The sequence below is a fragment of the Rhizobium sp. TRM95796 genome, assembly GCF_025779995.1.
Lineage (GTDB): Bacteria > Pseudomonadota > Alphaproteobacteria > Rhizobiales > Rhizobiaceae > Rhizobium_E.
Window position 1 is genome coordinate 1 of the sequence record NZ_JAOXHE010000017.1, and the last position, 57,401, is coordinate 57,401.

General features: G+C 59.3%; 53 protein-coding genes and 2 pseudogenes (1 of these 55 running past the window's edge). 37 read left to right on the forward strand and 18 right to left on the reverse strand.

Translation table 11 applies throughout. The features are described from left to right. Positions 1–304: DDE-type integrase/transposase/recombinase (locus tag OCK01_RS24800; RefSeq protein ID WP_263826277.1), on the forward strand; the 304-nt coding region annotated here is incomplete at its 5' end. 158 nt (positions 305–462) lie between these two features. Here OCK01_RS24800 and OCK01_RS24805 read toward each other — a convergent pair. Further along, positions 463–564 (reverse strand): annotated as a pseudogene (locus OCK01_RS24805) (SDR family oxidoreductase); the annotation flags it as partial. A gap of 62 nt (positions 565–626) precedes the next feature. Further along, positions 627–3,593, reverse strand: coding sequence for a Tn3 family transposase (locus OCK01_RS24810; RefSeq protein WP_263826278.1), 2,967 nt, complete (start codon positions 3,591–3,593; stop codon positions 627–629). 165 nt (positions 3,594–3,758) lie between these two features. Here OCK01_RS24810 and OCK01_RS24815 point away from each other — a divergent pair, with 165 nt between their 5' ends. Then, a complete protein-coding gene (locus OCK01_RS24815; protein WP_263826340.1) occupies positions 3,759–4,340 on the forward strand; it encodes a recombinase family protein in 582 nt (193 codons plus the stop codon). Positions 4,341–4,505: 165 nt separating this feature from the next. Here the strand turns inward: OCK01_RS24815 and OCK01_RS24820 are convergent. Then, positions 4,506–5,093, reverse strand: a pseudogene (locus OCK01_RS24820) (helix-turn-helix domain-containing protein); the annotation flags it as partial. A gap of 157 nt (positions 5,094–5,250) precedes the next feature. Continuing rightward, complete coding sequence (gene tehA / locus OCK01_RS24825) at positions 5,251–6,246, reverse strand: dicarboxylate transporter/tellurite-resistance protein TehA (protein WP_263826279.1); 996 nt, start codon at positions 6,244–6,246, stop codon at positions 5,251–5,253. A gap of 164 nt (positions 6,247–6,410) precedes the next feature. On the opposite strand from tehA, the gene OCK01_RS24830 reads away from it, so the two are divergent. Together OCK01_RS24830 and OCK01_RS24835 are read left to right on the forward strand one after the other, a co-directional pair. Next, on the forward strand, positions 6,411–7,277 hold the full coding sequence (locus OCK01_RS24830) for an aldo/keto reductase (protein WP_263826280.1): 867 nt from the start codon (positions 6,411–6,413) through the stop codon (positions 7,275–7,277). Positions 7,278–7,542: 265 nt separating this feature from the next. Next, complete coding sequence (locus OCK01_RS24835; protein WP_263826281.1) at positions 7,543–8,736, forward strand: MFS transporter; 1,194 nt, start codon at positions 7,543–7,545, stop codon at positions 8,734–8,736. 169 nt (positions 8,737–8,905) lie between these two features. On the opposite strand, the gene OCK01_RS24840 is transcribed toward OCK01_RS24835, so the two are convergent. The 3 genes from OCK01_RS24840 to OCK01_RS26490 are packed head-to-tail and all read right to left on the reverse strand — an operon-like array spanning position 8,906 to position 12,127. Next, positions 8,906–11,050 (reverse strand): xanthine dehydrogenase family protein molybdopterin-binding subunit, encoded by a 2,145-nt coding sequence (locus tag OCK01_RS24840; RefSeq protein ID WP_263826282.1) that lies wholly within the window; start codon positions 11,048–11,050, stop codon positions 8,906–8,908. An 11-nt stretch (positions 11,051–11,061) separates the two neighbouring features. Next, positions 11,062–11,514, reverse strand: a complete 453-nt coding sequence (locus OCK01_RS24845; RefSeq protein WP_263826283.1) for a (2Fe-2S)-binding protein — start codon at positions 11,512–11,514, stop codon at positions 11,062–11,064. 28 nt (positions 11,515–11,542) lie between these two features. Continuing rightward, positions 11,543–12,127 (reverse strand): cytochrome c family protein, encoded by a 585-nt coding sequence (locus OCK01_RS26490; RefSeq protein WP_318530260.1) that lies wholly within the window; start codon positions 12,125–12,127, stop codon positions 11,543–11,545. Positions 12,128–12,223: 96 nt separating this feature from the next. On the opposite strand from OCK01_RS26490, the gene OCK01_RS24855 reads away from it, so the two are divergent. Beyond that, positions 12,224–12,595 carry a DUF983 domain-containing protein gene (locus tag OCK01_RS24855; protein ID WP_263826284.1) on the forward strand — a complete coding sequence of 124 codons (372 nt, stop codon included), beginning with the start codon at positions 12,224–12,226 and terminating at the stop codon, positions 12,593–12,595. A 70-nt stretch (positions 12,596–12,665) separates the two neighbouring features. On the opposite strand, the gene OCK01_RS24860 is transcribed toward OCK01_RS24855, so the two are convergent. Beyond that, positions 12,666–13,382, reverse strand: coding sequence for a cysteine hydrolase (locus OCK01_RS24860; protein ID WP_263826285.1), 717 nt, complete (start codon positions 13,380–13,382; stop codon positions 12,666–12,668). Between the two features lie 408 nt (positions 13,383–13,790). On the opposite strand from OCK01_RS24860, the gene OCK01_RS24865 reads away from it, so the two are divergent. The 3 genes from OCK01_RS24865 (at position 13,791) to OCK01_RS24875 (ending at position 18,113) form a co-directional block, all read left to right on the forward strand. Further along, positions 13,791–16,655, forward strand: coding sequence for an ATP-binding protein (locus OCK01_RS24865; RefSeq protein ID WP_263826286.1), 2,865 nt, complete (start codon positions 13,791–13,793; stop codon positions 16,653–16,655). A gap of 67 nt (positions 16,656–16,722) precedes the next feature. After that, positions 16,723–17,220 (forward strand): helix-turn-helix transcriptional regulator, encoded by a 498-nt coding sequence (locus OCK01_RS24870; RefSeq protein ID WP_263826287.1) that lies wholly within the window; start codon positions 16,723–16,725, stop codon positions 17,218–17,220. 131 nt (positions 17,221–17,351) lie between these two features. Further along, positions 17,352–18,113: an SDR family NAD(P)-dependent oxidoreductase gene (locus tag OCK01_RS24875; RefSeq protein WP_263826288.1), complete on the forward strand. Its 762-nt coding sequence runs from the start codon at positions 17,352–17,354 to the stop codon at positions 18,111–18,113. Positions 18,114–18,154: 41 nt separating this feature from the next. On the opposite strand, the gene OCK01_RS24880 is transcribed toward OCK01_RS24875, so the two are convergent. Together OCK01_RS24880 and OCK01_RS24885 are read right to left on the reverse strand one after the other, a co-directional pair. Then, a complete protein-coding gene (locus tag OCK01_RS24880; RefSeq protein ID WP_263826289.1) occupies positions 18,155–20,056 on the reverse strand; it encodes a cation:proton antiporter in 1,902 nt (633 codons plus the stop codon). A gap of 3 nt (positions 20,057–20,059) precedes the next feature. Further along, positions 20,060–20,662, reverse strand: a complete 603-nt coding sequence (locus tag OCK01_RS24885; RefSeq protein ID WP_263826290.1) for an NAD(P)H-dependent oxidoreductase — start codon at positions 20,660–20,662, stop codon at positions 20,060–20,062. A 318-nt stretch (positions 20,663–20,980) separates the two neighbouring features. On the opposite strand from OCK01_RS24885, the gene OCK01_RS24890 reads away from it, so the two are divergent. Together OCK01_RS24890 and OCK01_RS24895 are read left to right on the forward strand one after the other, a co-directional pair. After that, entirely contained in the window at positions 20,981–21,700 is a 720-nt protein-coding gene (locus OCK01_RS24890; protein WP_263826291.1) for a hypothetical protein, read from the forward strand. Positions 21,701–21,915: 215 nt separating this feature from the next. Beyond that, entirely contained in the window at positions 21,916–22,080 is a 165-nt protein-coding gene (locus tag OCK01_RS24895) for a hypothetical protein (protein ID WP_263826292.1), read from the forward strand. Positions 22,081–22,321: 241 nt separating this feature from the next. On the opposite strand, the gene OCK01_RS24900 is transcribed toward OCK01_RS24895, so the two are convergent. Beyond that, a complete protein-coding gene (locus tag OCK01_RS24900; protein ID WP_263826293.1) occupies positions 22,322–23,113 on the reverse strand; it encodes an SDR family NAD(P)-dependent oxidoreductase in 792 nt (263 codons plus the stop codon). 128 nt (positions 23,114–23,241) lie between these two features. Between OCK01_RS24900 and OCK01_RS24905 the strand changes: the two genes are divergently transcribed. The 4 genes from OCK01_RS24905 to OCK01_RS24920 all read left to right on the forward strand — a co-directional run bounded on the left by OCK01_RS24905 (position 23,242) and on the right by OCK01_RS24920 (position 26,622). After that, complete coding sequence (locus tag OCK01_RS24905) at positions 23,242–24,204, forward strand: GlxA family transcriptional regulator (protein WP_263826294.1); 963 nt, start codon at positions 23,242–23,244, stop codon at positions 24,202–24,204. A gap of 106 nt (positions 24,205–24,310) precedes the next feature. Then, on the forward strand, positions 24,311–25,129 hold the full coding sequence (locus OCK01_RS24910) for an alpha/beta fold hydrolase (protein WP_263826295.1): 819 nt from the start codon (positions 24,311–24,313) through the stop codon (positions 25,127–25,129). A 74-nt stretch (positions 25,130–25,203) separates the two neighbouring features. Next, a complete protein-coding gene (locus OCK01_RS24915; protein ID WP_263826296.1) occupies positions 25,204–25,743 on the forward strand; it encodes a carboxymuconolactone decarboxylase family protein in 540 nt (179 codons plus the stop codon). 120 nt (positions 25,744–25,863) lie between these two features. Then, positions 25,864–26,622, forward strand: a complete 759-nt coding sequence (locus OCK01_RS24920; protein ID WP_263826297.1) for an SDR family oxidoreductase — start codon at positions 25,864–25,866, stop codon at positions 26,620–26,622. Between the two features lie 295 nt (positions 26,623–26,917). On the opposite strand, the gene OCK01_RS24925 is transcribed toward OCK01_RS24920, so the two are convergent. Then, positions 26,918–28,417: an MFS transporter gene (locus tag OCK01_RS24925; RefSeq protein WP_263826298.1), complete on the reverse strand. Its 1,500-nt coding sequence runs from the start codon at positions 28,415–28,417 to the stop codon at positions 26,918–26,920. A gap of 165 nt (positions 28,418–28,582) precedes the next feature. After that, positions 28,583–29,797: an MFS transporter gene (locus OCK01_RS24930; RefSeq protein ID WP_263826299.1), complete on the reverse strand. Its 1,215-nt coding sequence runs from the start codon at positions 29,795–29,797 to the stop codon at positions 28,583–28,585. Between the two features lie 152 nt (positions 29,798–29,949). Here OCK01_RS24930 and OCK01_RS24935 point away from each other — a divergent pair, with 152 nt between their 5' ends. After that, entirely contained in the window at positions 29,950–30,579 is a 630-nt protein-coding gene (locus tag OCK01_RS24935) for a TetR/AcrR family transcriptional regulator (RefSeq protein WP_263826300.1), read from the forward strand. Between the two features lie 71 nt (positions 30,580–30,650). On the opposite strand, the gene OCK01_RS24940 is transcribed toward OCK01_RS24935, so the two are convergent. Both OCK01_RS24940 and OCK01_RS24945 read right to left on the reverse strand, forming a co-directional pair. Further along, positions 30,651–31,388, reverse strand: coding sequence for an SDR family NAD(P)-dependent oxidoreductase (locus tag OCK01_RS24940; RefSeq protein WP_263826301.1), 738 nt, complete (start codon positions 31,386–31,388; stop codon positions 30,651–30,653). 247 nt (positions 31,389–31,635) lie between these two features. Then, complete coding sequence (locus tag OCK01_RS24945; RefSeq protein WP_263826302.1) at positions 31,636–32,043, reverse strand: nuclear transport factor 2 family protein; 408 nt, start codon at positions 32,041–32,043, stop codon at positions 31,636–31,638. A gap of 223 nt (positions 32,044–32,266) precedes the next feature. On the opposite strand from OCK01_RS24945, the gene OCK01_RS24950 reads away from it, so the two are divergent. The 6 genes from OCK01_RS24950 to OCK01_RS24975 all read left to right on the forward strand — a co-directional run bounded on the left by OCK01_RS24950 (position 32,267) and on the right by OCK01_RS24975 (position 38,983). Beyond that, positions 32,267–32,857 carry a TetR/AcrR family transcriptional regulator gene (locus OCK01_RS24950; protein WP_263826303.1) on the forward strand — a complete coding sequence of 197 codons (591 nt, stop codon included), beginning with the start codon at positions 32,267–32,269 and terminating at the stop codon, positions 32,855–32,857. Positions 32,858–33,150: 293 nt separating this feature from the next. Next, positions 33,151–33,477: a hypothetical protein gene (locus tag OCK01_RS24955; protein ID WP_263826304.1), complete on the forward strand. Its 327-nt coding sequence runs from the start codon at positions 33,151–33,153 to the stop codon at positions 33,475–33,477. A 91-nt stretch (positions 33,478–33,568) separates the two neighbouring features. Further along, on the forward strand, positions 33,569–35,206 hold the full coding sequence (locus OCK01_RS24960; protein ID WP_263826305.1) for a GMC family oxidoreductase: 1,638 nt from the start codon (positions 33,569–33,571) through the stop codon (positions 35,204–35,206). 223 nt (positions 35,207–35,429) lie between these two features. After that, a complete protein-coding gene (locus OCK01_RS24965) occupies positions 35,430–36,629 on the forward strand; it encodes a cytochrome P450 (protein WP_263826306.1) in 1,200 nt (399 codons plus the stop codon). Positions 36,630–36,729: 100 nt separating this feature from the next. After that, the gene (locus OCK01_RS24970; RefSeq protein WP_263826307.1) at positions 36,730–37,839 is read left to right on the forward strand and encodes an FAD-dependent monooxygenase; all 1,110 of its coding nucleotides are present in this window, start codon (positions 36,730–36,732) and stop codon (positions 37,837–37,839) included. After that, complete coding sequence (locus tag OCK01_RS24975; RefSeq protein WP_263826308.1) at positions 37,802–38,983, forward strand: helix-turn-helix domain-containing protein; 1,182 nt, start codon at positions 37,802–37,804, stop codon at positions 38,981–38,983. The genes OCK01_RS24970 and OCK01_RS24975 overlap by 38 nt, the downstream gene beginning before the upstream one ends. A gap of 56 nt (positions 38,984–39,039) precedes the next feature. On the opposite strand, the gene OCK01_RS24980 is transcribed toward OCK01_RS24975, so the two are convergent. Continuing rightward, the gene (locus OCK01_RS24980) at positions 39,040–39,843 is read right to left on the reverse strand and encodes an alpha/beta fold hydrolase (RefSeq protein ID WP_263826309.1); all 804 of its coding nucleotides are present in this window, start codon (positions 39,841–39,843) and stop codon (positions 39,040–39,042) included. Positions 39,844–39,985: 142 nt separating this feature from the next. On the opposite strand from OCK01_RS24980, the gene OCK01_RS24985 reads away from it, so the two are divergent. Beyond that, positions 39,986–40,453 carry a MarR family winged helix-turn-helix transcriptional regulator gene (locus OCK01_RS24985; RefSeq protein WP_263826310.1) on the forward strand — a complete coding sequence of 156 codons (468 nt, stop codon included), beginning with the start codon at positions 39,986–39,988 and terminating at the stop codon, positions 40,451–40,453. A gap of 498 nt (positions 40,454–40,951) precedes the next feature. On the opposite strand, the gene OCK01_RS24990 is transcribed toward OCK01_RS24985, so the two are convergent. Then, positions 40,952–41,863: a LysR family transcriptional regulator gene (locus tag OCK01_RS24990; RefSeq protein WP_263826311.1), complete on the reverse strand. Its 912-nt coding sequence runs from the start codon at positions 41,861–41,863 to the stop codon at positions 40,952–40,954. A gap of 96 nt (positions 41,864–41,959) precedes the next feature. Between OCK01_RS24990 and OCK01_RS24995 the strand changes: the two genes are divergently transcribed. The 5 genes from OCK01_RS24995 to OCK01_RS25015 all read left to right on the forward strand — a co-directional run bounded on the left by OCK01_RS24995 (position 41,960) and on the right by OCK01_RS25015 (position 45,968). Then, positions 41,960–42,289: a nuclear transport factor 2 family protein gene (locus OCK01_RS24995; protein ID WP_263826312.1), complete on the forward strand. Its 330-nt coding sequence runs from the start codon at positions 41,960–41,962 to the stop codon at positions 42,287–42,289. Further along, positions 42,286–43,074 carry an SDR family oxidoreductase gene (locus OCK01_RS25000; RefSeq protein WP_263826313.1) on the forward strand — a complete coding sequence of 263 codons (789 nt, stop codon included), beginning with the start codon at positions 42,286–42,288 and terminating at the stop codon, positions 43,072–43,074. The genes OCK01_RS24995 and OCK01_RS25000 overlap by 4 nt, the downstream gene beginning before the upstream one ends. A 132-nt stretch (positions 43,075–43,206) precedes the next feature. Then, positions 43,207–43,788, forward strand: coding sequence for a DNA-3-methyladenine glycosylase I (locus OCK01_RS25005; RefSeq protein ID WP_263826314.1), 582 nt, complete (start codon positions 43,207–43,209; stop codon positions 43,786–43,788). A gap of 205 nt (positions 43,789–43,993) precedes the next feature. Then, positions 43,994–44,965: a quinone oxidoreductase family protein gene (locus OCK01_RS25010; RefSeq protein WP_263826315.1), complete on the forward strand. Its 972-nt coding sequence runs from the start codon at positions 43,994–43,996 to the stop codon at positions 44,963–44,965. 112 nt (positions 44,966–45,077) lie between these two features. Beyond that, complete coding sequence (locus OCK01_RS25015) at positions 45,078–45,968, forward strand: alpha/beta hydrolase (protein ID WP_263826316.1); 891 nt, start codon at positions 45,078–45,080, stop codon at positions 45,966–45,968. A 260-nt stretch (positions 45,969–46,228) separates the two neighbouring features. Here the strand turns inward: OCK01_RS25015 and OCK01_RS25020 are convergent, their stop codons facing one another. Then, positions 46,229–47,158 carry a LysR family transcriptional regulator gene (locus OCK01_RS25020; protein WP_263826317.1) on the reverse strand — a complete coding sequence of 310 codons (930 nt, stop codon included), beginning with the start codon at positions 47,156–47,158 and terminating at the stop codon, positions 46,229–46,231. Positions 47,159–47,265: 107 nt separating this feature from the next. Here OCK01_RS25020 and OCK01_RS25025 point away from each other — a divergent pair, with 107 nt between their 5' ends. From OCK01_RS25025 to OCK01_RS25070, 10 genes are all read left to right on the forward strand, one after another. Beyond that, positions 47,266–48,018, forward strand: a complete 753-nt coding sequence (locus OCK01_RS25025; protein WP_318530261.1) for a 3-oxoacyl-ACP reductase family protein — start codon at positions 47,266–47,268, stop codon at positions 48,016–48,018. Positions 48,019–48,046: 28 nt separating this feature from the next. Beyond that, positions 48,047–48,649, forward strand: coding sequence for an NADPH-dependent F420 reductase (locus tag OCK01_RS25030; protein ID WP_412179070.1), 603 nt, complete (start codon positions 48,047–48,049; stop codon positions 48,647–48,649). A 44-nt stretch (positions 48,650–48,693) separates the two neighbouring features. Beyond that, positions 48,694–49,083 carry a limonene-1,2-epoxide hydrolase family protein gene (locus OCK01_RS25035; protein WP_263826318.1) on the forward strand — a complete coding sequence of 130 codons (390 nt, stop codon included), beginning with the start codon at positions 48,694–48,696 and terminating at the stop codon, positions 49,081–49,083. A 409-nt stretch (positions 49,084–49,492) separates the two neighbouring features. Next, entirely contained in the window at positions 49,493–51,382 is a 1,890-nt protein-coding gene (locus tag OCK01_RS25040; RefSeq protein ID WP_263826319.1) for a bifunctional sugar phosphate isomerase/epimerase/4-hydroxyphenylpyruvate dioxygenase family protein, read from the forward strand. A gap of 62 nt (positions 51,383–51,444) precedes the next feature. Continuing rightward, positions 51,445–52,092 (forward strand): TetR family transcriptional regulator, encoded by a 648-nt coding sequence (locus OCK01_RS25045; RefSeq protein ID WP_182829499.1) that lies wholly within the window; start codon positions 51,445–51,447, stop codon positions 52,090–52,092. A gap of 191 nt (positions 52,093–52,283) precedes the next feature. Then, entirely contained in the window at positions 52,284–53,144 is an 861-nt protein-coding gene (locus tag OCK01_RS25050) for a shikimate dehydrogenase (protein ID WP_263826343.1), read from the forward strand. A 133-nt stretch (positions 53,145–53,277) separates the two neighbouring features. After that, entirely contained in the window at positions 53,278–54,333 is a 1,056-nt protein-coding gene (locus OCK01_RS25055; protein WP_263826320.1) for a sugar ABC transporter substrate-binding protein, read from the forward strand. Positions 54,334–54,387: 54 nt separating this feature from the next. Further along, positions 54,388–55,872, forward strand: coding sequence for a sugar ABC transporter ATP-binding protein (locus OCK01_RS25060; RefSeq protein ID WP_263826321.1), 1,485 nt, complete (start codon positions 54,388–54,390; stop codon positions 55,870–55,872). A 71-nt stretch (positions 55,873–55,943) separates the two neighbouring features. Next, positions 55,944–56,861, forward strand: coding sequence for an ABC transporter permease (locus OCK01_RS25065; RefSeq protein ID WP_263826322.1), 918 nt, complete (start codon positions 55,944–55,946; stop codon positions 56,859–56,861). A 44-nt stretch (positions 56,862–56,905) separates the two neighbouring features. Further along, positions 56,906–57,401, forward strand: the 5' portion of a protein-coding gene (locus OCK01_RS25070; RefSeq protein WP_263826323.1) for an ABC transporter permease. The gene runs 431 nt beyond the window's last position; only the first 496 of its 927 coding nucleotides appear in the window; it begins with the start codon at positions 56,906–56,908; its stop codon lies off the right edge, out of view.

The window sequence follows — 57,401 nt, forward strand, 5'->3', positions numbered from 1 at the left end:
GGTGACCGACAAGCTGCGTTCCTATTCCGCCGCAAAATCCCAGTTGATGCCGGGCGTCGAACATCGCTCGCACAAAGGGCTCAATAATTGGGCCGAGAATTCTCATCTTGCCGTGCGACGACGAGAGCGGCGCATGATGCGCTTCAAGTCCACGCGACATTGTCAGCGTTTCGTTTCAAGTCACGGGCAGATCGCCAATCTCTTTCTTCTTCACCGGAAATACCTGACCGCCGCCGATCATCGCCAGCTTCGTGCTCACGCCTTCTCCACCTGGCGGGAAATCGCTTTGTCGATTGAAGCCTGAAACACGCGACACACGTCTTCACCGCGCGCTAAAAACGGTTAAGGCGACGCCACCCTGACAAGCGTTGTGTGCTGGCGCGAGTAGTCAATCAGCACCGTAGGCCGACAGTTTTTCGGGACGTCGAACGGGATTGAAACTGTCGAGCCCATTTGCAAGCTTCACGCGTTCATGCCTCCATCGACGGTGACGACGGATCCGGTGATGAAGCCTGCCTGGGGACCGGCAAGGAAGCTTACGACGGCGGCCACCTCAGCAGTAGTTCCGTAACGGCGTCACTACACGAAAGTGGTGAATCTGTCCGACATTTGAGAACATATGGTGATCACGCAGCGAGGATGGAGGTTTCCCGCCGCAGCGGCCTGAGATCGGGGCTGTCCGTCGGGGTCCAGATGTAATCTCCGGTCAGACTGATATGCTGCCAACCGAGCGGGGTGATATGTTTGATCACATCAGGAGGCGTGGCGATGCCTTCACGATTGAGCTGGACGAAAGTCGGTTCGAGATAGAGCGTATTCCAGTAGACGATGGCATTGATGAGTAGGTTCAGTCCGGACGCCCGGTAGAACTGGCTCTCGAAGGTCCTGTCCCGCAGTTCTCCGAGGCGATTGAAGAACAGCGCGCGGGCCAGGGTGTTCTGCGCTTCGCTCTTGTTGAGGCCGGCGGTAGCGTTCCGGCGCATTTCTGGGTTCTGCCACCATTGCGGCAGGAAGATGGATCTGTTGATGCGTCCGATATCGCGAAGTGCGAGCGCCAGTCCGTTTTGACGCGGAAAGGCGGACAGCTTCGCCAGCAAGGTCGAAGGCCGGACCTGGCCGGAACGGATCGTCGTGACGAGGCGGAGGATATCGTTCCAATTTGCCTTGATCCGCTCGATGTTGATGGGCTCGCCAACGAGCGATGCAAGATTTTCGGGCGGCGTATCGCCCGGGAAGAGATAAAGCTTGCGATCCTTGAGGCCGCGCAGCCGAGGTACAAGCTGGAAACCAACAAGGTGGCAAAGCGCAAAACTTATGTCGCTAACCCCGCCGGTATCGACATAGTGCGTTTCGATGGCGAGATCGCTGCCGTGATAGAGCAGTCCGTCGAGAACATAGATGGCCTCGCTCGCATTGGCGTTCATGGCGATGATGTGGAAAGCGCCGTACTGGTCAGACGTAAAGCGGTAAAATTTGGCGCCGGGGTTGGGGCCGTACCGCGCGTTGAGATCGCCAATCGCCTCGGCATGGCCTCCCGCCGGAAAATATTGTCCGTCTGAGGATGATGTTGTTCCATCGCCCCACAGCTTCGCGAGAGGCAATTGCTTCTGGGCGTTGACGAGGATGGCGTGAGCGGCGTTGTAGCCTTCCTCGCGAATGTGCCAGTCATGCGCCCAGGCGAGTTGACGCATCGTCAACCCGGGTGAAACATCGGCCATTCTCGTCAGGCCAAGATTGATACCGTCCGCCAGGATTGCGGTGAGCAAAGCGAGCTTGTCGTCGGCCCACCGACCGGTGCGTAGATGTGTGAAAGCGTTGGAAAATCCCGTGCGAGCATCCACCTCGAGCAAAAGATCGGTGATGCGGATTGCGGGCAAACGGCTTTCCACTTGTCGCTTCAGCGACTTGGTGATGTCTGGAAACATCGCCTTGTGCGGCGTGACGCTGAATCCAGCCTCGGTCAGTTCGACATCATCGAGTTCGCCGACGGCTGCAAGACGGGAGACGTCAGCCAATCCCTCATTCAGAATCTTGCGCTGCTGGCTGAGATAGGTTTCCACGTCGGTATCGACGGCGACCGGAAGTGGACCTTCCTCGCGCATCAGCTCAAATGTCGGCGTGGGAATGAGAAAGCTTTCGAATGACTGGAAGCGCTTCGCCCCCTCCACCCAGACATCACCCGCATCAAGCCGGCGCTTCAACTCGCTAAACAGGCAGAGTTCGTAAGCCCGGCGATCAATCTTGCCATCCTGAAGGAGGAGCGGCATCCAGCCTTTCGGTGCGAAGGATGTGGGAGCGTTGTCCGGTATTGCCCGTTTCCCTGTGCGGTAGAGATCGGCAATCACGGAGAGCGCGCGCAAGAGATTCGCCGCCACGGCGTGCCCGCGGAACACGAGGGTCGACAGGAATTGCGGCGCCAGTTTCCGGATCGTCGGATAGCGCTGGAGCATTTCGATTTTACCGTCGATGACATCCGGCGCGATCAGCGTATCGACCGCCTGGACACTGGTCGCGAAGACCGGCCATTGAACGGCCTGTTCGAGCGCCTTGGCAACATCCTGGCCTTTCTCCTTGGCGTCAATGATCGCGTGGCAAACTCTCGAAACGTCCCTCAGCTGTTTCTGAACCTCCCGCACGGGACGAGTGATGCGGGCGGTTGCCTGATTGTCGGCCCGTCGCGTCAGGACGCCCATGAGTTTCTTAAACATGTCGATGGCGCCGTCGGTCAGATGGCGGGAAAGGTGCAGTACCGTCGCGGCCAACACGGCATGCCGGCGTTCGGGGTTGAGATCGCGTAGATGCTGCGCGCTCATTCGCATCCCCTCTGCGGCCAATTCATCAAAGACCTTGGCCGGAATGCGCTCCATCAACGTCGCCGGTAGGTTCAGGGACCGAAGAAAGCGAATGCGCTCGGCTATCCTGTCGAGGTTGACGGCGGCTGGCGACAATGCCGGTGTCCTGGCCCAAGCGAGGACGGTGACGCTTGTCCCGTCACGCGCGTCGAGAAGTTTGTCCAAATCGAGCTTGTGAGCCTCAGACAAGCCGCTCGCCAGCGCCCGATGGGCTATGCGAATCCCGCGCCGGATTGCCAAATGAAGGATGGCTTCCAGCGCCGCGCGCGCCGGAAGAAGAATTCGCCGGCGCCGCAATTCCTCCACCACCATATCCGCTAGAGCATCGGCCTGGCGCAGCGTTTGAGCGGCTGGCGTCAGCCAGCCGGTAAGCGCTTTCACGTCCGCGGGCACAAAAGGACGCATCTTCATCCTGTCGAAAAGTAGGGCGAGATGCTCACGCCGGGTCTGCGGGCGCTCGAAATAAGGATCGATCTCGCGGTGATCGGCTCCAATCTGCCCTGCCAGAAACCGCAAAACGCCAAACGGCAAGACCTCGCCATCCGCAAGCGGCCGGCCGGGATATCGCAGCAAAGCTATGACACAGGCAAGGCCCAACCTGTTCGAGGCCTTGTTCTGCCGCATAATCAGGTCGAGATCCGGCCGGTCCAGCGTGTAATGTTTGGCGATCTCTCTTTCGTCCTGCGGGATGGTTGTCGCCTGTTGCCACCATATCTCGCTCAGCAATGCTCTTCTGGCCATTGTCTCGGCTTCCAGTTTCGTTGCGGAAACCGCAGCGAACTGGAAAACACTTGTCCGACAAACGACCGTTTCACGGCATCCACAGTTTTTGTCCGCAAACCTTGTGCTTGAACGGCAAATCGGACATTGTCCGAGTTCAACGAGAAAACGGACAAACCACGTCTCATGACCTCTATCGGCTATGCAAGGGTCTCCACCGGCGACCAGGACACCGCCCTGCAACTCGACGCTTTGCGCAACGCGGGCTGTGAAAGACTGTTCGAGGATAAGGCATCCGGCGTGAAGACTGACCGGCCCGGACTGGCTGAGGCGATCCGCTACGTTCGCGACGGCGACACGCTCACAGTCTGGAAGCTCGACCGCCTCGGTAGGTCGATGAAGCACCTCATTGAGATCATCACCGAACTGGAGGCCAAAGGCGTCGGCTTCCGATCCATCACCGAAAACATCGACACGACGACATCGGGCGGTCGACTGGTATTCCACCTGTTCGGCGCGCTGGCACAGTTCGAGCGCGATCTGATCAGGGAACGAACACGTGCCGGTCTACAAGCCGCAGAAGAACGCGGCCGACGCGGTGGCCGACAAGTCGTCTCAACCCCGGAGAAACTAGCCAAAGCCCGCCAGCATCTGGCGGCCGGTTTGAACGTCCGGGAGGCCGCGGCCCGCGTCAAAATAGGCAAAACTGCCCTTTACGAAGCTCTCAGGGCCGAAAAAGCAACGACATCTGCGGTTAAACCAACTTGAGTTCTGGATACGTTCTCAAAAGTCGGACAGATTCACCACTTCCGTGTCGTGACGCCTACCTGCAATGCGGATGATGCAGGCAACGAGGTGAACCTTCTCCGAAGCGTGGAGGGGGCGGAGAACCCCATGCTTGTCGCTGTAGAACGCCAAGGGCCTACCCCATCAAAGCAGATAGGCTTTCGTCGCATGCAGATAGTCGAATGTGTTCTCCAATCCGGCAAACCGAAGCTGAAGCAGCCTGCCGGTCGCGTCATCGATATAAACAAACAGAGCGCATTTGGGCCCTCGGTTGCCAAGCCGGCAGTGATCCGCCCCGTCGATCTGAACCAGCTCACCATAACCTTCGCGCCGCAGTCGGGGTTGGTGAAAGGTCCGGCGCTGCTTGCGCGACGGCCAAAGACCGGCATGGACCATCCAGCTGCGCACCGCCTCCCGCGACACATGCAAGCCATCGCGCTCGGCCAGCTTCTCGGTCACCAGTGTCGGTCCGAAATCCGCATAACGTTCGCGAACCCGCGTCACCGCGTAATCCCGAACACCGTCGCTGATCCGATTGTTCGACGGCTGGTCAATCGCCTTGTGCCGGATTGACGCCGCGCCCCGAGTCCGCATCCGTTGCAGAAGCCGGCGCACCTGGCGCTCACTTAAATCAAGGACATGTGCCGCTGACACCATCGTCATCCGACCCTCCATGGCCTTCGACAGAACTTCGATTCGCTGCAGAGCGCGCTCGCTCATTGCTATCAATCCCATCTGCTTGTCTCCATGCGATCAAACGCGGGGAGTGTGACACTCTAACTTTGCAAAAACAGGACATTCTAACTTTGCGGCTACAGAGCTGATCCTGATAAGGCGATTTATAGAACATTCTTATGTTCTTGCTTTCTGCGGCTGTTGCAAGGCGGCTGGCCTAACGTGAAAACAACTTGCCTCGGATCAGCGCAACAAAGCTGAGGTACGCAAGAACCCCTATCGCCGCATTCGCCAGAATGAAGGCTGGCGTCGCCAACTGGGTGACGATGCCCGTCTCGCCCCGTTCAGCCATACGCAGCGCAGCGGTCGCCAGCGCGGTCAGCCCGAAGGAATAGGCCCAGTAGGAGGCGCTGAAAGCCTGTTTCAGCACCCAAGGCAGCGTCCTAAACAGCAGCAACAACTGCAGCAGCGCATAGCCGAACATGGCGTGGACGAGCAGATCGGGGGCGCCGGACGTGATGCTGAGATAGGCGACGGAGCCGACTGCGGGCGGCGCCAATTGGATGCCGATTGTCGGACGCAACGGCTCTGCAAGCCCCGGCGCCGTCAGCAGTCGGTTCAGAAGCACGGACTCGATGGCCAGCCAAGAGAAGAAGCCGGCGCCAAACGCGAGCCGCGCAACATCCGGATAGCCGAGAGGGACGCCGATGATCGCCACCACATAAGAGCCCGCGACGGTCGGCAAATAAAGAACTGCCGTCGTGGCCGTCGGCTCGCGTCCACCGGTCCAGAGGCCGCCCGTGCGCCACACGGCGAACACCACCGTCCACAATGCCCCGAGCCAGAAGAGAATCTGCGCCGCAGCCGGAAAATAGGGAAGACACAGCCCGCCAATCAGCATGGCGGAGATGCCGATGAGGCCGACAAAACAACATTGAATGGGGTGCTCGATCTCCAGCAGCGCTTTCTCGCGCTGAAAGATCCACTTGCAGCCATAGGCAATCAACAGCAAGGCCCATATGGCGGTAGCGAGTATCGAGATGCAGCGGCTGGCGATCGGCGCAATATGCCATAACCCCTCCGCCACCCGCCAGGCATTCGCCAATCCCGCGAGTCCGAGGACAATTCCGAAGGCGGCCGCTGGAACGATCACGCGAGGGAACGCCGTAGGCTTCTGAGTTGTTTCGGCGTCGAGGGCAGGAATGAGGTTCATGGCGGCTCTCCAGCATTTTGAAGCGGATTAGCCCGATCCCGCGCTCTGAGATTGAACGATCGCGCCGCTTCTGCGCATTCCCCGCTTTTGAACAGCATTCGACAATCCGGCGATCACGACCACATCTATCAATGGCGCCAAGCCACAGTCCAAGGGAGCACAGCATGTCGAAGATAGACGCGAGCCGGTCGGGGAGCTTCCGCATCGGAGGCGACATGGAGGTCAACCGCTTGGGATATGGCGCCATGCGGATCACCGGGCGCGGCATATGGGGAGAGCCGGATGATCGCGATGGCGCTCTTGCGACGCTTCGGCGGCTGCCGGAACTCGGCGTGAACTTCATCGACACCGCCAATTCCTATGGCCCGGACACATCCGAACTGTTGATCCGCAAAGCCCTTCATCCCTATTCGGGCCTGGTGATCGCCACCAAGGCGGGCCTGGTGCGCACAGGTCCCGACGCCTGGCATCCGCTCGGACGACCGGAATATCTGATCCAGGAGGCCTATCGCAGCGCCTGGAAGCTGGGCGTCGAGCGGATCGATCTCTGGCAATTGCACCGTATCGATCCTCGCGTGCCGCGCGACGAGCAGTTCGACGCAATCCGTCAGCTTCAGGCGGCGGGCGTTATTCGTCATGCGGGGCTGAGCGAAGTCGGGATCGAGGAGATTGAAGCCGCGCAGAAGTTATTTCCGGTGGCGACAGTCCAGAACCGTTTCAATCTCGCCGATCGCGGCAGCGAGGATGTGCTCGATTACTGCACGGAAAACGGCATCGGCTTCATCCCGTGGTTTCCGCTGGCGGCCGGAAGGCTCACGCAACCCGGATCGATCCTCTCCCAGATGGCCGCCCGGAAGGGCGTGTCAGCCAGCCAGATCGCGCTCGCCTGGACGCTGAAGCGCAGCCCGGTCATTCTGCCGATCCCCGGCACATCAAAGGTCACGCATCTGGAAGAGAATGTCACGACGGCTGGTATGGCCTTGACCGATGAGGAGTTCAAGCAGCTGGACGCGGCGGGCCGCCAAGCCTGACGGGCATCCCTTTCCGGCGGCTTCTTTTGCGCCCGGATCGTCCTATCGATGAACCATACTCGATCCTAGACTGGCTTTTCCATTCATGAGCCAAGGTCGTGCGGAGCCATGGACGACAGGACGGGCAAGTCCCGCGAGCCTGTTGTCTTGGTAGTAGGCCTCCCCGGCTCCTGCGTCATTCAGAGCCACGCCAATTCTTCCGGATGTAGCTCTGCAGTCGAAAGTTCATCGCATGTTTCCCAACGACGCCCAATCAGCAGCAACCATGAAATCTTCAGAAGCCAAATCAGCCGGCTCCTCGCTTCTGCCGCCCTGTTTTCTGGCGCTCGGCACATTCGCGATCGGCACCGAAGGATTCATGATTGCGCCGCTTCTGCCCACCATTACGCAGGATCTCCGCATGAGCCTTTCGGCGACGGCGATGCTTGTGGTGGTTTTCACCTTGGTGATGTCGCTCAGTTCGCCGATCACCACCGTCATGACCGCCAGCCTCAAGCGTCGCAGCACTCTGCTGGTCGCGATGACGCTGTTTACGACCGGCAATCTTGTTGCGGCCTATTCCTCCTCCTTCGCCACCCTCATGGCCGCCCGCATCCTCATGGCGATCGCTTCGGGGCTCTATGTTCCCGGCGCAAATTCGCTTGCCGGCGTTATCGTCTCTCCGGAAAAGCGCGGTCGGGCGCTGGCGATCGTCAGCGGCGGCATGACCATCGCCATCGCGCTCGGCCTGCCGCTCGGCGCCCTGGTGGGCCACGCCTTTGGTTGGCGCTCAACCTTTCTGGCGGTGGCGGTGATGGGTCTTGTGGCGATCGTCGGGATCCTGTCCGGCGTGCGTCGGGGCGCGGGCTCGGAAATTGCCGTGGCGTCGCTGTCTCAGCGTGTGGGCGTCATTCGACAGCGACCTGTGCTGCGCCTTCTGGGCGTGACGCTTTTCTGGTCGATCGGCGCCTACACCGCCTATCCCTATGTCGCGCCTTATCTGACGGAGGTCGTCGACTTTAGATCCGGGGGCATCGGCGCCACGGTGTCCATGTGGGGCATGGCGGCGGCGGTTGGCGTCACCGTCGGCGGCCGGTTGAACGATAGTTTCGGATCCAACCGCGTTGTGTTGTGGTCGCTTGTCTTGCTGGGCGGCTCCTTTGCGGTCTTGTCGCTTTCCACCGCGCTATCGCCTGGTTTGGCGCTTGCGCCTGTTCTTGCGGCGATCGCCGTCTGGGGCTTCAGCGTCTGGTCCTTCTTTCCGGCGCAGATGGCCCGGCTGATCGCGGCAGGCCCCGTGTCTCAGGCGTCGGTCGCGCTGGCGCTCAACACTTCCACCATGTATCTCGGCTTCTCCATCGGCTCGGCCATGGGCGCCGGCGTCATAGGGACCGGAACCGTCTGGGGCATTGGCGCCATTGCGGCCGTTTCAGAGGTCATAGCCATCTGGCTCAACCGAAACCATGTCCGGCAGATGTAGCGGCGACCTCGTCAGCGATACAGACAGTAAAACGGAGCCGGTGAGCGCACCTCATCGGCTCTGTTTCCGTCTCAGAGGCTCGCATTACCAACGATGCGTCACCGCAAAGATGAAAGGCCGCCACATCTCGTGACGGCCTTTCATGAAGCGGATTGTGAAGACCGACGGATCAGGCTTCCGCCAACGGCAGGCTCCGGATGCGGTTGCCGGTCGCAGCAAAGATGGCGTTTGCCAGAGCGCCGGCGGCTGCGGCCGTCGCCGCTTCGCCGACGCCGCCAGGCGCTTCATTGTTGTGGATCTGGTAGACCTCGATCTTCGGAACCTCGTTGATGCGCATGACGCGATAGGTGTCGAAATTGGTCTGGTCCACCGCGCCGTCGGTCAGCGTGATCTTATTGAACATCGCCGCGCCCAGCCCGAAGATGACGCCGCCCTGCATCTGGGCGAGCACCGTATCGGGGTTGATCGTGACGCCGCAATCCACTGCGATCACAGAGCGAACAAGGCGGACCTCAGGATCGTCCGCCTTCACCTCGACTTCAAGGATATGGGCCAGATAAGTGCCGAAGGCGAACTGCAGGCTGATGCCGCGACCACGGCCGGCCGGCAGTTTCTCGCCCCAGCCAGCCTTTTCGGCGGCGAGGTTGAGCACGGCCAGCGCGCGCGGATTGCGCGTCAGCATGCGCCGCCGAAACTCAAGCGGATCCTGCTTGGATTGATGGGCCATCTCATCGACGAAGCTTTCGATGACGAAGACATTGTGGGTCGGTCCGACGCCCCGCCACCAGCTGGTGTTCATGCCATCCGGTTCCTGACGGACATAATCGGTCAGGACGGCATCTTCGTCATAGGGCGTTTCCGCAGCGCAATCGACGGCGTCGGGGTCGATGCCGTTCTTGAAGGCGGGCGCCGCCCAGCGCGCATAGATCGACGAGCCGGTGACGCGATGAGTGCGGCCCACGAGCTTGCCTTTCTCATCAAGGCCCGCCGCCACCCGGTCATAATAGTAAGGGCGATAATAGTCGTGGGTCATGTCCTCTTCGCGAGTCCAGACCATTTTGACGGGATATCGGATGTTCTTCAGCAGCTTTGCGGCAATCTCGATGCTGTCGACATCCAGCCTGCGGCCGAAGGCGCCGCCCATCAGTTGATTGTGGACGACCACCTTGTCAGCCGGAAGACCGGTAACGCTCGCCACCGCATTTTGCGCCCGCACCGGCACCTGCGTGCCGACCCATAGCTCCGCGCCATCGTCGCGGATATGCAGCGTGCAATTGAGCGGCTCCAGCGGAGAATGGGACAGGAAGGGCGACTGATAGACGGCCGAAAGCTTGATCGGCGCCTGATCGATGGCGGCCTGCGCATTCTTGTCATTGCGGATGACGACGCCCTGGGACTTGGACGCCTCGTTCATCTTGTCGACGATCGCATCGAGGGTGACTTTGCCATTGGCGCCGGCGTCCCAGTTGATGGCGAGCGCCTCGAGCCCCTGCTTGGCCGACCACATATGCTCGGCGACAACGGCGACGGCGTCGTCGCCGGACTTCACGATTTCGATGACGCCTGCGACTGCCTTGCACGCGGCTTCATCCATGGAGGCGATCTTGCCGCCCTTGACGGGGGAGACGGCAAGGGTGGCTATCTTCATGCCGGGCTGGCGAATATCGATGCCATAGGTGGCGGAGCCGTTGACCTTGTGGGCTGTGTCCACGCGTTTTGCGTTGGTGCCAATTAGTCGAAACTGCGACGGCTCCTTGAGCTTGACATCCTTCGGAACCGGCTGGGCCGCGGCGTCCGGCGCAACATCCGCATAGGTCAGCTGCTTGCCCGTCGCGGGGTCGTGGATGACGCCGCGCTCTACCGTCAGCGTTGCAGCATCGGCGTTCCAGCGCGCTGCGGCCGCCGACACCAGCATGATGCGCGCCGAGGCTGCCGCTTGACGCAGCCGCATCCAGTCGGAGCGGGTCGAGGTGGAGCCGCCCGTCGCTTGGTCGTAGAGGTTGGGGTCCATGTATTTTGACATGTCCGGCGGCGCTGCTTCCACTTTCACCTGGGCGAGATCGAGCTCGAGCTCCTCGGCCATCATCATGGCGCTGGAAGTGTAGATGCCCTGGCCGACTTCCGTATGCGGCATGATCAGCGTCACTCCCTGTTCGTCGATCTTGACGAAAGCATTGGGAATGAACGGGCCTGTGGCCGCAAGCGCTGCGCGCGTGCGGCCTGCATCGGGCAATTCAAGCGAAAGAAGAAGGCCGCCGGTCGCCAGCGCGGTTCCCTTGAGGAAGCTGCGGCGAGAATAGAGGTTCTTGATCATCTCCGTCTCCTTTACGCCGACGCTGCTGCGTGGATGGCTTCGCGGATGCGGACATAGGTGCCGCAGCGACAGATATTGCCGGACATGGCGTCATCGATATCGGCGTCCGTCGGTTTCGGATTGGCGGACAGGAGCGCGATGGCCGACATGATCTGGCCGGACTGGCAATAGCCGCATTGCACCACTTCCTTTTCGAGCCAGGCGGCCTGGACCTTGGCGCCGATCGCATTGGCGGGGGCTCCCTCGATCGTGGTGATGGGCTGGTTCTCGATCATGTCCATGGTGGTCTGGCAGGCGCGAACGGCCTCGTCGCCCAGATGGACGGTGCAAGCGCCGCATTGAGCGATCCCGCAGCCATATTTTGTTCCGGTCATCCCCAGGATGTCGCGGAGCACCCAGAGCAGGGGCATGTCGTCGGGAGCGTCCACCTGATGCGAAGCGCCATTGATGACAAGAGTTTTCATCCTGATTGTCCCTTTCACCAGGTCGGGGTTACTTTGCAGACAATGTTTTGAGATACACGATGATATCGGCGCGATCCGCGTCCTTCTTGACGGACAGGCTCATGCGCGTGCCTTTCACCAGCGCTGCCGGCGCTTTAAGGAATGTGTCGAGCGTGGCTTCGTCCCAGGTGAGGCCCGAGGCCTTGAGCGCTGCCGAATATTTGTAATCGGGGTTTGAAGCGGCTGGCCGCCCCACAATGTTGAGAAGGCCGGGTCCAACCTTGTTCTGGCCCGTGATCGCATGACAGGCGCTGCACCGGGAAAACAGCTTCTTGCCGTTTGCCGCATCGCCGTCGGCCAGAGCGGATGTTGCGGACGCAACCAGGAAAAACGCCGCGGCGGCGGTGGAGAGGGTCGTTCGCATGAAAACCTCTTGGGTTGGAGCGACGCCATTGGCGCAATGGCCTTGGCGCAGCGTGCAAATGGTCAGTGGATGATGGACGCGCCCACTCGGATCGGCGCCTCCGGCCGTCAGGCCCTGGCTCAACCGTCGAGAAACGGTTTGCGACAACTCTTGCGCCGCGCATCCGAACTGGATTGTACGTTCCGAGCCTTTTGGCTTGATGAGCGTCAATTTCCGCTGGGATCCATTGTTCGGCAAGATGATACAAGGCCGCCTACTTAGGCGGGTCTATCTCTTCGATCGTGAGGAACCATCAGGAGAGAAAGCATGCCGGACGATTCTTATCCGCCGATCGAGCCATGGCGGACTGGCCTCAGAGGTCGATGCCCGCGCTGCGGGCAGGGAGATCTTTTTTCCGGCTTCCTGTCGCTGGGAGCGCGCTGCGACGTTTGCGGCCTCGACTATTCTTTCGCCGATCCTGCCGATGGGCCGGCCTTTTTCGTCATCTGTTTCGCCTGCATCCCGAGCGTATTTCTCGGGGTATGGCTGGAGGTGGCCTACCAGGCGTCGCTTTGGGTGCAGGTGTTCGTGACGGGGCCCTTCATGCTTCTAACCTGTATCCCGCCCTTGAGGCCGCTGAAGGGCTGGCTGGTGGCAAGCCAGTATTTCTACAAGGCTGAGCAAGGAAAGCTCGGCTGACATTTGTTGATCCTGGCGCGAAAAGACCCGGCGGAGGCATGTCCGCCGGGTCTCAAGGTCCTTCTGAGGTCTACTTTGCGCGCGCCAGGCGATCGACCGCATCCGTGGTGGTCCAGAGGTCGTTTGCAAACCAGCGGAAATTGACCAATGCGGCGAGATAGGCGTCGCCTTCCGGCAGCTTGCTGCCCGCGGTCGCATCCCGCACCACCGCCACCTCAAAGCCTTTCTCGACCAGATCGCGCAGATGGGATTCGACGCAGAAATTCGCCGCCATGCCGGCGAGGATCACCTTGTCGATCTTCTTCTTGCGCAATTGGAAGACAACATCGTTGGTCTGCGGTCCGGCGATCTTGTGCGGCGAGCAGACGATGGTTTTCCCGTCCTCGATGAAGGGCTTGTATTCCGGCATCCAGTCGGCGCCCGATCCATCGAAGCCTTCGAGCGACAGCGGGTCGCGGCGGTCGAACATGCGCAATTTGTGCATGAGCGTTTCGCCGGTGGCGGCAAAATCCCAGCGGTGGTCGAAGGGATAGTAGTAATGGGGCGAAATCACCACCTCAATGCCGGCGGATTTCGACGCCTGCAGCAGTCGACCAATGTTTTCGACGGTGTTGTGTTCGGTGATGCTCTCGCCAAAGGCGCCCCAGGCGGCTCCTTTGGGGCTCAGGAAATCGATCTGGGGGTCCGTGATCAACAGGGCGGTGCGGCCGGGCTCTATGTCCATTCCGACCTTCGGAAGAGCGGGATTTTCCGGATCAGCATAGACGGCCAGGGAATTGCTGCTCATGGTCAAGTCTCCTTTGTTTGGTTGATGCGCCAAGGCTAGGAGCCTGCCAGGAGACTTGATTGTACCATCCTGCAGTTTGATAATGCCCGGTTGCTGGCCGGGCGGATCGCGCGATTTTCAGCATGATTGTCAAATCTGCCGAATGCCAAGTTGGCGTTTTATCCGGAAGCGGGGCATACGCTCCTCTTTCCGTTTACTGAGGATTTCCAGCAGAAACAGACCATCTTTTCTCTAGGACAGAGCATCCGAGGCGCTGACGCGCATCACAGAGAAATTGCCCGATCTTGCTGCAACGCCCACGGCGCTGGTTGCAGACTCCGTTGCGACCGAATATTCCTCTTTGCGAGAGGAACCGAACCGGCTTTCTGGTCCATCTGTTCCACGGCGCCTGATGACGGGGAACGATTGGTGGCAAGCGGGGATGTCCTTGAATTCGGCGGCTTTCGCCTGTCGCCCAGCGAGCGGCTGCTGAGTCACGATGGACTCGCCATTCGCTTGGGCAGCAGGGCGCTCGATATTCTGCATTGCCTCATCGAAAGAGCTGGCAGCATCGTCAGCAATGACGAGCTCATCCGGGAAGTGTGGGGCGCCATCCATGTCGAGGAAGTCAGCCTCCGGGTTCACATCTCGGAACTGCGAAAGGCGCTCGGGCAGTTTGCCGATGCAGACCGCTACATCGTCAATGTCCCGGGCCGTGGTTATAGCTTTACCGGCCAGGTCAGGCAGGAGCGGGTCCAGGCGCAGTCCACTCCCCCGCTTGAGCCGACGATCGCACAGTTCGACCCGCTTCCGCTACGTCCTTTAAAGCTGGTAGGGCGCGAACAGGACGTCAGGCGCATCCAGAACGAGTTGCTGGCGAATCGTTTCGTGTCGATCGTGGGCACGGGAGGAATTGGCAAGACGACCGTCGCGCTCGCGGTTGCTCAAAACCTGCTCAGCGAGTTTGGCGGTTCCGTTCTGTTCGTTGATCTCGCTCCCTTGCGCGATCAGAAAATGGTGATGAGCGCCTTCGCCACGGCCTTGGGATTGCCCGTGCGGGGCGAGAATGATTCAGCCAGCATTCTGGCCGTGCTGGAGACGGCGAAGATCCTGCTCATTATCGACAACTGCGAACATGTCATTGGCGCAGTCGCCGAGTTGACGGAGAAGATCTTCGAGAAGGCTCCGCAGGTCTATCTGCTGACCACCACGCGCGAACCGCTTCGAGTCCGGGGCGAACGGGTCATGCGGCTGCAGGGACTTGGCGTTCCGCCGGAAGACGAGGCCGCAACGGCCCAAAGCGTCGCCGCCTATCCTGCCGTGTCGCTGTTCGTAGAGCGCGCTCGGGCCCAGGCGGAAGACTTTCAATTAACTGACGACAATGCGGCCGTCGTCGCCCAAATCTGCCGCGGCCTGGATGGGCTGGCGTTGGCGATAGAGCTTGCGGCCGGTCGGGTCGCGGCCATCGGCGTCCAGGGGATCGCCGGCTATCTCCATCAGCGTTTCAGCATCCTCAACCGCGGGCGACGGACCGCTCATCCGCGCCATCAGGCGCTTCGCCTGACGCTCGACTGGAGCTACGACCTGCTTGAAGATGCTGAAAGGATCGTTCTCAGGCGGCTCAGCGTCTTTGCAGGCTCGTTCTCGCTGGATGCGGCGGAAGAGATCGCCAGCGATGGCGACATGCCAGCCCATGACGTGGGCGAACTGCTGTCAAACCTCGTCGACAAGTCCCTCGTCTCAGCTGATGTCGCTCATGACGACGTCCGCTTTCGGCTTCTCGACACCACGCGCGAATATGCGGCGGAGCGGCTCAGGCAATCTGAGGAAACCGCGATCTTCAGCCGCCGGCACGCGGCGTATTACGGTCGATTGCTGAACAACGAGGTCCGGGAGAGGCCTGATGAGACGGCCGCGCATCTGCGTCCGGATCTGGACAATGTTCGAATAGCGCTAGATTGGAGTTTTTCCGCCGCGGGCGACATCGACATTGCCACACCGCTTGCGATCGCGGCGGGCGACCTCTTGACGGACCTGTCGCTTCTCGCCGAATGCGCCAAATGGGCCTCCGTCGCGCTGGAGCGTCTGCCGGAAGCTCAAAAGGGCGCACATGCCGAGATGGCGCTTCTGACGCATTTCGCTATGCCGCTTCTGTTCATGCGCGGCAATTCGGAGGAGGTCGGGCGAGCCATTGATCGCGCTTTGACGCTTGCGCAGCAACTGGACGACAGGGTCTTCTGGCCAAGCACCGTGTCCGCCCTGTTCGCCTTCCACCTTCGGGCCGGTCACGTCGAAGGCATGCTCGAGACGATCCGCCGGGCCGAAGCGATGTCTCAGGGCCAGCAGGATCAAGGCATGCTGGAGAGCATGAAGTCCATCGTGGCCTTCTTCTCCAGCGAGATTACAAAGAACCGGCGCCATGCGGAGCGCGCGCTGGCCATGCTTCCGCTCAAGCGGTCGAACCGTCTTGTTCGCATCGGCGTCGACCTGCGCATCTGGACCTACACCTCTTATGTCCTGTCTCTTTGGATCCACGGGTATCGGACAACGGCGAGGGCCATGGCGTTTCGAATGGTCGAGGAGGCCGAGGCGCTGGGCAGCGCCGTGCCCCTGGCCACCGCATTGGTCTGGAGCAGCGTGCTCGCGCTTTGGGCCGGAGATGTTGAGGTTGCCGAGCAGCGAACGCAGCGGCTTCTTCGATGCGCAATGCGCAACGCGCTTCTGCCTTTCCGGTTCGTCGCCGAGGGACATAGCGGCACGATCGCCGTACTCCGGGGCAATGTTGAGCAGGGCATCGACATCCTGGAGCGCAGCGTCGCCAAACTGGTGCAAACCAATAGCCGGGTTCAGGAGATCCTGCTGTTGGGACAACTGACCAAGGCTTATGCGGCGGCAGGGCGATACACCGAGGCGCGGGAGCGGGTGGAAGCGGCGCTATCGCGGGCTTCCAACACGGCGACCAAAGTCAACCGCGCCGATCTTATGCGGCTCCGGGCGCTATACCGCTGGCGCGAAAATGGCGACCATGACGCCTACTTGGATGGTTTGAAGCAGGCGTTGGCGCAGGCGCGTGAAGACGATATCCTGACTGTGGAAATGCGGATATTGGCGACCCTTGCCGCCATGTCGGAGGCGCCAGACATATCAATTCAAGCGCATGCGGAGCTTCGCGAAATCTTTGGCCGCTTCACGGAAGATCTCGACAGCCCGGATCTGGTTGCCGTGCGGCGATTGCTGGAAAAAGGGCCAGCTGCTTCTGAGCAGGGTGTTAGCGCGCCAGGCAACGTCTCTTAACATCTTATAACTCGCGATTGTCGCAGGCCTGCTGCACCTTGCTGCAAGCCACAGCGAGGTCGCTCACATGACAACCACGACAGCTCTACATTCTGCAGCCGTTCTTCATTTTGGTGGGCTTTACGACGAGAGCGCCTGCGATTCGGCGTTGGGTCTGGGCGCTCGCCGCCAATCGTTAGAGGCGCCGGCCTCCGGGTCCAACAACAACCGGCGCAACGGACTTTCGGATTGGCAGATCAAGAAGATCACGCGTCACATCGACCAGAATATACGCTCAACTCTCAGGATCGTTGACCTTGGCGAACTCGTTCAGCTGAGCGCCAGCCACTTTTCACGCAACTTCAAGGTCTCTTTCGGCGAGTCGCCTTACGCCTATGTGCTGTCCAGGCGCATTGCGCTTGCTAAGTACTTGATCTGCAACACGGAGGAGCCATTAAGCCAGATCGCGCATGACTGCGGGATGAGCGATCAGGCGCATATGTGCAAATTGTTTAAGCGCATTGCTGGCGCCACGCCCCATCAGTGGCGGCAGATTGGGCGGAGGATCCACGCACAGAAGGAATGATATTCCACCTCCGCGCGAAGCGAAATCGTCTCTGAGCAGGAATCGACAATAGGCGCCCCGAAGAGGCCCCTAACGTGCCCTTCATTGTCATGACGAGCGATTTAACTGCGTGAAGAGGACAAAAGCCGGCTATGGGGTCTCATCAGGAAAAGCCGCTTGCCGGCAAAGTTGCATTTCTCACCGGAGCCGACAACGGCATCGGCCCGGCGACGGCCTTTGCGCTGGCGGAAGGCGGAGCGGAGCTGATCCTCGCAGTCGGCGGTCTGGAGCCTGAGCCTGCCTTCGTGCGTCCGCTTCGGGCGGCCGGCGCCCGAGTCACAGTTTTTCATGTCATTACGCCGATGAGTATCGAACAATGCATCCGTCTCGTTCGGCGCGCGATCGCGATCGTGGGCAAGCTGGATATCCTCGTCGTCAATTGTGAACAGAGGCTGCAATGGCAGGTCGATGATCTCGATCTGGATGAAGACGCCCTCGAGATGCAATTCGCCATCAATGTCAGGGCATCGATCGCCGTCATCCGCACCGCGATCAAGGGCATGAGGGATCATGGTCGCGTCATCGCCGTCGGGTCCAGCGTCGCAGATCGCGTGGGAACCCCAGGGCTTGCAGATTATGCGGCCACGCGGGCGGCGATCGCCGCCTTCTGCAGAGGCGCTGCGCATGACGTCGGACCCCGCGGGACCACAGTCAACGTGGTCCAGCTTGGCGCAGTTGACGCCCTGCTTGAGAGCGTGCCCCTGGCGCAGCGCCAAGCCGAAATCGAAGCCAATGCGATGAAGCGCTTGGGCACTGCGCAGGAAGCGGCGGCGGCGGTCGCCTTTCTCGCCAGCCCGGCCGCCTCATTCATCAGCGGGGCGACCCTCAATGTTGATGGCGGCTACAGCGCGTGATCGGCGAAGTATTGCGACTTCGGCGACGCGGAGATGCGTGCTCAGCTTTCAGGGTTCTTTGCGAGCAAGCTATGGATCGTATGGCTCTCGCCCAGTTCCGGCGGGCTCCAACCGCGTTGCACGATCTCCTCGTAACCTGTGCGTTCACCGCGCATGGCGCTTTCTATGACCCGGCCAATATCCGTGAAGCCGGCGACAAATCCCGGATTCTCGGATGCTCGCTTTGAACGATCCACCAGAGGCGCCATGCGATCGAGAGCTGCGACATCCTCATCCACAAAGATGGCCTTGCGCTTCTCGACCTCGTATGGATGCATGCCCAGCGCCTGAAGCGCAAGTCCTGCCGCCTCGACCGAACTGCCGAACAATTCCCGGACGATATGATCGGCGCCCGCCTCAGCGAGTTCGTAATGGTGAAGCCGGTCATAGGCGCGGGCGATGATGCGGATGTCGGGATTGAGTTGTCGCGCGTGGCGGACGATGTCGGCTGCGTGGTCGCGATCGTCGATCGCGACGACAATCAGATCGGCCTTTGCGAGACCTGCGGACGCCAAGAGATCAGGGCGGCTCGCGTCGCCGAAAAAGGATTTGATGCCGAACAGGCGGATGCCGTCCACAACATCGGCGCGATAATCCAGCACGACGGTCTTGTAGCCGTTCGCCAGCAGCATGCGATTGACGATCTGCCCAAACCGCCCCACGCCTGCGATGATGATGTTTCCTTCGGTGGGTTGGTCCGCTTCGGCCTCTTCTTTGCGAGCGTCGAGCAGGATCGCGATGCGATCAGAGAGTGCAAACAGCGCCGGCGTCAGGATCATTCCCAGCGTGATCACCAGCACGGCCACGGAGGCCGCCTGCTCCGTCATGAGCCCGCGTTCCCATCCGATCGAGAGAAGGACGAAGCCGAATTCTCCCGCTTGCGCGAGACCCAGCGCAAAGAGCCATCCGGCCGTATTTCTGACCCGAAAAAGCCATGCAAGCGGCAGGAGAACGGCTGTCTTGATGGCCATCAGGGCCAATGTGGCTGCAACGATCACCAGCCAATTGTCTCGCAGGATCGCCAGATCGATTTTTGCACCGATCGTCATGAAAAACAGGCCCAGCAGCAAGCCCTTGAACGGCTCCACATCATTCTGCAGTTCATGCTTATATTCACTGTTGGCGAGAACGACGCCGCCGAGGAATGCCCCCAATGCCGGCGACAGCCCAACCGCCGACATCAGCAGCGCGATTGCGACCACCACAAGCAGCGCCATCGCGGTGAATATCTCGCGAAGCTTCAGCAGCGCGATCAGTCGGAACATGGGTCGCGACAGATATTGCCCCGCAATCACCACCACCGCGACGGCCGCCAGTGTCAGAAGGGCGGACGCCCATCCGGGCAGACCGGCGAGCAGGGAGGAGCCGTGACCGGCCTGCGCCTCGCCGCCCGCGCCGGCGATCAGCGGAATGCAAGCCAGCATTGGGATAACGGCAAGATCCTGGAACAGCAGCACGGCGAAGCTTGCCCTTCCGCCATCCGAATCCAGCATTCCCTTTTCCTCGAGCGTCTGAAGCACGATGGCGGTGGAAGACAGAGCCGCCACAAAACCAAACAGCAGGCTCTGCTGCCAGCTGAAGCCGATGGCGACGCAAACAAGCGTGACGACGGCGATCGTGGCGCTGACTTGCAATCCGCCGAGACCCAACAGCTTGGCGCGCAGCTTCCACACCATTTGCGGATCGATCTCCAGTCCGATCAAGAACAGCATCATGACGATGCCGAACTCCGAAAATTGCTCGAGATAAGCCGAGCCTGACGTGGACACGTGAAGAACGGGACCGATCAGGACCCCCGCAGCAATATAACCGACCACGGTCCCAAGCCCCAGTCGCTGCGAGACGATGACCGTGAACACCGCGGCCGCCAGATAGGCAAATGCATAGAGCGCCAATCCATCCATGGCCTACTCTCCGATCAAGCGGACGAGATCGTCCTTGGATAAGGTTGGGTGCGTTCGGGCGGCGTCGAGATCGAAACGATCATCCCTGAGGGCCGCCAACAATTCTGGATAGGCCAGGATGTGAGCTTGAGCGCCATCCGCCGCGATCTGGTTGGCTTTGTGAAGCACGAAAGGCGGCAGAAACTCCATGCCGCAGAGCCGCGCCGTCTGACGCAGCGGCAACAGAAAGGTCTCAATCTCGTGTTCATTGCCGCCTGTGGCCGCGTAATCGTCACGACTTCCGCCGGTGGTGACACAGGCTAGAAGATATTTGCCCTTGAGCTTCTTTCCGGTCGGCCCATAGGCGAAGCCGTATTCGAGCACCAGGTCTTGCCATTGCTTGAGCAACGCCGGCGTCGAATACCAGAAAAGCGGAAACTGGAAAAGAATGACGTCATGGGCGAGAAGCCTCTGTTGTTCGCGCTCGACATCAATCGAAAAGCGAGGATATTCGGCATAGAGATCGACAAAGGTGACGCCGCGCACGCGACGCGCCTGCTCCGCCATGGCCAAATTGATGCTCTTCTTCCGTTGCGCCGGATGCGCAAACAGAACCAAAACCTGCATGAACCATCTTTCCAAGGCTGGGATAATCATAAGCCAGGCCACATGCGACGCAGCGGCGAGCGGCAGCCCTTAGCATATCTCAATCAGTTTGAATTGGACAATCCTATCGTCTGCGCACTCGTCAGCTGCGGGACGGAATGAGCTGGATGGTCAAAGATTTGAAGCCCAACCGCCGTTAATTTCCTCTCGAAACCCATCTTAAAACTTCGAACCGGCCCCGACGATCACGGGAAGCCATCACGCGCCTATAGGTCAGTGTGCGGCTTCTCAATAACACTACAGTTTTGACGCCGGAACGTCCAACAAGGAGTATTCGTCATGCATCCCCTCGTTCAGAAAATCATTGACGCCCATGGCGGCCTTGAACGTTGGAAATCGTTCTCCACCCTGACCGCGCACCTGAAGCAGGGCGGCGCGCTCTGGATGCTGAAGGGCCAGGCAGGGCGGCTGGACGACACCAATGTCACAGTGGGTCTGACGTCGGAATGGGCGTCGCATCACCCCTTTGGTCCTGAGGGACATGTTTCCCACTTCACGCCGGGGCTCGTCCAGCTGAAGGACGCCGCTGGCAACGTCGTCGAGGAGCTCTCCGATCCGCGATCCTCCTTTGCTGGCCACACGTTGGAAACTCCGTGGAGCGTCGCGCAGCTCGCCTATTTCGCTGGCGTCGCCATGTGGACCTATCTCAACATGCCCTTCCTTCTGGCCGCGCCCGGCGTGAAGGTTGAAGATATCGGACCCTGGCAGGAGAAGGGCGAGACCTGGACGCGTCTGAAAGTGACCTTTCCCGCTGACGTCGCCACCCACAGCACGGTCCAGACGATCTATGTCGACGCCAACGGCCTGCTGAAGCGTCATGACTACGATGTCGAGATTGCCGGCAATACGCCGGGCGCGCATTATATCGACGGCTATACGGACGTGCAGGGAATCAAGATCCCTGCCCTCCGCCGCATCTTCCCACGCCAGCCGGACGGACAAGCCATGGCCGAGCCGCTTGTCGTTTCGGTTGATCTTTCAGCGATCCGTTTGTTCTAGATCGTGTGGCATCGTGGCCCCCCAAGGCTGACCAAATCAGATTCGGGACCGTCGTTTAGACGCAGTCATACGCGTATTTCGTTTTGTAACGGATCGGCGGAGAGCCCGGAGAAAAATGATCCGCGAGCAGACGCGTCAATTCATAAACGCCTAGCTCAGTATCCTTTTCTCGAAATCAGTCAGCAACGACGGCTTATCAGTCGTCGGAACCTACGGTGGTCAAGGGCTTCTGTGTGCCGTTGCACGTCCATCACGACGAGGACGAGACCTTCTACATGCTGGATGGCGCGGCTCGTTTTCAGGTCGAGGACAAGATTTTGACGCCGTTCCCGACCCGTCCTTTCAAGTTCCGGGCGGCGTCCGCCACTCGCTCCGTGTGATCTCGGATGTCGCGAAATTCCTGACCATCTCGAACTGCCAGTTCGAGGCAATGCTTCTGGAGGCTTCCGTTCCGGCTGAACGGGGGAACTTCCTCCGGAATCGCCATTCGGGCCGACCGAGCAGCAGCAACTTGCCGAGATCTGCAACCGCAACGGCATCGAGTTTCTGGGGCCGCCGGTCGAATGACATAGAGGTCTCGCGGAGACGGGATGCCCCCCGCGAGACCCTGATGCGATTGTGTCAGCGCTGATAACGGGCAGCCGGTTTTCGGCTGGAGAGATGCGGCAGCATCACCGCGCGCGCGGCCTCCCAGGCATCCCATTCCGCAGCATCCGCCAGGGAAGGAATGCTGGCGAATTCGCCCCGATCCAGGCCCAGAAGAGCGGCGTCCACGAGGTCAGCGGCGGACATGACCCACTCGGTCGGCAGGTTGCTAGCCGGCAGGCCAGCCACATCCCAAAATTCTGTGCCCGTCGCGCCAGGCAGCACGACCTGGACATTGACGCCTGTGCCAGCCAGTTCCTTGCGCAGCGACTGGCTGAATGCGAGCACAAAAGACTTGGTGCCGCCATAGACGCCGTTGAGGATTTCAGGCCCGATGGCGACGATCGAGGAAATATTGATGATCGTTCCCTTGCCGCGGGCGATAAAGCGGGGCACGGCCGCATAGGTCAATCGCAGGGGCGCCGTGACATTGATCACCACCATGGCCTGCATCTCCCGCGCATCGGCTGCGGTTAGGGGAGCAGCGCTGCCGAAGCCGGCGTTGTTGACAAGATGCGTGATCGTCTGGTCCTCTGCAATGACGGCTTCGACGGCGCGCAAACCTTCCTCGGAACCGAGATCCGCGGCGATCGTCTTCACCTGAACGCCGTGCTCCTGCTTCAGCGAGGCAGCCACATCAGCCAATCGGCCAAGATTGCGCGCAACGAGTATGAGATCATGGCCGCGGGCTGCAAAACGGTCCGCATAGACGGCGCCGATGCCGGACGATGCGCCGGTGATCAGAACGGTTCCTTTGGTGTCAGTCATTGTCTTGTCCTCTCATTGCCGGGACGTTGTCCCGTTGTTTCGATGAGTGAACCTTAGCGCTGGACGAGCTCGTCTCGAATGACGTATATCCGTCAAAAAGAGACATGACAGATCTATGGGGTTCTCACATGCGCCACATCGGCTTCATCATGGAAAACGGCTTCCAGGTCATGGGCATGGCCGCGCTCACCGCGTTCGAATTCGCAAATGAAGCGCTCGGAACCGAAGCCTATCGCCTGACTGTGATGTCCGAGAAGGGCGGCCCGATCCGCTCCTCGCTGGGCATCAAAATCGAAACGCAGCCTCTGGGCGCCTTTCCGGACACGCTGATGGTGGTCGGCGAACTGGAGCCGCAGCCAATGACTGCGCCTTTGCGCGACTATATAAGACAAGCGGGCGCAGCCTCTCGTCGGGTGGCGGGCGTTTGCACGGGCGCATTTCTTCTGGCCGAGGCAGGGCTTCTTGATGGCCGACAGGCCACAACCCACTGGGCGCATGCTCGCACGCTGCAGGAACGGTTCCCCAATATCGAGGTCGATGAAGATCGCATTTTCATTGAGGACGGGTCGATCTGGACGTCGGCGGGCATGAGTTCCGCCGTAGACCTGACGCTTGCGCTGATTGAGGATGATCATGGCTCGGAGCTTTCGCGCCAGATCGCCCGCAATCTCGTCGTCTACCACCGGCGGCCGGGAGGACAGTCGCAGTTCTCGGCGCTGCTGGAACTTGAACCGCGGTCAGATCGCGTCAGGCGCACGCTCGTCTATGCCAAGGAACACCTGCGCAATCCGTTGACCGTGGAGGAACTTGCGGAGGTGGCGAGCCTGAGCCCGCGCCAGTTCAGCCGACTTTTCCACGAGGAAACCGGACAATCTCCCGCCAAGGCCGTGGAGCGGCTGCGCCTCGAGGCTGCCAAGGCGATGCTGGAGGAAGGGCGCCATCCGCTCGACATTGTCGCCCGCGACACCGGTTTCGCAGACCGCGACCGGATGCGCCGCGCTTTCCTGCGCTTCTTCGGCCAGCCCCCGCAGAGCCTGCGTCGCAGCTTGAAGCTCATTGAAGGCGAAGACGAAAAGATCGCCGCTGGCTGAAAGCTCATGTCCTTATTTGACGTTTTTACGTCATTTGAGCCACAACGAAACCAGCCTATGTTCCTTTCATCGAAACGAGCCCAGCGGGCAATGAAAGGAATGGAACGTGTCTTCTGCAACCAATCTGGAATGGATTGACACCGCACATGGCCGCCTTGCGCTTCGCAAGGATGGCCCCGAAGGCGGCATCCCGCTCCTTCTGCTTCAACGCTTTCGCGGAACGCTGGACGATTGGGATCCGGCCTTCATCCAGGCGATCTCCAGGGATCGCCGGGTGATCCGCTTCGACAGCGCCGGCATTGGCCGGTCCGAAGGCGAGGTTTCCGAAACGATCGCCGGCATGGCGGCCGTGGCCGTCGAGGTGCTGGCGGTGCTCGGCCTTTCAGAGGTCGATGTTCTCGGTTGGTCTCTTGGCGGGGTCGTCGCCCAGCAGTTCGCGCTGGATTATCCGCATCTGGTGCGACGCCTGATCGTGGCCGGATCAAGCCCGGGCGGCATTACCGATGGTCCGCAGCAGCATCCGCGGGTGCCCCAGGTGATGACCAAGGGTGAGAACGGCGACGATGACTTCCTCTTCCTGTTCTATCCTGAAACCGAAAGCGCCGTTGCCCATGGGCGGGCCTCGCTGGCGCGCATCAAGTCGCAGCCGGACTACGGACCGAAGACGTCGCCGCTCGCCTTCATGGCGCAGGCCAAGGCGATTTCCACATGGCCGGGCGTGCTGCATCGCGTGAACGAACTGCGTCTGCCGATCCTGGTCGCCAATGGCGCCCATGACGTGATGATCCCGGCCTACCGCTCCTATGTGCTTTCACAGCAGGCGCCGGACGCCAAGCTGGTTCTCTATCCTGATGCGGGTCACGCCTTTCTCTTTCAGGAGATCGAGGATTTCGCCCAGGAGATTGATCGGTTTCTCGAGGGTTGATCCGGCAATGGCCGGATCCGCCAATCCTTCTGTCCACCCATCAAACAAATATCGCCAAAAACTGGAGATCGACCATGTCTGCTATCACCACAATGACGGATGACGAAGTCACGCCGGAAGTCGCCGAAATCTTTGCCGGAGCAAAAGCCGCGATGGGCAAGGTACCGAACCTGTTTCGCGTGCTCGCCCATGCGCCGGCGGCGCTTGAGGTTTACACCGGAAGCAAGCGTTTCCTCAGCGGCGGCGTGCTGACGCCGCAGGCGCAGGAGCAGATCGCGATTGCGATCGCGGCGGCCAACGGTTGCGACTATTGCCTTGCGGCCCATACGGGCGGCGCCCGCGCCGCCGGCGTCTCGGCCGAAAACCGCGCTTCAGCCCAAAAGGGACGCACGTCTGACCCAAAGATCCAGGCCATTCTGGACCTCGCCCTCGCGATCAACGCAACGCACGGACAGGCCTCCGCCCCGGCGCTGGAGGTGGCGCGCAGCTATGGACTTTCAGACGCAGAGATCCTGGAAACGGCAGCGCATGTCGCCGTCAACATCCTGACCAACAGCGTCAACAACATCGTCGGAACGACGCTCGACTTTCCCAAGGTCGAGCGCGTTGCCTGACGGCCGCAACCGGCCGGGGCTTTGCTCCGGCCGATCCCGACCTCGCCCCTGAACCCAAACTGAGTTTCCACCCAAACGCGGCGCGGCCTGGACGCCACGCCCGACCAAGGAGTCACGACCATGAACATCACCGGAAACACCATTTTCATCACCGGCGGCACATCCGGCATCGGCCGCGCGCTGGCGGAAGCCCTGCACGCCCGCGGCAACAAGGTGATCGTCGCAGGCCGTCGCAAGGCCCTGCTGGACGAAGTCTCCGCCGCCAATCCTGGTATTGACGGGGTCGAACTGGACATTGCCGATCTCACTGACATCGATCGTGTGGCTCAACGCCTCGTGAAGCACTATCCGACCCTGAACGTGCTGATCAACAATGCCGGCATCATGCCTTTCGACGACGCGGGTTCGAAGATTGACGACGAACTTTCTCGCCGGATCATCGACACCAACCTCTTGGGACCGATCCGCCTGACATCGGCGCTGATCGATCACCTGAAGAGCCAGCCCGCGGCAACCATCATCCACAACACGTCGGTGCTCGCCTATGTGCCGCTCGCATCGACGGCTGTCTATTCGGCCAGCAAGGCGGCGCTCCATTCCTATGCGCTCTCGCAGCGTTTCCAACTGCGCGACACCTCTGTCCGCGTTCAGGAAATTGCGCCGCCATGGGTGGATACGGATCTGATCAAAAAGAGCGGCGACCCCCGCGCCATGCCGCTCGATATCTTCATCGAGAAAACGATCGCCAAGCTCGCCACCGACGCGCCTGAAGTGCTCGTCGACGAAATCCAGACCTTCCGCGACAATCCCGGCAGCGGCGAGCATGCGCTGGTGCATGGCTTCAATCAGGCTCTGGTCGAGAACCCCATTCCGGTCTGAGCAATATCGACACCACCGCGCTCCATTGGTTCGGTGGTGGTTCCTCTTTGCAAAGAGTTGAAGAGACTTGCTCTTGAAGGGATATGGACCGCAGACCCGTAGTCTCAGCATCATTGAAATGATTTAATCGTACGATTCTGTTTGAGAAAGCCGCTCTTGCGCCTGTCGCGCCGGCCGATTTTCGGGCTCGCGACAAAGGCGACGATCCGCAGCACGGGCGCGACTATGCCGAAACGTTGGTAGCAGCGCGGCTTTCACTCAACTTTTGTCCAGTGAGGCCGCGCCACTTCAGCATTCACCCTTGAGCGATTGCCGGTCGCCGCAACGAGACGAATACGACCACCGCCGTGATGAGTGTGATGGCGGCCAGGCACAGCGTAAGCGTGCCAAACGCGTCACCGTAGCTTGCGAGAAGTGTCGGTGGCGGAACCTCAGGAGCGAGCGCAGAAGCACCTCCAAAATTGCCCGTCGCAAGTAGCTCCGCAATTAGAGATGAAGCCGTTGGTTGCGAGACAATTTTCGAGACCTGGGACTGCGCTAAGCCGCTCAGCAGTGCCGTCACCAGCGCCAACGCGATGCCTTCGCCAGCGACGCGAACGGTACCGAAGATCCCGGCGGCCATGCCTGCTCGCTCTTTCGGCACGACACTAACCGCGAGTCCATCCATCAGGCCCCACGGAAAGCTGATGCCGACGCCGATGACAAGGAGAGCCGGAACGAAGTCGGCCGGCCGAGCGCCGATCGGAACGAGGCCGAGCCAGAACACGCCCAGGCTGGAGATGACGAGGCCGAGGCCACAAAGCGCAGCGGGTGACAGCCAACGGGTCAGCGATCCCGCAAGCAGCGGCAACACTAGCAAGGGTGCCGACATGGCGAACATGGTTTGGCCAACCTCTGGAGCGGACATACCGTCAATTCCCACGAGTCGGATAGGAAGCAGGATGAGAAGCACGACGAAGCCATAGGCAGGGGCGGCGGCAAGAAGTTGGACACCTGCAAACTGCCGGTAGCGAAACAAGTCCAGATCCAACATGGGGCGGGCAACGCGTCGCTCAATGAAAACAAACGCGATTAGGAACGCTATGGCTACCGCAAAAAAGGCGATTACCATCGGGTCGGACCAACCACGGCCGGGGCCTTCGAGTATCGCCGTTGTCAGGGCCGCAAGTGCAACTGTGAAGGTTACACACCCTGGCCAATCAACCTTTGTGGCGGCTGGATCACGCGTCTCTACCATATAGAAAATACCGAGGACGAAAGCGGCTACATCGAACGCAACGACCAGACCGAAGATGCTTCGCCAGCCGAACATCTCGTACAGATAAGCTGATGCTATCGGCGCGAGCGAGAGGCCGACCCCGAAGCTCACACCAACGAAACTGAACGCCCGCAACCGTGCAGAACCTTCGAACTCCTGCGCCAAAGCGGCCATCCCGGCCGACATCGCGGCAGCTGCCATGACCCCTTCAGCCGCTCGGATGAGATTAAAGCTCGTCATGTCAGGCACAAAAGCGAGCATCGCCGAGAGAACGGCGAACCCGGCCGTTGCGAAGGCAAATACTCGCTTGCGACCATATCGGTCTGCCAGTGCCCCGGCCGCGAGAAGCATACTTCCGAAGGTCAGGAGATAGGCGTTTGTTGCCCAATTGACAGAGACGGGAGATCCGCCGAGCGCCATGCCTATACTCGGCAAGGCTATCGTTGGTCCCGTAAATGCGAGCGGCATCGACGCGGAGGCCAAGCACACAGCTATGAGAACGGCCACGGGATGCCGTGTTGAAAGTTCATCTGCCATTTTGGTTTCCTGAATGGTTGCGAAGAAACATATCCTTCGGCTCGATGTATTGGGGTTGAGAATAATCCTCAGCCCAGCCTTGGACTCCAGACGGACAGCGTCGCGAGATCAGGTAGGATTTCTTCGACCGTTACTGCGTAAATGGGAACGCTCTAGGCGTTCCGATCAAGGCTGCGACGGTTCGGTGCGCAGCAACATGCCCCTGCGCGAGGCCATGACGGATGCGCCGAGCAGGGTTGCGACAGCAACGAAGACGAACACCATAACCGGCCCCTGAAGATCAATCAGCAAGCCGCCGAGAAGGGCTCCGCCGGAAATAGCGATCTGGATCGTGGTCAGCATCAGCGCTCCAGCACTTTCCGCCTCATCCGGGGCCGATTTGGTGATGAAGCTTTGAACGCTGACAGGTGCCGCGCCGAAGCCGAAGCCCCAGGCGGCAATGGCAGGACCTGCCACGAGAGGTGAAGAGCCGGCCATTGCCAGGACCGAAGCCGACACCGCAATCAGCATGGCTGCGATGATGACCGACCAAGTGGTGCTGCGCTCCGACATGAAGCCACCGAAGAGATTACCGAAAAACCCACTGACACCATAGATCAGCAGCACCAGCGAGATGGTTTCGACGCCCATATGCGGCACATCCTCGAGGAAGGGACGCACATAGGTGTAGCCTGCGAAATGGCCTGACATGACGAAGACGATCGTAAGCAGTCCCACGCGGATACGCGGACGTTGCAGCAGCTTCAGCATTGTGCCGAGACTTGGCGCACCGGCAGGCGGCAAAGACGGAACGGTGAGCATCTGCGTGACAATCGCCACAATGCCAACAATGGCAGCGATGACGAAGGCAGCCCGCCAACCAAGCGTGGCGCCGATCCACGCCCCGGCAGGTGCGGCACAGACGGTCGCAAGCGAAACGCCGGTAAGGATGATGGCCATGGCGCGTGGCAGAAGATGCAACGGCACCAAACGCAACGCCAGCGCCCCCGCCATGGCCCAGAAGCCGCCGAGACCAATGCCCAGAAGCACGCGTGAGGCGAACAGTGTGACCAGACCTGTGGCAAAAGCAGCCAGCATGCTGGAAATAATAGGCGTGATAGTCAGAGCGAACAGCGTCCAGCGCCGGTTGATATTGCAGGTGCCGATGACGACGCCTGGCGCCGCGATCGCCGCTACCAGAGCCGTGACGGTAATGGATTGTCCGGCCATGCCGGAGCTGATGCCCAAATCTTCGGACAGCGGCGTCAAGAGACTAATCGGCAGAAACTCTGCCGTCACTAGACCAAAGACGCCAAGGGCCAACGAGACGACGGCACCCCATGCCGCATGTTCACGCTTTTCCTGTGGATAATTGAGTTCACTGATTTTCCGGCTTTCCATGAGACGTGTCCTTAATAATGGCCGAAGATGAGGCAGGGCAGATCGGCGCTACATGCGTTTCGCCTAATATTGACGGACCGATAATCGTGTTGCGCAATTCTTTAGTGCGCACTATATATATACGAAACAGATAAGTCGCAAGGAGTTTTTTAGTGCGCGATAAAGAATCTGGTCGACCCGGAAGGCCACGATCGTTCGACGTGGAAAGGGCGCTAGTAGTAGGTGAGAGGCTTTTTCATGAGCGCGGCTTCGACGGGGTCTCCCTGTCGGACCTGACTTACGCGCTCAACATCGCTGCTCCCAGCTTCTATGCCGCATTCGGCAGCAAAGCAGACTTCTTCCAACAGATTTTAAACCGTTACAACGCCTCTGCTCTTTCGATCGACGAGTTGATAGTCGAGCAGGACCCCATCGCGGCAATTGAGAAGTTCCTTATAGCTCGCGCCGTCTCGTACAGCGAAGATAACGCCGCAAAAGGCTGTCTTATACTCGACGCAACGCGGAACTGCAGCGATGCCGACGCAGCGAACACGGCAACAAAGCTCGCCGAGGGTGGCCGCGGTCGCGTGCGCGAACTGGTTGCCATATCGCGACCGGATATGGCGGAGCAAGTCAGCGACTTGGTGGCGTGCGTCATGCAAGGGTTGTCCGCGTACGCTCGACAGGGCTGGTCGACTGAGCGTCTTGTCGCGGTCGCAAAGAGTGCGGCTCTTGCAGTTAGAGTGATCGCGGAGAGGTCAAATCCCGTCGAGGAAATCGCTACGAGCCAGAACTCGACTTAAGGAGCAAATTACAGTTTCATCGATCCATCCTGGCAGCCCGGCGAGAATCCCGCCGGGCGTACTCATTCCGCTCAGGCGTTAGCGCCTCCATCCACTGTCAGCGTTGTGCCGGTGACGTATCGAGCCTTTTCACTGGCCAGATAGGCGACTGCGTGCCCGATCTCAACACCTTCACCAAAGCGGCCCGAAGCGGTCAGCTGGCGCATCGGATCACTAAAGGGACCGTGGGCCGGGTTCATATCCGTATCGATCGAGCCAGGCTGGACGATGTTCGCGGTAATGCCCTTAGGCCCGAGTTCGCGTGCAAGTCCTTGATTGAAGGCGGTAAGAGCAGACTTCGTAGCGGCGTAGACGCCGAGGCTGCCGTACGGCACTCGATCTGCGAAGAAGCTGCCGATCGTAATAATGCTACCGCCCTCCTTTAGGTGGGCCAAGGCAAACTTGCTTGTGATGATCGGTCCGCGCACGTTGACATCTAACAGAGCCTGAACATCCTCGATCGAAATATCGGCGAGATCGTTCATCCGAATGATCCCTGCGTTGTTCACGAGGATGTCGAGGCCACCGAGTTCTGCGGCCGCCCTGTCGACCGAGGTCTGAATCGCCCCGATGTCCGCGCTGTCTGCCTTGAGCGCCACGGCGAAACGGCCGAGCCGCTTGATATCGGCCACAACCGCATCGGCTTGATCCTTCGACTTTTCGTACGTGATCGCGACATCAGCGCCATCAGTTGCAAGCGTCTTGGCGATTGCTGCGCCGATGCCACGGCTGCCGCCGGTTACGAGCGCCTTCTTCCCTACAAGGGTCATCGAAATTTCCTTCGTTCAACATGAGGTAGCCCGTCTCGCGACCTACCTTCATGATATTTGGCTTTGGTTCTCACCGGCTCGCCCGTATCACCCGTCCGATATGACGGTAGATGCATGCGGGCGCCGCATTGAGATGGGATAGTAAAGGCGCCGCATTGGCTACGGCATCTTCTACGATGGCAAGAGAAGTGTGGCGAAGGAACGGGTGATCGTCACAGGCCTACCCTGCCCCGCCCATGATTTGCGATCAGTCGATCTGCTGCGAACGCCAAATTTCCAGCGTGTCGATCAGCTGATGAAAACTGACGATCTTGCCGTTGGCAACGCGCACGACATGCATATACTGCGCGTCAAACGGCTTTCCGGTCGATGCCATGATGCCTTTCGATCGGCCCACGGCCACAACAACATTGCCACCGTCGATTAACTCGGTAGGGCCAGCCTTATAATCCTGAAACTCCTTCGCGATACGGCCGAAAACGCCTTCTACGACAGCAGCGGGGGACAGGTACGGGTTGCGATCCCCCAGCAAGAAATTTTCTGATTCTCTCCAATCCAAATCGTCACTTAAAGTCGCTACGACGGCATCGATATCGCCACGTACGAAACTGTCATAAAATTCTTTGACGACTGCAAAACCGGTTCGATCTGACATCTAATTCTCCATTTGTATTCGATAGCTGCGGGGTATGGAAAGGCACGACGACACCGCCGCGCCATCCAGAGGCTTGGCGCATCCGAGAGGGTATGTACGCGCTATTAGACCGGTCGTCTATAGGTGCAAATCTTTTTATTTTTGGAAGTTTTTCTTCGGTTGTAGCTCAACGATTGTGGACGCCAGGTGAACCGGGCGTTATCTGCATATGATGAAACCAAGAATGCCGGAAACAGATACGCGCGCGACAATCCTGAAGGCAGGACGCAAAATCATGGCTCAAAAAGGCTTTTCGGCCGTCGGGCTCAATGAGATCCTTAGCAATGCCGGAGTCCCGAAAGGGTCCTTCTATCATTACTTCTCCTCCAAGGATGCGTTCGGTGAGGCAGTGCTAAAATCCTATTTCGACCGCTATCATGTCGAGATGGATGCTGCATGTTCTATGCCAGATCTGACCATGGCCGAGCGCCTGACCCATTGGTGGCGGAATTGGAGCCCTTACAGTGGTGAAGATGATTTTCAAGAGCGTGGATTGGCGGTGAAGCTTGGCCCTGAGGTCGCAGACCTTTCAGAAGCAATGCGCCTTGCCCTCAAAGTTGGCACCGAGCGGGTCATCGCACGGTTGGCGGACGCGATTGTGTCCGGCGAGAAGGAAGGCTCACTCACCATTGATGATAGCCCGCAACAGGTTGCTGCCTCACTCTACAGCCTCTGGATTGGCGCCAGCGTGATGGCGCGGATCGTTCGCACGGATGATCCCTTCGAACAGGCCATGCGGACTACCCGGCGGACACTCGGCCTCTCCGGCAGCTGACAGATACGGGGGCTTCCGTCGGACAGGTGATGGCAGGAGCTGCTCCCCTATCGGTAACGGCGACGGGAGCGGTGTCATCGCCTCGTAACCAATTGGACAAGCCAGGTATTAGCACATCTTCGCCGCGCTGCTGATAATTGCCGGCTTCTAAACCCATGACGTCCAAGCCATCAAGGGTGCCGACAGGGCGGTATGTCGCAGTGCCCAAGGCACGGTCCGCGCGAGGGGCATCGGCGTCGGCCTGAGCTCCGGTTAAACCGTTAGATTGGCTACTTGGCTTGGGCGGTGCCTTCATGGCAGGCTTCATGCCCACGTTGCAAGCAGCGGTGGCCGAACTCGGGATACACAGCCTCGATCCTGATTTCGAACTCAACTCACCTCCCGCTTTCTCACGCGTCATCAATTCTGTCGGCCATCGGCCCCACTCAACCCGTGGCATTGGCGGCTATTCCGATGGAAGTGCGCTCACCGTCCATCGTCTAGTCGTGGCCGCGGGAACAGCAGATTTCGACGCTTTTCGTTTGCCCCACCGGCTGCGGAAAACGAAGTCCATCGCCCGTTTTTCACTACAAACAGCTGCAGCAAACTCTGCGCCGCCATCCCTAGTCGAGAAAACGTGATCATTCGTAAATATGATATATTTGATATTTTTGTTGTAATTGAAACTCTGGACACGTATTGCCCAGGTGTCAACAACAGGAGTATCCAGTGATGGACCAGACCAAATTCTCCGATCGAGATGTCGTAATTCAGCGTGAGAGCCGCAACGAACCGTCGCCAAACGACCAAAGTGATTTTGACTTTATCGTCTGTGGCGCTGGCACCAGCGGCTCGGTGGTCGCCGCTCGTTTGGCCGAAGACGGACAAGCGCGTGTCCTGCTGATCGAAGCGGGAGGTAACGACGAAGCCGAAAGCGTCTCGAACCCGGCGCATTGGCCACTCAACCTTGGCACGGAACGGGATTGGGGCTTCCTCGGAGAACCGACTCCCGGACTTGGTGGCCGACGTCTGCCGCTCAGCATGGGCAAAGGGCTTGGTGGCGGGTCTAGCATCAATGTGATGGTGTGGGCACGGGGGCACAAAGAGGACTGGAACCACTTCGCATCTGAAGCAGGTGACGAGCGTTGGGGATATCAATCGGTGCTCAACTACTATCGTCGGATCGAAGACTGGACAGGTGCAGCCGACCCGCTCCGCCGGGGCAAAGGAGGCCCAGTCCACGTGACACAGCCGGACACACCCCAGCCGATCGCTCAAGCGCTGATCGAGGCGGCCGGCACGGTGGGTATTCCGGTCTTTGATACCCCCAACGGTGAAATGATGGAGAGCGCGGGCGGTGCCTCCATTGCAGAATTGCGGATCAAGGATGGTAAACGTCAATCGGTCTTCCGCTCGTACGTCGGCCCTCTAATGACTCAGCCGAACCTGACGATTCTCACGGACGCACTTGTGACGCGGCTCCTATTCCAGGGTCGGAAAGTTGTCGGCGTTGAAGCTGTGGTCGGTGGGAAGCGTCGGCAATTCCGTGCGCGGCATGAGACGATTTTGTCCCTGGGTGCGATCCATACGCCAAAAGTCTTGATGCAATCTGGCATTGGTCATGAAGATGAGCTGCGCCCGCATGGTATTGCCGTTGTCCAGCATCTCCCAGGAGTCGGTCGCAACCATCAGGACCACCTCGCGTTTGGTTGCACCTGGGCATACCGCGAGCCGCAGGGTGTCGGCGGTAGTGGTTGCGAGGCTACGCTATATTGGAAAAGCGACGCCAGCCTCAGCCACCCCGATATCCTACAATGCCAGCTTGAGTTTCCAGTGCCCGCGCCTGCTGAGGCGGGGATCGCAACTCCTCAACATGGCTGGACGATGTTTGCCGGTCTCGCGCAGCCCAAAAGTCGCGGACGATTGCGCCTGTGCGGTCCTGAGGCGAACGACCCGATCCATATCGAGCCAAACTCCTTAAGCGAGCCCGAAGACATGGCTGCCGCACTAGCTGCGGTCGAGCTATGCCGAGACGTTGGTAACAACGCGTCTTTCGGCCAACTTGTGAGCGGTGAAACTGCACCTGGTGCCCGAGATCGAGCCGGAATGATCGATTTCATTCGCAAGTCAGCGGTGACGTACTGGCATCAGGCCTGCACGGCTAAAATGGGTCGCGACAGCATGTCGGTCGTCGATAACGAGCTCCGAGTATACGGAATAGAAGGCCTCCGAATCGCAGATGCGTCCGTCCTGCCCCGTATCACGACCGGCAACACGATGGCTCCCTGCGTGGTCATCGGAGAACGGGCCGCCGACCTGATCCGCGCGCAGCACGGGCTGACGGAAGTGCAGCAGGTTGCACTGGGCTAAGCACCATAAGCCCTGCCGCGCGGGGTGTGTCTGCGTGAAGCGTTCTGGAAGCCATGGGTGCGTGGCTTCCAGCCTCAGCGGATGCGCCTGGACACGAACCATGGCAATGCCAATGAGACATCGCTCGGCTTTGGCAAGTCACATCTTCTCAAGATCACTGAGAAACCGTCTTGCACGCCTCTTATGGGATGGGCGGGGCCAACAAACAGAAAGGAACGTCAACGTGGAAAAGTTGACCCTTATCGTGCCGACGATCTCGTCGGCAGAGATAGACGACAATGCACACGATGCGTTCAAGCGCTACCGTGCTTCCTACCCGATCGCGACCCTCGAAGCCGGCGGATATATCGTTCTGCGGCACGCCGATGTCACTCGCTTATCAGAGGACTCGAGGCTATCTGCGACTGGGACTGCAATTCCGGCACATGGCGGAATGACCCAAGGAGCGCTATTCGACATTTTCCAACATGGGATGCTTACAGCAAACGGGCATGATCATCAGCGTCGGCGTCGTGCCATATCGAGAGCGGTTGCAGGCGAGGTTATCAGCGAATTTCGGACTTCGGTGCGCAAGGCGGCGCACAAACTGATCGATGGCTACCATCAAGCTGGTGAAGTGGAATTGGGACGCGACTATGCCGCCAAATTGCCGATCCTCGCACTTGCTGGCATGCTCGGGCTCCCCGATCTCGAAGTCCCGGCCTTTATGCGGGACATCGATCAGATGAACGAGTTTTTCAGGCCAGACGCTTCGCCTGCGGCTATCGGCGAAGCCGAATACGCTGCCAAACGAGTGCAGGAATTTCTCAAGGCCTTGTTGGCCAGCAAACGGAAAGGCCAATCTGGCGACTTTCTCTCACGATATCTTGCGATGGTGGATGCCGATCAAGACGTGTCGGACACGGAAGTGATTGTCCAGCTCGTACAGCTCATAATCGGCGGAACGGAGTCAGTGCGAGCCGCAATGGTGGCTCAGACCGCCAATCTTCTTTCCAGCAGAGCGCAGTGGGAGGCGGTTTGTGAGAACCCAGCCCTCGCTTCCTCCGCTGTTTCCGAATCACTTCGCTTTGAGCCGGGCATCGCCGGCGTGGTAAGACTCTCTACCGATGATATCGATGTCGACGGCTGGATCATCCCGGCCGGACAGTTGGTGATCCTCTCGTCGATGTCTGCCCTGCGTGATGAGCGCATGTTCGACCAACCGGATTGCTTCAACATCTTCCGGTCGGATCTCGTGCCCTCGCACCTCGCATTCGGTGGCGGTGCGCATAAATGCGTAGCTGAAGCCTTGGGACGAGCAGAGCTGGAGGAAGGCCTGAATGTACTTGCCGAGCGACTACCCGACATGATGCTCAAGACGCGGCCGACCTTCATCGGCCACGCGTTTGTCCGCCGGACAACGGAATGCCGGGTTACCTGGTGACCTGGATGCTGACTGTCGAGAAAATCGACTGCTAGGCGTTTGCCGAATGCTCTCGCGGGGCGCTTTTATCTGACTTACCAATCCTCAAAGGATGACTGTAATGCAAATACTGATAGTGGGTGCGGGCATCGCCGGACTGGCGATGCACCGCGCGCTCTCCCTGCGTGGCGTAAAGGCGACGATCGTAGAGCGGAGTAATTTTGCCGGTGTGGGCGGCGCTGCTTTGTTTTTGCCAGGCAACGCCATGCGGGCGGTCAAAGAACTGGGGTTGGCTCAACCCGTACTAGATCGGTCACATCCGATCCTTCATCAGCGGTTCTGTGATCAGCGCGGGCGCCAATACAACGTGGTGGAAACTGAGGATTTCTGGCGCGAGGTAGGTCCGTGCAGATCGATCAAGCGGTCGATTTTTTGGGATCTGTTGATGTCTTCCGTGGCCCCTGAAGACATCGAATTTCGGCAAATCGTTGACGTAGGCTCGAACCGCGAGGGTTGCAGAGTAAACTACGCCGACGGTGGATCAGGCAGTTATGATCTGGTAATCGGCGCGGACGGTGTTAGATCGACGGTGCGTGACATCGCATTTACTGAGGCGGCGCGTCCGGCGTACGTCGGAAACGTTTGTTGGCGGTATCTCGTCCCCAACACCTGCGGGCTAAAGGATTGGACGGTCATGCTGGCAGCCAATAGAAGTCTGCTCGGTATCGCGGTCTCCAACTTCGAGTTATACGTGTACGCGGACTTGACGGTTGATCGGGCTAATCTCGAACACTATTCGACGGCAACGCCCTTGGAGGCATTGTTTAAGGATGTTGCTGGTCCCCTGCTGCCTGCGCTGACGATGTCCGCTGACGCAAATATCCATTTCAGCGAACTGGTCCGACTGCAGATGACCACGTCCTACCGGAATCGTATCGTTCTTGTGGGGGATGCTGCCCATGCTTCACCGCCAAGTATGGCACAAGGTGCAGGAATGGCGCTCGAGGACGCCATTGTCCTTGCGCAAGAATTGACGGTCGATAGGGACATTCCGAAGGCCCTCGCACGCTTCGAAGCGAGGCGGAAACCCCGTGTGGATTGGGTTCATCGTCAAGGTTCTGCACGCGACAAGATGCGCAGGCTGCCCGGCCCGGTGAGAAGCGCCTTGCTTCGGTTCGCCGGACAGAAACTTTATGAAAAAGCATATCGTCCGCTCAAGGCACCTATCTAAGTTGCGGGAAGCTCACTCGATGAGGTTTGTTGCAAATCTAGCATTTTTTACTATATCACCGTCTTCAGAAGTGGACCGTGATGTGAAAGATGTTTTGACCACAGCAAAGGCTGCGCAGCTGCTCGGAGTATCAACCAGGACCGCACAGATATGGGTTGAAAGTGGCCAGCTGCCGTCGTGGAAGACGCCTGGCGGACATCGGCGGATTCCGCGCGAGGCGGTCCTGGATCTGATCGAAAACCCCGTTCACGAGCAACCGGTTGTACGGGCGCATGCGATTGTTTTCGCCGGTGAGGGGCGAACAGAACGATGGCGGGAGTCCGGTTTACCGGCACTGGGCTTGCTCGTTGATGTGGCCGAAGACCCGGAAATCATCAAAAGCTGGCTGACGAGCATCCCACCCATGCTTATCGTCATAGAGAACGCGGATCACGCCGAGCGCGGCGCGGTGGTGTCGACGATCGAAAGAGATCCCCGATTTGCCAATACGACCATCGTCAAGGCGGCCGAACGCTATGCGGCTCAACCGATTTTATCGGGCGGCAATCGGGTCCGGATAAAAATGACGGATAGTGTGCGGTCAGAGGCGGCATCGCTCGTCGAATTGTTACGTGCGACAGGACATAGATCTCCTCAGCCGCCCGCCTTTCGCATACCCTGGAGTGAAGAGGCGCGACTGTCAGCGGTAAGCCAGTCCGGCCTCGTTGGCACAGAACCGGAACTCGCTTTTGATCATCTGGTTCGCTTGGCTGCGCACGCAACCAATGCTCCGGTCGCCATGTTCACGCTGATCACAGAGGGCGAGCAATGGTTCAAGTCCCGCGTCGGATTTGAGGGTATCTCGACACCTCGGGATTGGGCGTTTTGCAATGAGACACTGATAGCCAATGAGTTCACGGTGATTGAGGATCTTTCGAAGCGTGAAGGTCTTGCAGAGAACCCAACGCTGTCAGAGCCGTTCGGCTTTCGCTTTTATGCCGGCGCTCCAGTTCGCGATCCCCTCGGCTTCATGCTCGGCTCCATTTGTATCATCGACGTGAAGCCGCGAAAATTGAACGATGCAGAGCGCGAGGCGATGACGACCATCGCCGACGCCACATCAAATCTGGTCCGCATCAGAAGCTTGGAACGCCGCCAAGCTTGATTGACAGAAAAGAGACCCCGGCAGAACTGGTTGTTTCCTGCCGAGGCTTTGTTGGGTCACTTCGCTTTCGCAGAGACAGCCTTAGCGGCCTGATCGATGGTATCGGCGATAACAGCTGGCTGCGTCATGAACAGCGCATGGCTTGCCGAAACCTTGGTGATCTTGGCGTTGATGCGCTCAGCCATATGGATCAACATCGCCTGGTCAAACGCCTTGTCTTCGGTTGCGATAACAGCCCAGCTGGGCTTGGTGCGCCAGGCCGCATGTTCGAGCTTCGTGGCGAAAGCCGACATGTTGATCGGCACCTGCGAAGCGCTCATGAACGCTGCTTCAGCATCGCTGACGTCATGCGCAAAACCGGCCTTGAACTTTGCCGGACTGACATAGCCGAAACCGTCACTGGTGGTTTCAAGAACAAATTCAGATGCAGGCGCAAATCCTTCGTACTGCTGGCCCGTCGTCTCGCCGGCATCAGGAGAGAGAGCGGAGACATAGACCAAACCCTCGACCTTCGGATCAATGCCAGCTTCAGTGACGACGGTTCCGCCCCAGGAATGACCGACGAGAATGACCGGACCGTCTTGCCGCTCGAGAGCACGCTTTGTAGCGGCAACATCGTCTGCCAGCGACGTCAAAGGGTTCTGGACGATCGTGACGCTATATCCGCGCTTTGTGAGGTTGTCGTAAACGCCCTTCCAGCCGGAACCATCGGCAAACGCGCCGTGGACCAGGACGACGTTCTTAACATTCTGGTCCTGCGGTAACGTCTCAGCGCCTGCCGGCAGCGAGGCCGAAAGGGAGGCCGAAAGGGAGGCTGCAGCTGCGATTGCGGCAACGGTAGTGATTGTCTTGCTTGTCATGGCTTTCTCCTTATCTTTTAGCGATAACCATTATCGCGATAACTGTAAGCTTTCATATCCGCTGATGGTCGTCAACATGTTTCTTATCGCGATATTGATTATTGCGATAAGTTAGGTTATAAGGGTGTCATAGGAGATCAAAATGACTCAACGCCACAATGATCCCCCGCCCCTGCGCGACCAGCTGTGCTATGCGATTTACACAGCGGGTATCGCGATCCAGCGCGCTTACAAACCGCTCCTCGACGAGCTTGGGTTGACATACCCGCAATATCTCGTCCTGAACGTCCTGTGGGCACAAGACGAGCAGACGGTCGTGTCGATCGCTGATCAGCTTGCTCTGGATTCCAGTACCTTGACGCCACTTCTGAAGCGTCTCGAGATCGCCGGACTGGTGCGACGGACACGCAATCTCAGCAACGAAAGGCAGGTCCTGATCACACTGACCGATCAGGGTCACGCCTTGCAACATAAAGCAGGCTGCCTCAGCGACACTCTGCTCGCAGCCTCGACGCAGACACCGCAGCAACTCGGCGCTCTGAACCGCGACGTTCGACATCTGCGCGACGCGATCTATTCGCAGATCGGCGGGTGGGATGCGCCCACCTGACTTGCAGCGGCTTTAGCGAGACAGCCTTCAGAACACCCAGGCCGGCGGTCCGCAGGGCGAGACTATTGGACCTCGGATCGACGACTCAACGGAGAACGCAGCGGCTAGGTATTTGGATCGCGTATACGGTTCGCCTCAAGAGGCCTGAAGAGTCTTCGTCGATTGAGTCGCATTGATACCTCCTTCCTTCGCCCTGCCGCTTCTGGCGAGGTTTTGACCTTCATTGATCTACTGACTGGAAGATAAGGCAGGACCGTCGACACTATAAGCGGGACAAAGGTGGACGGGGCATTGCGAAAACAGGGATAAATTGCTCACGCTTCCCTTACGGACTCGGCGCGGTCTCACTATTCCCGCTTCGGACCATTCCGGAGTGTTGTGCTTAGTAACAAACAAGCCTCGCCCCGACTGGTCGGGTCGGGGTGTCCGCTTTGTACGATATGATTGCCACTGTTCAACCTGCCATAAGCGCAGCGTCGCTGACGCCCAGTAGCTCGATTAGGGTGGCGAAAGCCGTCCGGCTGCGAAGTCGCGCGCAACCGCGATAAAGGCCTGGAAGGCCGCGGAGGAATTGCGCCGATTGTAGTAATAGAGGCACAACGGTGCGAGCGGTGGCGTCCAGTCGTCGAGAATGCGCACGAGCCGTCCTGAGGCGAAGTCATCCCGCACATCGGCTTCCATGAAATAACCGATCCCCACGCCGTTCGTAACCGCAATCCGCGCCAGGGATGCTTCGTCAAGAGTGATCGGCCCCTCGACGTCAAGTTGCAGTTCCTCGCCGCTCTTCTCGAACCGCCATCGGAGCAATGTGCCGTCGGGGAGCCGCCCGCGAACGCAAGGATAGGAGAGCAGTTCCTGTGGCACTCGCGGGACAGGCCTGCCTTCGAAAAAGGCGGGCGATGCGGCAATCGCCATGCGCCTCATCTTGCCGAGCGGAATGGCGATCGCGTCGCTCGGCACAAAATCCGCGCTTCGGATCCCCAGATCGAAGCCCGCCGCCACGACATCGACGAGGCGGCCCTCGGTCACGATATCGATATGGACCTGCGGATAGCGCTGCAAATAGGTCAAAACCAGCGGCGCCATGATTTCGCGCGCTGCCGTGGCGAATGCGTTTATCCGTAGTATGCCAGACGGCGTCTCCTGCTGGGAGCGCGCCGTATTCATGGCCTTCTGGATACCCTCAAGCGACGGTTTAACCTGTGCAACAAATATCCGCCCCGCATAGGTAAGTGAGACACTGCGCGTCGTGCGATTGAATAATCGTACGTCAAGCTGACGCTCTAGCTTGCCCACCGCATTGCTGATGGCCGTGGTCGACATGCCAAGTTCGGTCGCAGCCGCTCGAAACGAGCCGCACCGGACGATGGCGAGAACTGCCTCAAGCTCAATCAACGAGTGACGCGTCATTGTCCCGTTTTCCGTGATACCTCATGGCGTTTTATCTTGCTTATCGGGCGAAATGTCCAACGCTAAATTGGCGTCATCACCACCCAGGAGATGACCATGTCACTGAACCTGCCCAAGCCGATTGCCGACTATATCGAGGCGAATGCCCGTCTCGATCTCGAGGGCATGATGAAACACTTCACCGATGATGCCGTCTTCATCGACAACGGCAAGCACTACGAGGGGCCGGCTGAAATCCGCAAGCTGCTCAGGGACGAGGCAATCGCGGTGAAGGCGATTTTCGAGCCCGATATTGCTCGGGAAGAAGAAGGCAAGGTCGTGCTTGAGGGTCCCGCTCATGGTGAATTCCCCGGCAGCCCACTGCGCTTCACCTATCGTTTCACGCTGGCGGATGACGCCATCAAAGTTCTGGAGACAACGATATGAGCATTCAGGCAGATCCCAACGAGTTCGCCGGCAAGCGAGTCCTCATCAGCGGCGGCACCAAAGGTCTGGGACGCGCAACGGTTCAGCGGTTCCTCGCCGGCGGAGCTCGTGTCGTCACGGCCGCCCGCACAATCAAGGATCCTATCGAGGGCGTTGAATATGTCCAGGCGGACCTGACCACTGCGGAGGGTAGCGAAGCCCTGGCCAAGGTTGCGCTTGAGCGGCTGGGTGGCATCGATATCCTAGCCCACGTTATCGGCGGCTCTGCCTCACCGGCAGGTGGCTTCGCCGCGCTGACAGATGACCACTGGCTCGCCGAACTGAATCTTAACTTGCTGGCGACCGTCCGTCTCGATCGCCTGATGATCCCTCAGATGCTAGAACGCGGCAAGGGCACTGTGGTCCATGTCACCTCCATCCAGTCTGTCCTGCCGCTGCCCGAGTCCACGACAGGCTATGCTTCCGCGAAGGCCGCGCTGAGAACTTACAGCAAGTCGATTTCGAAAGAACTTGGTCCCAAGGGGGTACGCGTCAACTCCGTCTCTCCCGGCTGGATCATGACTGATGCCACTGGAGACTTTCTCGAAATGTTGCGGAAAGCCAATGGCGGCACGATCGAGGACGCGCGGCAGTCCGTGCTTGATGTCTTGGGCGGGATCTCGATCGGGCGTGGAGCGGAGCCGGAAGAGGTGGCCGACCTTATCGCCTATCTCGCCTCGGACCGGGCTGCTGCAATCCACGGCGCCGAGTTTGTCATCGACGGCGGGACGATCCGCACCGTCTAAGGGTGCGTACCGGCATTCACGCAAGAGCGAATGCCGGTAACTAGGGTGCCTCTGACCATGGGAAAAGCCGTCGCAGATTGCTGATTGGAGCAGTTGGCACCTATTGGCGGCGATCGAAAGGGAGCTCTAACGATGCTTGACACTTTATCCTGCGAGCGCTGCAGTTGGGCCCAAGACGACTCGCTGATGCGGGACTACCATGATGCAGAATGGGGCGTACCACAGCGCGACCCGCGGATGTTGTGGGAAATGCTCATGCTAGAGGGGTTCCAGGCAGGACTTGCCTGGATCATCATCCTGCGCAAGCGTAGTGCATTTCGGGCCGCCTTTGCGGATTTCGATCCAGCCAAGGTCGCTGCGTTTGACGAGCGGGATATTGAACGGTTGATGGCGGACCCTGGCATCGTACGTGCACGGGCCAAAATCGAAGCCACGATCAAGGGCGCACAGATCTTTTGCGAGATGCAGGATCGCGGCGAGGATTTCTCGGAATTCTGCTGGTCTTTCACGAAAGGTATTCCTGTTCTTGGTGACGGGAAAAGCTGGCTTGCGACTACGCCCCTATCGGAGACGATCTCCAAGGACTTGAAGCGGCGCGGTTTCAAATTTGTCGGCCCTACGATCACCTACGCATGGATGCAGGCGGTCGGCATCGTCAACGATCATTCTCTTCGCTGCTTTCGACGTCACGGAGAGTTCGAATCCAGGCGCTAGGACGACGATCGTCATTCATTAGCCGCCATCGTGCAAAGGCCAATCTCAATCGCAGGGGCACAAGAACAACAACCGCACGCCAAAACGCTCGAGCTCCGTTTCTCCTGCATGCATGCGGGCGACGGGACCACGTAAGTGACCGGCCAGCACGCTTGGCGTGCCAGCGCTGCGCCGAGCTTTTTAATTCTCGCTGAGAGGAACGACGATGTTTGCCGTCTATGGAAAAGAACCCAATTTCAACGACCCGCTCGCCTCAGTAGTCGTCGGAGAGCAACCTGATCCGGTCGTCAAAGAGGGCTGGGTGCGCGTGAAGGTAACCCACGCCAGCCTGAACCGGCACGACGTTTTCACGCTACGCGGGATGACCTCCCAGGAGGAGCCTATCCCCTTCCCGATGATCCTGGGCAATGATGCCGCAGGAGTGCTCGATGACGGGACGCCGGTCGTGCTTTATCCGGTGATGGGAACGGATGACTGGAAGGGCGACGAAACGATCGATCCTCACTGGCACGTTATCAGCGAGCTCGTGCCCGGCACGATGGCCGACTATGTCGCGGTTCCGAAGCGCAACGCATTACCCATTCCTGAAGGTCTCTCACCCCTTAACGCATCCCTGCTTGGCACGGCCTGGCTCACGGCCTATCGCTCGCTTTTTACCAAATCCCGGCTGATGCCTGGCCAGACATTGCTGGTGCAGGGGGCTTCGGGTGGCATGGCGACCGCACTTATCCAGATGGGCAGGGCCGCTGGCTTCGACGTGTGGGTCACAACCCGGAACGATGAAGGGGCAGCCATCGCCGAACGTCTTGGAGCCAACAAGATATTCCGACATGGCGACGCCCTACCGCGGCGCGCAGACGCTGTCGTTGATAATATCGGGACCGCAAGTTGGGAACACAGTCTCAACTCCGTCAAACGCGGCGGGGTCGTCGTGATCAACGGTATCACCACTGGCCACCTTGCCGAGACTAACCTGGTGCGAATTTTCGTCGAACAGATCGACATCCGCGGAACCATTATGGGCACGCTTGAGGAAATGAAGGCCATGATGCAGTTCGTCATCGCAAACAACATTACGCCAGAGGTCGGAGCAGTCGTGCCGATGACGGAGGCTCGTGAAGCGATCCGCAACATGATCGCGGGTCGTACCCGGGGCAAGACCGTGTTCACGCGGTGACGGCACGTCGTCGACCAGCGGTAAGAATGAATACCGCAGACAATCGGCGGACCATTCAGCGGGACGATGCCCTAAAATCAAAAATGCCCACGTTTGACGAATAGGAGTGCAGATGACCAAGGATCTCAAAGCGATATTGCCTTCACTGCGCCCAGGAATTGCTGCCGACGCAACCCTTCTTGAAATGCGTGAAGCCTTTCAGGCCTTCGGCGCGACCCAGCTTATTGACCCCGATGCCAGAGTGACTGAAGCCGTCATTGGCGAGATCGCCTGCGTGATAGTCGAGCCGCCTCATGCACGCGCGACGATGCTCTATATGCACGGCGGCGGTTTCCGCGTGGGCGAGCCGGCAACCTATATTGGACTGGCGTCGCGGCTGGCGATGCGCGCGGGTCTGCGTATAGTGCTAGCGGGCTACCGGCTGGCACCCGAGCATCCCTATCCAGCTGCGCTGCACGATGTGTTCAGCGTCTACCGAACCCTTGCCGCGCAGACCGGCGATGAGATCACATCGAATGCACCCTTACTGGGTGGAGACTCAGCTGGCGGCGGGCTGGCCGCCGCGCTTGCATTATTGGCGTGTGACATGGGCATACCGTCGACGGGCATACTGCTCTTGTCGCCGTGGCTCGACTTGACTGCGAGAGGCGCGAGCTTCGAAGCCTGCGCGGATAGCGACGAAATGTTTTCGCGCGAAGTCGCGCTCGCCTGTGCCGACCACTATCTGGCGGGACAGGACCCGATGCAGGGTTACGCGTCTCCGCTTCACGCGCAATCGCTCGCCGGCTTCCCGCCACTTTGGGTGACTGTTTCTGGCAGCGAAGTTCTGCGCGAGGATACGGTGGAATTCGCCGGACGTTTGGCTCGTGAAGGAGGGACTGTCACGATGTCGGTGCGCCCTGGTCTGCCCCACGTTTGGCCTGTCGTACTCCCGGATTCTTATGTCACCAATGACACCATTGCCGAGATGGCAGATTTTGTCAGAAACATCGCACCCTTATGAGGCTTAACCTCACGCGGTGCGCCCATAAAAAAGTTACTTCAGGATTGGTCAGAAGCGTGGGCAGACCGAAATGACCGTGTCAGCGAAGCTTATCTTGGAACGCGAGCTCCAAATCTGAGTGGCGAACAACATATTTCCTCTTTTTGCTCTTGAGCGAAATCGATCTGGCGACCCGTTGATTCTAGATAATCGCCAAAGGCCTCTTGTCCTGAGAACGATCATCGTTGAACGGGTCAGAGCCCGAAGTGAACTGAGATGCCTCAACGCAAACTCGCAGCAAAGCGCTCCGCCAATCTCTGCTCCTTAAATGCAGAAGCAATCCAGTCCACGAAGACGCGCGTCTTGGCGGGAACCAGTGCACGGGAACCGTAGTAGATCGAGATGGCGCCGGCATCGCAATACCACTGCGGGATCAACCGGATCAATCTCCCCGATTCCAGCGCCGCGAGCGCATCGGCCGTGGCAAGCATAGCAACGCCCAACCCCAGCAGAGCGGCTTCCTGCATGGCGTTCGGATCGTTAACCACAATGGTATCGGAAAGGGAAGCGGGCATCTCGTCACCGCCCGCATTGCGCATCGTCCAGTTACGGATGCGACCGGTCCGCAGTGAGCGCATCACGATGCCGTTCAATGCCTGCAGTCCGGATGGATCAACCGGCGGCATCTGCCTTGCCATGTAATCCGGCGAGGCCACCGGAACAATGTGAGCAGGCGCCAATGCGCGCGAAATCAGCCCAGGCAGAAGCTCTATGCCGCCGCCTATGGCTGCGTCATAGCCGTCAGCGACCAGGTCCACCTGACGGTTCTCGAAATGCCACTCCGGTCGCACATGCGGATAGCGTTCCATAAAGCCCGGCAGGAGCGGCAGGATATGCGTGACGCCGAAGGTCGGAGGCAGGCTGACCTTCAGCGTGCCGGCCGGCTCGCCCACGGTCGTCGACGCATGCGCGATTGCGGCCTGGAGCTCTTCCAGATGATCGGCAATGGAGTGCCGGAACGTCTCACCCGCCTCCGTCAGCGTCAGCCTGCGGGTGGAGCGATGGAAGAGCCGCAGACCGAGATTTTGCTCGAGTACGGCGACATTCCGGCTGACGGCGGCCGGTGTGAGCGACAGACGACGAGCCGCCTCGGAAAAACTGCCGCACTCGGCACTGCGGACGAAGCATTCCAGATTGGCGAGCGTTTCCATAGACTGCCTTTCAAACATTGCTTGAAAATCTTACAAAGGATTGGCGGCTAATCAAGGGGGAATAATCACGCCATGTTGAGCCCATCGAACCACACGGAGTAAAAGAGATGGTGCAGACCCAGAACCCCCTCGCAGAAAAAGTCGCGCTGGTCACAGGCGGATCGCGCTCGATCGGTGCTTCCATCGCACAGCGTCTGGCAGCCAATGGCGCAGCGGTTGCGATCACCTACAGCGCTTCCCCGGACCAGGCGCAGAAGGTGGTCACGGCTATCGAGGCCCAGGGCGGACGGGCAATTGCCATCAAGGCAGATGCCGGCAATCCCGAAGCCGTGCGGGCGGCCGTCACGCAGACGGTGGAGCTCTTCGGACGGCTGGATGTCCTGGTGAACAATGCGGGCATTGCCATCAACGCACCAATCGAAGAGTACAGATTCGAGGATTATGAGCGGATGCTTGCCGTCAATGTCACCGGGGTCTTTGTTGCCACTCAGCAAGCCGTCCGCCACATGACGTCCGGCGGCCGCATCATTCATATCGGCTCATCCATGACGTGGTATGCCGCCTTCCCCACCGCGTCGGTCTATACGCTGACCAAAGGAGCAATTAGCGGCTTCAACCGCAGCTTTGCGCGAGACCTCGGTCCGCGCGGCATCACCGTCAACACCGTGCATCCTGGCCCAACCGACACCGACATGAACCCGGCGAACGGTCCGATCGCGGCCATTGTCGGCCCTGGCATGGCGATCGGGCGTTACGGACAGCCGTCCGAGATCGCAAGCCTTGTCGCGTTTCTCGCCGGCCCTGAGGCCGCCTTCATCACCGGCGCCGACATCGTTGCCGATGGCGGCCTGACAGCCTGAACAGCAACCCAAAACCTGGAGAAGAAACATGCCTAGCATCGGCATTATCGGCTCCGGCCAGATCGGCACGGCGATTGCGACTGCACTGGCTCGTAACGGCATACCAGCGACGCTGTCCAACAGCAGAGGACCCGAAAGCCTGAAGGACGCCATCAATGCCCTCGGTTCCTCAATTATCGCGGGCACACGAGAAGAGGCGGCTTCGAAAGACATCGTGATTGTCGCCGTCAACTGGTCCAAGCTGCCAGAAGCGTTGAAGGGACTGCCGAATTTCGACGAAAGGATCGTCATCGATGCCAATAACCCGATCGAGGCGCCGCTCTTCAAACCGGCCGATTTGCATGAACGGAGTTCGTCGGAGGTCTTTGTCGATCTCGTGCCCGGCGCACGAGTGGTGAAGACCTTCAATCACCTCCAACCGCATCTGGTCGCCGGCGATCCGGCCAGCAACGGAGGCAAGCGAGTGCTGTTCTTCTCCGGTGACGACGGCAGTGCTAAAGCCGAGGTTGGCCGGCTTATCGACAGGCTCGGCTTCTTCGGGATCGATCTCGGCGATCTGTCGCTCGGCACACGGCTGGCGCAATATCCGGGCGGCGCCCTGCCCGGGCTCGAACTCATCAAGATCGGCTAGGCGCAGTCACATCCCTTTCCCTTCACCTATCGAGGATCCAGATCATGTCCCCTACCCCTTTAGACATTGCGCAGACCTTCTTTGATCACTGGAGCGCCGATCGCATCGAAGAGGCTCTCGGCATGCTGTCCGACGACGTCCTTTACGACAATGTCCCCTTCCCCGATATTGTCGGCCGCGACAATGTCCGTAAATTTCACGTTGAGTTCGGGATCGGCAAGAGCTTCACTGTGGATTGGAGGGTCGTCAACATGGCCGCTTCGGACAATGTCGTCCTGAATGAGCGGATCGATATCTTCACGCATGAAAGCGGCGGCCGGATCACCCTGCCTGTCATGGGCACGCTGACCGTCGACGGCGGCAAGATTACGGTATGGCGCGATTACTTCGATCCATCTGATTTCGACCGACAACTCAGTGCGATCAAGCGGTGATGGCGAGTGCCGGATTGGATGAAAAGATAGGGGCCGATGATCAAACGCCTTGATATAAATCGAACCAGCGCTCTGTTGAATATACTGTCTAAGCATCTGAAACTCCGAAGACAGATGTAAAGAACACAGCATTTGCCGTAAGATTTTATTATAGTAATAAAAGATGGTTCTTCTTTTATTTCTTTTTCTCGATTAATTTCAACGGGGCCAACCCGAGACAGAATGGAAGGACGTTTATCTGGTAAAAGACTGGAGCTGTAGACGGCCGGTCGGCTCTGCTGGGTGAATCTCAACCTTCTCTAGCCTAGATAAACCGGCATCTTTTTTGAGTTAGCTTATGTACGAAATAGTTCGTTTATTTTAGGCATAATTTGTGCTAGGGTTTCTGCGGCCAGCCGGAGGAGAGGGTATGAAAACGTCCATCGCAACCGTAACATTGAGCGGGGAACTTGACGCAAAGTTGCGAGCAATCGCTGCGGCTGGTTTTCATGGAGTTGAGATTTTTGAAAACGATCTTCTCGCCTTTGATCGCACCCCACGCGAGGTCGGCCAGATGGTGCACGACCAAGGGCTTGAGATAACTCTGTTTCAGCCTTTTCGGGATTTCGAAGGAATGCCCGAGCCGCATCGAAGCCGCACATTCGAACGCGCCAAGCGGAAATTCAATGTGATGCAGGAACTCGGCGCCGAACTCGTGCTGGTCTGCTCCAACGTGTCGCCGATCTCGATCGGCGGTCTGGATCGCGCCGCTGCAGACTTCCATCAGCTTGGAGAGCTTGCAGCCGAAATGGGGGTGAGGGTCGGCTATGAAGCGCTGGCCTGGGGGCGCCATATCAACGACCACAGGGACGCCTGGGAAATTGTCCGCCGGGCCGATCATCCTAATGTCGGCCTCATCCTCGACAGCTTCCACACGCTCGCGCGGAAAATCGACGTCAATTCCATTCGCTCGATCCCGAAGGAAAAAATCTTCATTGTCCAACTAGCTGACGCGCCTCTATTCAACATGGACCTTCTCTATTGGAGCCGACACTTCCGCAACATGCCAGGCGAAGGCGATCTCGATGTCTCCGGCTTTACCCGGGCGGTCGCAGCTACGGGTTATGACGGTTACATCTCACTGGAAATCTTCAATGATCAGTTCCGCGGTGGCTCAACGCGGACCATCGCGACCGACGGCCATCGCTCGCTTATGCACCTTGTCGATCAAGTCAGAAGGGCTGAGCCGGATATCCGGCTGAGCATGCCGGCCATCCCTCCCCCGCAGGATGTTCATCGCATTGCTTTCATCGAATTCGCCGCGGACGCCGCAGAGAGCGGCGCCCTTGTCGATATGCTGCGCACGCTTGGTTTTCGCCGCACCGCGCGGCACAAGTCAAAACAGGTGGACCTCTATACTCTCGGCGACATCAGGCTCGTCATCAACACCGAGGAGCAAGGATTTGCCGGCGCCGCCTTCCGCCTTCACGGCGCCTTGGCCTACGCGTTCGGCCTTGAGGTCGGTAACGCCGAGGAGGCGATGGCCCGCGCTGTCGCGTTGGGCTCGGCACCTTTCGTCCAGCCCGTGGCCGATGATGAGGCGACAGTCCCCGCCGTCCAAGGTCCAGACGGCGGGATATACTATTTTCTCGACCACTCTTTGCCGCTGAGCGACCTATGGCAGCGCGAGTTCGAGACCGTGGAAGAGGATCCGGAGGTGGTGAGTACAGGGCTGGAGCAGATCGACCACATTGCTCAAACCGTGCGCTATGAAGACCTCCTGACCATGGTTTTGTTCTACAATTCGCTTTTTCAGGTCTCGAAATCCCCTGTTGTCGATATTATTGACCCCTCCGGAATCGTGCGGAGTCAGGTGGTGGCCAACGCCAGCGGAACATTTCGAGTCACCCTGAACGGAGCAGAGAACCGCAGAACACTGGCCGGTCATTTTCTCGCGGAGAGTTTCGGCGCGGCCGTCCAGCATGTCGCCTTCGCGACGAAGGATATATTCGCAACCGCCGAGAATTTGGCCCGCAACGGCTTTCGCCCCCTCGAAATTAATCGGAACTATTATGATGATGTTGAGGCGCGGTTCGGTCTCGATCCGGATTTTGCAGAACGTCTCAGAGCGGCAAACATTCTGTATGACCGAGACGAGCATGGCGAGTATTTCCAGCTCTACAGTCCGCTTTACGGCGAAGGCTTCTTTTTTGAAGTCGTGGAAAGGCGCGGCTACCAAGGTTACGGGGCGCCCAATGCGATATTCCGCATTGCTGCACAGAAGCGGCGGATTCGCCCCGAGGGCATGCCGTCACGCTGACTTGCCGACGCGCCGGAATTGGCTTAGGCCCACAGACAGGACGATGGGGAGAGCGATAGACGATGCAGGGCGCCGAAACGCGAATAACGAGAAAGAACGATCCGGACGGCACGAAGGAAAACATTATCGCGGTCGCCACCGAGGAATTCGTCAGCGCCGGGTTCTCAGGCGCGCGCGTCGACCAGATCGCAGACCGGACGAAGACCTCCAAGCGGATGATCTATTACTATTTCGGCAGCAAGGAGGGTCTCTATCTCGCCGTTCTCGAGCGCGCATATGCCAAGATCCGAACTCTCGAGAGCCGGCTCAATCTTGAAGACCTCGATCCTGAAGCGGCGATGAGAAGCCTGATTGGCAACACCTTCGACCATGATGACGCCAATCCCGACTTCGTTCAGTTGGTCAGCATCGAGAACATCCATCGCGCCGAACATCTCAAGAGTTCGGATGTCCTGAAAAGAACAAATTACGCGGTCATCGATATTATCGCGGCGATCCTGGATCGCGGCGCGGCGGCAGGCATTTTCAAGCGCAAAATAGACCCCGTTGACCTTCACCAGATGATTAGCGCCGAGTGTTTTTTCCGGGTTTCAAACCGCTACACGTTCGGAGCGATTTTCAACCGCGACCTCATGGCGCAAGAACACAAGATGCGACATCGGCAGATCATCTCCGACATGATCCTCGCCTTTCTGAAGTCTGCGGAATAAGGCGGTGGGCCGCTGATGGCCTGACTCAAGAAAACTTCTCACAAATCAGCTTCATGACTCAATTTCGTCAAACCGGCGGCAACGAAACGATTGCGCCTATTGACTTTACTAACCAGTTCGTACATTTTTCATTCAGAAGCGCTGCCACCTGCCGGCAGCGTTTGGGAGGAGTGAATGAAGTGGCGGAAACAATGACGCGGCCCATTCGCGTGGGCCTAATCGGCAGCGGCATCAGCGCATCGCGCACGCCCGCCATGCACATCCGCGAAGGTAGGCTCAACGGGCTGAACTATCGCTACGACCTCATTGATCTCGCCGAACTCAACGTCGGATTGGACGCCCTGCCCCGCCTCTTGGATCAAGCGGAACGTGACGGGTTCGCGGGCGTCAATGTGACCCATCCCTGCAAACAAGCGGCGACCGGTTTCGTCGATTCCCTCTCAAAGGACGGCGCAGTCCTGGGCGCGATCAACACAATTACTTTCGTCAATGGGCGACGCACCGGCCACAATACCGATTGGTCCGGCTTTGCTCGTGGGTTTCAGCGCAGTTTACCGGATGCGCGCCTCGAACGCGTCGTTCTGGTCGGCGCCGGCGGGGCGGGCGTGGCGGTGGCGCATGCGCTCGCTTCCATGGGCTGTCGTGAACTCTGCGTCCTCGATGTCGATTCCGCACGAAGCGCGCGGCTGGTCGAGCAGTTGAAGAAACACCATCCTAACTGCGTCTTCAGGGTCGGTGTCGACATGGCCTCGGCAATTGGGCGAGCGGATGGCGTTGTGCACGCGACGCCCACGGGTATGGCCGCTCATCCGGGCGTTCCGTTCGACGTTAGCCTGCTGAACGGAGATCAGTGGGTCGCCGAAATCGTCTATTTTCCGCTTGAAACCCAATTGCTGGCCGAAGCGGCGCGCCTTGGTTGTCGAGTCGTTAATGGCGGCGGCATGGCCGTGTTCCAGGCGGTGGGCGCATTTGAGCTGTTCACCGGGATCGTCCCAGATGCGGAGCGAATGATCCAGCATTTCAGCTCTCTTGGCGAAGGGGGCGGCATCTAGTTTGCGCCATGCGGGTGACGCGGGGCAGTCGAAATGGCCGATGCCACCTTTCCCGAAGGAATGGGCAGCTTCGGTTTTATGAGGAGGGCCGCATTGCGGCGCTAACGGCCAAAATGGCCATGGGAGGAAGACCATGACAATGAAAACGACACTCGCCATCGCGGCGTCTCTTGCGGCGAGCCTGCTTTGCTCGTCGACCTATGCAGCCGACAGTAAAGGAACCATCGTCGCCTTCGTGCCGTCGAGCACCAATCCCTATATCGGCCAGTTCCAGGCGGGTGCGAAGGCCAAGGCCGAGGAACTCGGCTACACGATCAAGGTGGTGGAGAACAACTTCAATCAAGCTGAACAAGACAGCCAGGTGCAGCAGCAGCTTGCGTCCGGCGAACAGATCGCCGGTTATGTCTGGTGGCCATTCGAAAATGCCGCCGGCGTCGCCTCTCTCCGCGCCTTGTCACAATCCGGCGCTCCCGTGATCGTTTCCAACCAATATCCTATCAAGGGGACGGAGGCATACTGGACAGCTTATGCTGGCGCCAACGATTTCCTGAGCGGCAAGACAGCGGCCGAGATCCTGCTCGACGCCTGCGCCAAGGCGTCGGTCAAATGCGACAAGGGCGCGATCATCCGCTTTCCTGCCGGCGTTTCGGCTGGCGACGACCGCGCCACGGGCTTCCAGGACGCCGTGAAGGGTAAGCTGAACGTCATCGACGTCGTGCCGACCGCCGGCTTCCTCGAAGACGAGGGATACAAGGTCGCCGCGCAGATCATTCCGGCCCATAAGGGCGAATTGACCTGGCTCTATACCGAAAACGACTCGCTCGCCGGAGCCGCCGCCCAAGCCGCGCGTGAAAACGGCCTGACCCCGGGCAAGGATATCTTCATCGTTGGCGGCACCTGCCATGGCGACTCCAAGCATGTGAAGAGCGGCGAAATTGCCGGCACGGCAGTTCAATCGGGCTACTGGGAGGGCTGGATGGCCGTTCAGGCTCTCGGCAAATACGTCGCTCAAGGAAAGGTTCTTGACGGCGAGAAGTATCTCGACGCCAACCCCGACGCGACACCCTCCGATTCCGATCCGCTCTACAAGTATAACTTCCTGCCAAATCCGGCTGTCGGAAACAGCCAGGCGGCATATGATGCGGCGAAGCTCTGGGGCAAGACCGCTGATCAGCTCTGCAACTTCTGACGCCAAAGGCGCCGCGCGGCGACGTGCGGCGCTCCTCCGACCGGGATTGACGCTATGCTGAAGATGACCGACATCATCAAGAGCTATGGACCGACGCTTGTGCTCGACAAGGTGAACCTCGCCGTCGAGGCAGGTCAGGTCATGGCCTTGATGGGCGAAAATGGCGCAGGCAAATCGACGCTCGTGAAGATACTGGCCGGCATCGAACCGGCCGACGGTGGTCAGATCGAGATCGACGGCCGCGCTGTCGCCATCCGCTCCCCGGCGCAGGCGCGCGCCGCGGGGGTCGGCTATGTAGCGCAGGAACTGTCGATCATCGACAGCCTGTCGGTAGCCGAGAATGTCTTCCTCGGCGACGCGTCGATCGGAGTCATAAGGTCTGCTTCACGACTGGCCGAACTGGCGCGCCCCTACCTCGTCCAGGTCGGATTGGGCCATGTGGATCCCATGGCGTTGGCGGAAGACTATTCCGTCGCCGAACGGCAATTGATGGAAATAGCGCGTCTATTGTCTCGAAAAGCCAGAATCGCCATTCTCGACGAACCGACCGCAGCTTTGTCCGAAACCGAGATCCTGCGCGTCAAAGCGGCCGTGCGGGCGATTGCCGCTGAAGGTTGCGCGGTGATCTACGTCACCCATCGCATGCCGGAAGTGTTTGATCTCACCCAGCGCGTCACCGTACTTCGCAACGGCAAGAGCTATCCCGCGCTCGACACTGCAACACTGACGATCGATGCGCTCATCGAAACGATGCTCGGCCGTCAGCTGGGGCAAATGTTTCCACCTCGCGCCAAACATCTGGGAGATGTGAACCTGAACCTTGACCGCTGTCTGGCGTCGGGCCTCAAGTCTCCCGTTTCCATCAGCCTCAGAAGAGGCGAAATCCTCGCTTTGGCGGGACAGGTGGGCAGCGGCGCAAGCAGCCTTCTCAGAATGTTGGCGGGCGTGACTCCGATTCAATCGGGGCAGATCGCGCTCGCCGGGCGTCCTTATGCGCCCAAGACCATCGCCGACGCCATCGCCGAAAGCGTTGTCTACTGCTCGGAGGACAGAAAGCGCGACGGAATTTTCGCTGTGCGAAGTGTGCCCGAAAACCTCTCGGCGCCGGCTCTCGGGGCCATCAGTCGCTTTCAGATTCTCTCCCCGGGTCGGGAACGATCGCATATCCGGTCGATCGCTGCGAAATTCGGCCTCGACGAACGCTATTTCAGCCGCCTTGCCGGCAATCTCAGCGGCGGAAACCAGCAGAAAGTGGCGCTCGGCAAATGGATAGGGCTCGATCCGAAGGTGCTGCTCGTCGAAGAGCCGACCCGCGGCGTCGACGTTGGCGCTCGGGCCGAGATCTACGGCAATCTGCGCGCCTTGGCGGATGAGGGCATGTCGATCATCTTCGCATCGTCGGACACTCAGGAAGTTTTGGGGCTGGCCGACAGGATCGCCACCTTCTTCCATGGAGAGTTGGTGCGAGTGGTGGAAGCCGAAACCGCAACGGCTGAGAGCTTGACGCGAGATGTAACCCGCGCGCACGAAGCCGCCTGAACGCAAAACCGGACCAGAAAATGACCAGTCTAATGACACGTCAAACCTTGCCCGCGAGGAAAGACAGGACCTTGCCGAGGTCCATATACGCGCTGTTCGCCATCGTGTTCCTGATCTCCGTTGCCGGCGCCACGACGCCCGGCTTCGCCACGATCGACAATCTGTTCGTCGTGATCCGGGCGGCGTCGCTCACCGGCATCGTCGCGATCGGCATGAGCTATGTGACGATCTCAGGCAATCTCTTCGCGCTGTCGGCAAGTTCGCTGGGCGCGCTCCTGGCCGTCGTCTTCGCATTGACCACGTCGGATCTGGGCTTTGCCGCCGGCATCGCGGCCACTCTCCTGTTGGCGGCCCTGTCAGGCATCGCCCAAGGCGTCGCGATATCACTGATCGGCAACCCCATCATCACCACGCTCGCTTTCGGCACGGTTTTTCGAGGTTTCGCGGCGCTCCTGTCGGGCAACTCCATCCTGCGCATCGATAGCGACGCGGCGCTTTGGCTCGGCACGGCGCGTCCGCTCGGCATGCCGACGCAGAGCTGGGCGTTCCTTCTGCTCGCCATCGCCAGCTGGGTGATTATCCGCCATTTCAAGCTTGGCCGTGAAATCGTGCTCTGCGGGGCCAATCCCAAAGCGGCGGTCGCCAGTGGTCTTCGCGTCGGACTCGTCACGTCTGTCGGCTGCGTAGCGCTCTGCATCGGCGCGGCGGTGATGGCGATCCTCAACGTGTCTCAGTTTTCGCAGGCCAAAGCCGATCTCTTCATGGGGTATGACTTCGATTACATTGCCGCCGTGCTCGTCGGCGGCATAGCGCTCCGCGGCGGCCATGGCTCCCCCCTCCAGGCGGGCATGGGCGCTATTCTGATCGCGCTTCTGCAAAATTTCATGTTGCTGAACGGGCTGAGCGCTGGCCTGCGCATGACCATCGTTGGTCTGCTGGTCGTGGCGTCGATTAGCCTGTTTCATATCATTCAGACGAGGTCGCGGTGAAAATGACATCCGAGACGAAAGGCAATCTGGCGCGGGTCGCGCTCATGGCGTTGGTCTATTGTATCTTCGCAACCAGGATACCCAGCTATTATTCGGCGCCCGGCGTGGCGGCTCTGCTCGATGGCGCCGTACTGGCGGGCATTATTGCGATTGGCGTTGGCTTGACGATGATCGCCGGCGAAATGGATCTGTCCGTCGGCTCCATGGCGGCTTTCGCCGGCATTCTGTCGATCAAGTTCTTCGCATTTGGAGTGACGCCGGCTTTCATCATGGTCATCGTCATTTGCGCCGCGATCGGTGCCGTGCAGGGCTATTGCATCTACAAGCTCAATATCAACTCCATGGTTTTCACCATCGGCACATTGATCGCATTGCGCGGTCTGACCCTGGTTATGTCCGATGAGAAAACAGCGCTGGTTCCGTTTGAAAACATTGCTGAAACTGATTTCCTTTCGGCAAAGTATCTTATTTTTTCCGTTCCCTCCTTCGTCCTGCTCGCGCTTTTTCTCATCATCGATCTGTTTGCACGCCGCACGTTGT

Coding starts and splice junctions, on each gene's coding strand:
- OCK01_RS24925 (WP_263826298.1), bottom strand. CDS start 28,417: ATGGCAGATGAACTTTCAACACGGCATCCCGTGGCCGTTCTCATAGCT.
- OCK01_RS25050 (WP_263826343.1), top strand. CDS start 52,284: ATGACGCGGCCCATTCGCGTGGGCCTAATCGGCAGCGGCATCAGCGCA.
- OCK01_RS24840 (WP_263826282.1), bottom strand. CDS start 11,050: ATGATCAAGAACCTCTATTCTCGCCGCAGCTTCCTCAAGGGAACCGCG.
- OCK01_RS24940 (WP_263826301.1), bottom strand. CDS start 31,388: ATGACCCTTGTAGGGAAGAAGGCGCTCGTAACCGGCGGCAGCCGTGGC.
- OCK01_RS24955 (WP_263826304.1), top strand. CDS start 33,151: ATGGCAGGCTTCATGCCCACGTTGCAAGCAGCGGTGGCCGAACTCGGG.
- OCK01_RS25060 (WP_263826321.1), top strand. CDS start 54,388: ATGCTGAAGATGACCGACATCATCAAGAGCTATGGACCGACGCTTGTG.
- OCK01_RS24855 (WP_263826284.1), top strand. CDS start 12,224: ATGCCGGACGATTCTTATCCGCCGATCGAGCCATGGCGGACTGGCCTC.
- OCK01_RS24860 (WP_263826285.1), bottom strand. CDS start 13,382: ATGAGCAGCAATTCCCTGGCCGTCTATGCTGATCCGGAAAATCCCGCT.
- OCK01_RS24810 (WP_263826278.1), bottom strand. CDS start 3,593: ATGGCCAGAAGAGCATTGCTGAGCGAGATATGGTGGCAACAGGCGACA.
- OCK01_RS24900 (WP_263826293.1), bottom strand. CDS start 23,113: ATGACTGACACCAAAGGAACCGTTCTGATCACCGGCGCATCGTCCGGC.
- OCK01_RS24995 (WP_263826312.1), top strand. CDS start 41,960: ATGTCACTGAACCTGCCCAAGCCGATTGCCGACTATATCGAGGCGAAT.
- OCK01_RS24880 (WP_263826289.1), bottom strand. CDS start 20,056: ATGGATGGATTGGCGCTCTATGCATTTGCCTATCTGGCGGCCGCGGTG.
- OCK01_RS24970 (WP_263826307.1), top strand. CDS start 36,730: ATGCAAATACTGATAGTGGGTGCGGGCATCGCCGGACTGGCGATGCAC.
- OCK01_RS24830 (WP_263826280.1), top strand. CDS start 6,411: ATGTCGAAGATAGACGCGAGCCGGTCGGGGAGCTTCCGCATCGGAGGC.
- OCK01_RS24905 (WP_263826294.1), top strand. CDS start 23,242: ATGCGCCACATCGGCTTCATCATGGAAAACGGCTTCCAGGTCATGGGC.
- OCK01_RS24980 (WP_263826309.1), bottom strand. CDS start 39,843: ATGACAAGCAAGACAATCACTACCGTTGCCGCAATCGCAGCTGCAGCC.
- OCK01_RS25040 (WP_263826319.1), top strand. CDS start 49,493: ATGAAAACGTCCATCGCAACCGTAACATTGAGCGGGGAACTTGACGCA.
- tehA (WP_263826279.1), bottom strand. CDS start 6,246: ATGAACCTCATTCCTGCCCTCGACGCCGAAACAACTCAGAAGCCTACG.
- OCK01_RS25030 (WP_412179070.1), top strand. CDS start 48,047: ATGCCTAGCATCGGCATTATCGGCTCCGGCCAGATCGGCACGGCGATT.
- OCK01_RS24875 (WP_263826288.1), top strand. CDS start 17,352: ATGGGGTCTCATCAGGAAAAGCCGCTTGCCGGCAAAGTTGCATTTCTC.
- OCK01_RS25045 (WP_182829499.1), top strand. CDS start 51,445: ATGCAGGGCGCCGAAACGCGAATAACGAGAAAGAACGATCCGGACGGC.
- OCK01_RS24920 (WP_263826297.1), top strand. CDS start 25,864: ATGAACATCACCGGAAACACCATTTTCATCACCGGCGGCACATCCGGC.
- OCK01_RS25025 (WP_318530261.1), top strand. CDS start 47,266: ATGGTGCAGACCCAGAACCCCCTCGCAGAAAAAGTCGCGCTGGTCACA.
- OCK01_RS25035 (WP_263826318.1), top strand. CDS start 48,694: ATGTCCCCTACCCCTTTAGACATTGCGCAGACCTTCTTTGATCACTGG.
- OCK01_RS24985 (WP_263826310.1), top strand. CDS start 39,986: ATGACTCAACGCCACAATGATCCCCCGCCCCTGCGCGACCAGCTGTGC.
- OCK01_RS24885 (WP_263826290.1), bottom strand. CDS start 20,662: ATGCAGGTTTTGGTTCTGTTTGCGCATCCGGCGCAACGGAAGAAGAGC.
- OCK01_RS25000 (WP_263826313.1), top strand. CDS start 42,286: ATGAGCATTCAGGCAGATCCCAACGAGTTCGCCGGCAAGCGAGTCCTC.
- OCK01_RS24815 (WP_263826340.1), top strand. CDS start 3,759: ATGACCTCTATCGGCTATGCAAGGGTCTCCACCGGCGACCAGGACACC.
- OCK01_RS25020 (WP_263826317.1), bottom strand. CDS start 47,158: ATGGAAACGCTCGCCAATCTGGAATGCTTCGTCCGCAGTGCCGAGTGC.
- OCK01_RS24930 (WP_263826299.1), bottom strand. CDS start 29,797: ATGGAAAGCCGGAAAATCAGTGAACTCAATTATCCACAGGAAAAGCGT.
- OCK01_RS24915 (WP_263826296.1), top strand. CDS start 25,204: ATGTCTGCTATCACCACAATGACGGATGACGAAGTCACGCCGGAAGTC.
- OCK01_RS25055 (WP_263826320.1), top strand. CDS start 53,278: ATGACAATGAAAACGACACTCGCCATCGCGGCGTCTCTTGCGGCGAGC.
- OCK01_RS25010 (WP_263826315.1), top strand. CDS start 43,994: ATGTTTGCCGTCTATGGAAAAGAACCCAATTTCAACGACCCGCTCGCC.
- OCK01_RS24835 (WP_263826281.1), top strand. CDS start 7,543: ATGAAATCTTCAGAAGCCAAATCAGCCGGCTCCTCGCTTCTGCCGCCC.
- OCK01_RS24960 (WP_263826305.1), top strand. CDS start 33,569: ATGGACCAGACCAAATTCTCCGATCGAGATGTCGTAATTCAGCGTGAG.
- OCK01_RS24945 (WP_263826302.1), bottom strand. CDS start 32,043: ATGTCAGATCGAACCGGTTTTGCAGTCGTCAAAGAATTTTATGACAGT.
- OCK01_RS24845 (WP_263826283.1), bottom strand. CDS start 11,514: ATGAAAACTCTTGTCATCAATGGCGCTTCGCATCAGGTGGACGCTCCC.
- OCK01_RS24950 (WP_263826303.1), top strand. CDS start 32,267: ATGCCGGAAACAGATACGCGCGCGACAATCCTGAAGGCAGGACGCAAA.
- OCK01_RS24975 (WP_263826308.1), top strand. CDS start 37,802: ATGAAAAAGCATATCGTCCGCTCAAGGCACCTATCTAAGTTGCGGGAA.
- OCK01_RS24870 (WP_263826287.1), top strand. CDS start 16,723: ATGACAACCACGACAGCTCTACATTCTGCAGCCGTTCTTCATTTTGGT.
- OCK01_RS24990 (WP_263826311.1), bottom strand. CDS start 41,863: ATGACGCGTCACTCGTTGATTGAGCTTGAGGCAGTTCTCGCCATCGTC.
- OCK01_RS24890 (WP_263826291.1), top strand. CDS start 20,981: ATGCATCCCCTCGTTCAGAAAATCATTGACGCCCATGGCGGCCTTGAA.
- OCK01_RS25015 (WP_263826316.1), top strand. CDS start 45,078: ATGACCAAGGATCTCAAAGCGATATTGCCTTCACTGCGCCCAGGAATT.
- OCK01_RS25005 (WP_263826314.1), top strand. CDS start 43,207: ATGCTTGACACTTTATCCTGCGAGCGCTGCAGTTGGGCCCAAGACGAC.